Origin of the sequence: uncultured Acinetobacter sp. (genome assembly GCF_947624825.1) — a bacterium.
Lineage (GTDB): Bacteria > Pseudomonadota > Gammaproteobacteria > Pseudomonadales > Moraxellaceae > Acinetobacter.
The window spans coordinates 1-49930 of record NZ_CANQLZ010000017.1; the positions used below are offsets into that span (position 1 = coordinate 1).

At 41.9% G+C, this 49930-nt stretch carries 40 protein-coding genes, 1 pseudogene and 1 riboswitch; of the genes and pseudogenes, 24 read left to right on the forward strand and 17 right to left on the reverse strand.

Annotated elements, in window-relative coordinates:
- Positions 1-75: 75 nt before the first annotated feature.
- From Q0017_RS05535 to Q0017_RS05560, 6 genes and pseudogenes are all read left to right on the forward strand, one after another.
- Positions 76-1785, forward strand: a pseudogene (locus Q0017_RS05535) (type I restriction endonuclease subunit R); the annotation flags it as partial.
- Between the two features lie 389 nt (positions 1786-2174).
- Positions 2175-3434 carry a sensor histidine kinase KdpD gene (locus Q0017_RS05540; RefSeq protein ID WP_298143880.1) on the forward strand — a complete coding sequence of 420 codons (1260 nt, stop codon included), beginning with the start codon at positions 2175-2177 and terminating at the stop codon, positions 3432-3434.
- 72 nt (positions 3435-3506) lie between these two features.
- The gene (glnE, locus tag Q0017_RS05545; protein ID WP_298143883.1) at positions 3507-6269 is read left to right on the forward strand and encodes a bifunctional [glutamate--ammonia ligase]-adenylyl-L-tyrosine phosphorylase/[glutamate--ammonia-ligase] adenylyltransferase; all 2763 of its coding nucleotides are present in this window, start codon (positions 3507-3509) and stop codon (positions 6267-6269) included.
- A gap of 18 nt (positions 6270-6287) precedes the next feature.
- The gene (locus tag Q0017_RS05550; protein ID WP_298143886.1) at positions 6288-7214 is read left to right on the forward strand and encodes a branched-chain amino acid transaminase; all 927 of its coding nucleotides are present in this window, start codon (positions 6288-6290) and stop codon (positions 7212-7214) included.
- Positions 7215-7284: 70 nt separating this feature from the next.
- Entirely contained in the window at positions 7285-8172 is an 888-nt protein-coding gene (locus tag Q0017_RS05555) for an ELM1/GtrOC1 family putative glycosyltransferase (RefSeq protein ID WP_298143889.1), read from the forward strand.
- Between the two features lie 2 nt (positions 8173-8174).
- Positions 8175-8759 carry a YrbL family protein gene (locus Q0017_RS05560; protein WP_298143892.1) on the forward strand — a complete coding sequence of 195 codons (585 nt, stop codon included), beginning with the start codon at positions 8175-8177 and terminating at the stop codon, positions 8757-8759.
- A gap of 6 nt (positions 8760-8765) precedes the next feature.
- Here Q0017_RS05560 and Q0017_RS05565 read toward each other — a convergent pair whose 3' ends face one another.
- The 6 genes from Q0017_RS05565 to Q0017_RS05590 form a co-directional block, all read right to left on the reverse strand.
- Positions 8766-9422, reverse strand: a complete 657-nt coding sequence (locus Q0017_RS05565; RefSeq protein ID WP_298143895.1) for an SGNH/GDSL hydrolase family protein — start codon at positions 9420-9422, stop codon at positions 8766-8768.
- Positions 9419-10411 (reverse strand): hypothetical protein, encoded by a 993-nt coding sequence (locus Q0017_RS05570; RefSeq protein ID WP_298143898.1) that lies wholly within the window; start codon positions 10409-10411, stop codon positions 9419-9421. The genes Q0017_RS05565 and Q0017_RS05570 overlap by 4 nt, the downstream gene beginning before the upstream one ends.
- 295 nt (positions 10412-10706) lie before the next feature.
- A complete protein-coding gene (locus Q0017_RS05575; RefSeq protein WP_298143900.1) occupies positions 10707-11573 on the reverse strand; it encodes a lysophospholipid acyltransferase family protein in 867 nt (288 codons plus the stop codon).
- A gap of 64 nt (positions 11574-11637) precedes the next feature.
- Entirely contained in the window at positions 11638-11862 is a 225-nt protein-coding gene (locus Q0017_RS05580; RefSeq protein WP_297424064.1) for a hypothetical protein, read from the reverse strand.
- Between the two features lie 115 nt (positions 11863-11977).
- A complete protein-coding gene (gene aspS, locus Q0017_RS05585) occupies positions 11978-13759 on the reverse strand; it encodes an aspartate--tRNA ligase (protein WP_298143904.1) in 1782 nt (593 codons plus the stop codon).
- Positions 13760-13914: 155 nt separating this feature from the next.
- Positions 13915-14679: a DUF4184 family protein gene (locus tag Q0017_RS05590; protein WP_298143907.1), complete on the reverse strand. Its 765-nt coding sequence runs from the start codon at positions 14677-14679 to the stop codon at positions 13915-13917.
- A gap of 139 nt (positions 14680-14818) precedes the next feature.
- On the opposite strand from Q0017_RS05590, the gene znuD reads away from it, so the two are divergent.
- Together znuD and Q0017_RS05600 are read left to right on the forward strand one after the other, a co-directional pair.
- The gene (znuD, locus tag Q0017_RS05595; RefSeq protein ID WP_298143910.1) at positions 14819-16945 is read left to right on the forward strand and encodes a zinc piracy TonB-dependent receptor ZnuD; all 2127 of its coding nucleotides are present in this window, start codon (positions 14819-14821) and stop codon (positions 16943-16945) included.
- A gap of 76 nt (positions 16946-17021) precedes the next feature.
- Positions 17022-18488, forward strand: coding sequence for a phospholipase D family protein (locus tag Q0017_RS05600; protein WP_298143913.1), 1467 nt, complete (start codon positions 17022-17024; stop codon positions 18486-18488).
- Positions 18489-18527: 39 nt separating this feature from the next.
- Here Q0017_RS05600 and Q0017_RS05605 read toward each other — a convergent pair whose 3' ends face one another.
- The gene (locus tag Q0017_RS05605) at positions 18528-18983 is read right to left on the reverse strand and encodes a hypothetical protein (RefSeq protein WP_298143916.1); all 456 of its coding nucleotides are present in this window, start codon (positions 18981-18983) and stop codon (positions 18528-18530) included.
- A 102-nt stretch (positions 18984-19085) separates the two neighbouring features.
- On the opposite strand from Q0017_RS05605, the gene Q0017_RS05610 reads away from it, so the two are divergent.
- The gene (locus Q0017_RS05610; protein ID WP_298143919.1) at positions 19086-19460 is read left to right on the forward strand and encodes an RcnB family protein; all 375 of its coding nucleotides are present in this window, start codon (positions 19086-19088) and stop codon (positions 19458-19460) included.
- A 54-nt stretch (positions 19461-19514) separates the two neighbouring features.
- On the opposite strand, the gene Q0017_RS05615 is transcribed toward Q0017_RS05610, so the two are convergent.
- The 3 genes from Q0017_RS05615 to Q0017_RS05625 all read right to left on the reverse strand — a co-directional run bounded on the left by Q0017_RS05615 (position 19515) and on the right by Q0017_RS05625 (position 23958).
- Entirely contained in the window at positions 19515-21296 is a 1782-nt protein-coding gene (locus Q0017_RS05615; RefSeq protein ID WP_298143922.1) for an acyl-CoA dehydrogenase C-terminal domain-containing protein, read from the reverse strand.
- Between the two features lie 103 nt (positions 21297-21399).
- Positions 21400-23184 carry an acyl-CoA dehydrogenase C-terminal domain-containing protein gene (locus Q0017_RS05620; RefSeq protein WP_298143925.1) on the reverse strand — a complete coding sequence of 595 codons (1785 nt, stop codon included), beginning with the start codon at positions 23182-23184 and terminating at the stop codon, positions 21400-21402.
- A 267-nt stretch (positions 23185-23451) separates the two neighbouring features.
- A complete protein-coding gene (locus tag Q0017_RS05625; RefSeq protein WP_298143928.1) occupies positions 23452-23958 on the reverse strand; it encodes a hypothetical protein in 507 nt (168 codons plus the stop codon).
- Positions 23959-24087: 129 nt separating this feature from the next.
- On the opposite strand from Q0017_RS05625, the gene baeS reads away from it, so the two are divergent.
- The gene (baeS, locus tag Q0017_RS05630) at positions 24088-25719 is read left to right on the forward strand and encodes a sensor histidine kinase efflux regulator BaeS (RefSeq protein ID WP_298143931.1); all 1632 of its coding nucleotides are present in this window, start codon (positions 24088-24090) and stop codon (positions 25717-25719) included.
- A 5-nt stretch (positions 25720-25724) separates the two neighbouring features.
- Positions 25725-26411, forward strand: a complete 687-nt coding sequence (locus tag Q0017_RS05635) for a response regulator (protein WP_297424088.1) — start codon at positions 25725-25727, stop codon at positions 26409-26411.
- A gap of 56 nt (positions 26412-26467) precedes the next feature.
- Here the strand turns inward: Q0017_RS05635 and Q0017_RS05640 are convergent, their stop codons facing one another.
- Both Q0017_RS05640 and Q0017_RS05645 read right to left on the reverse strand, forming a co-directional pair.
- The gene (locus Q0017_RS05640) at positions 26468-27913 is read right to left on the reverse strand and encodes a protein adenylyltransferase SelO family protein (protein WP_298143935.1); all 1446 of its coding nucleotides are present in this window, start codon (positions 27911-27913) and stop codon (positions 26468-26470) included.
- 69 nt (positions 27914-27982) lie between these two features.
- The gene (locus Q0017_RS05645; RefSeq protein ID WP_298143938.1) at positions 27983-29146 is read right to left on the reverse strand and encodes an acyl-CoA desaturase; all 1164 of its coding nucleotides are present in this window, start codon (positions 29144-29146) and stop codon (positions 27983-27985) included.
- Positions 29147-29385: 239 nt separating this feature from the next.
- On the opposite strand from Q0017_RS05645, the gene Q0017_RS05650 reads away from it, so the two are divergent.
- On the forward strand, positions 29386-29820 hold the full coding sequence (locus Q0017_RS05650) for an META domain-containing protein (protein WP_298143941.1): 435 nt from the start codon (positions 29386-29388) through the stop codon (positions 29818-29820).
- 29 nt (positions 29821-29849) lie between these two features.
- Here Q0017_RS05650 and Q0017_RS05655 read toward each other — a convergent pair whose 3' ends face one another.
- From Q0017_RS05655 to Q0017_RS05665, 3 genes are all read right to left on the reverse strand, one after another.
- On the reverse strand, positions 29850-30563 hold the full coding sequence (locus tag Q0017_RS05655) for a glycerophosphodiester phosphodiesterase (RefSeq protein WP_298143944.1): 714 nt from the start codon (positions 30561-30563) through the stop codon (positions 29850-29852).
- Positions 30564-30690: 127 nt separating this feature from the next.
- Positions 30691-31275 (reverse strand): cob(I)yrinic acid a,c-diamide adenosyltransferase, encoded by a 585-nt coding sequence (locus Q0017_RS05660; protein WP_297424099.1) that lies wholly within the window; start codon positions 31273-31275, stop codon positions 30691-30693.
- 95 nt (positions 31276-31370) lie between these two features.
- Positions 31371-33191 (reverse strand): TonB-dependent siderophore receptor, encoded by a 1821-nt coding sequence (locus tag Q0017_RS05665; protein WP_298143948.1) that lies wholly within the window; start codon positions 33189-33191, stop codon positions 31371-31373.
- A gap of 38 nt (positions 33192-33229) precedes the next feature.
- Positions 33230-33439: riboswitch (cobalamin riboswitch) on the reverse strand.
- 145 nt (positions 33440-33584) lie between these two features.
- Here Q0017_RS05665 and Q0017_RS05670 point away from each other — a divergent pair.
- From Q0017_RS05670 to Q0017_RS05685, 4 genes are all read left to right on the forward strand, one after another.
- Positions 33585-34226, forward strand: a complete 642-nt coding sequence (locus Q0017_RS05670; protein ID WP_298143951.1) for a phosphoribosylanthranilate isomerase — start codon at positions 33585-33587, stop codon at positions 34224-34226.
- Positions 34210-35439: a tryptophan synthase subunit beta gene (gene trpB, locus Q0017_RS05675; RefSeq protein ID WP_297424107.1), complete on the forward strand. Its 1230-nt coding sequence runs from the start codon at positions 34210-34212 to the stop codon at positions 35437-35439. Before Q0017_RS05670 ends, trpB begins: the two co-directional genes overlap by 17 nt.
- A gap of 179 nt (positions 35440-35618) precedes the next feature.
- Complete coding sequence (locus tag Q0017_RS05680) at positions 35619-36131, forward strand: DUF1543 domain-containing protein (protein WP_298143954.1); 513 nt, start codon at positions 35619-35621, stop codon at positions 36129-36131.
- 133 nt (positions 36132-36264) lie between these two features.
- A complete protein-coding gene (locus Q0017_RS05685) occupies positions 36265-37251 on the forward strand; it encodes a DUF2804 domain-containing protein (RefSeq protein ID WP_298143956.1) in 987 nt (328 codons plus the stop codon).
- Between the two features lie 32 nt (positions 37252-37283).
- On the opposite strand, the gene Q0017_RS05690 is transcribed toward Q0017_RS05685, so the two are convergent.
- Positions 37284-38615 carry a Na+/H+ antiporter NhaC family protein gene (locus Q0017_RS05690; protein WP_298143959.1) on the reverse strand — a complete coding sequence of 444 codons (1332 nt, stop codon included), beginning with the start codon at positions 38613-38615 and terminating at the stop codon, positions 37284-37286.
- 365 nt (positions 38616-38980) lie between these two features.
- Here Q0017_RS05690 and trpA point away from each other — a divergent pair, with 365 nt between their 5' ends.
- Genes trpA through Q0017_RS05710 form a run of 4 tightly spaced genes read left to right on the forward strand, consistent with a single transcriptional unit; the run spans position 38981 to position 42883 of the window.
- A complete protein-coding gene (trpA, locus tag Q0017_RS05695; protein WP_298143962.1) occupies positions 38981-39784 on the forward strand; it encodes a tryptophan synthase subunit alpha in 804 nt (267 codons plus the stop codon).
- Positions 39781-40677 carry an acetyl-CoA carboxylase, carboxyltransferase subunit beta gene (accD, locus tag Q0017_RS05700; RefSeq protein ID WP_298143965.1) on the forward strand — a complete coding sequence of 299 codons (897 nt, stop codon included), beginning with the start codon at positions 39781-39783 and terminating at the stop codon, positions 40675-40677. Before trpA ends, accD begins: the two co-directional genes overlap by 4 nt.
- Positions 40674-41960 (forward strand): bifunctional tetrahydrofolate synthase/dihydrofolate synthase, encoded by a 1287-nt coding sequence (gene folC / locus Q0017_RS05705; RefSeq protein WP_298143967.1) that lies wholly within the window; start codon positions 40674-40676, stop codon positions 41958-41960. Before accD ends, folC begins: the two co-directional genes overlap by 4 nt.
- On the forward strand, positions 41957-42883 hold the full coding sequence (locus Q0017_RS05710) for an SPOR domain-containing protein (protein WP_298143987.1): 927 nt from the start codon (positions 41957-41959) through the stop codon (positions 42881-42883). Before folC ends, Q0017_RS05710 begins: the two co-directional genes overlap by 4 nt.
- A 159-nt stretch (positions 42884-43042) precedes the next feature.
- Here Q0017_RS05710 and Q0017_RS05715 read toward each other — a convergent pair whose 3' ends face one another.
- Positions 43043-43684, reverse strand: a complete 642-nt coding sequence (locus tag Q0017_RS05715; RefSeq protein ID WP_298143970.1) for a peroxiredoxin — start codon at positions 43682-43684, stop codon at positions 43043-43045.
- Between the two features lie 282 nt (positions 43685-43966).
- Here Q0017_RS05715 and secA point away from each other — a divergent pair, with 282 nt between their 5' ends.
- The 4 genes from secA (at position 43967) to nadA (ending at position 49704) form a co-directional block, all read left to right on the forward strand.
- The gene (gene secA, locus Q0017_RS05720) at positions 43967-46675 is read left to right on the forward strand and encodes a preprotein translocase subunit SecA (RefSeq protein ID WP_298143974.1); all 2709 of its coding nucleotides are present in this window, start codon (positions 43967-43969) and stop codon (positions 46673-46675) included.
- A 118-nt stretch (positions 46676-46793) separates the two neighbouring features.
- Positions 46794-47129 (forward strand): hypothetical protein, encoded by a 336-nt coding sequence (locus Q0017_RS05725; RefSeq protein WP_298143977.1) that lies wholly within the window; start codon positions 46794-46796, stop codon positions 47127-47129.
- A 144-nt stretch (positions 47130-47273) separates the two neighbouring features.
- A complete protein-coding gene (gene argJ, locus Q0017_RS05730; RefSeq protein WP_298143980.1) occupies positions 47274-48494 on the forward strand; it encodes a bifunctional glutamate N-acetyltransferase/amino-acid acetyltransferase ArgJ in 1221 nt (406 codons plus the stop codon).
- A 142-nt stretch (positions 48495-48636) separates the two neighbouring features.
- Positions 48637-49704 carry a quinolinate synthase NadA gene (nadA, locus tag Q0017_RS05735; RefSeq protein ID WP_298143983.1) on the forward strand — a complete coding sequence of 356 codons (1068 nt, stop codon included), beginning with the start codon at positions 48637-48639 and terminating at the stop codon, positions 49702-49704.
- The last annotated feature ends 226 nt before the right edge of the window (positions 49705-49930 follow it).

Genomic DNA, 49930 nt, shown 5'->3' on the forward strand with positions numbered 1-49930 from the left:
ACTATGATAAGATTAACCCGTTAGGTCAGGTGGCTTAACTTAAATAAAAAAGTCTCCGACAAACCCGGTACGGTTCAGGCCGTTGAAGATGGTGCAACCGTTCGAATCTTTTATGAGAGCCGGTTGGCCAAGATTGCCATTAGTGAGGAAGGCAAAGAGCTGATCGAAGACTTTGACGATCAGTTTAGTGAAGACGACTTAAACCAAACTCAAAAAGAGCGTGCGAAGTGGGCACGAGTAGAAGGGCTGATTGGCAGTAAAGAGCGTATCAAAGCCATTGCTCAAGATATCGTAGAGCACTTTGAACAACGACTGAAAGCCAATGCCAACCAAGGTAAAGGCATGATCGTCGCTATGTCACGTCGTATTGCTGTTGATTTGTATAACGAGATTATCAAGCTCAAACCTGAATGGCATAGCGATGACTTGAATGATGGTGTCATTAAAGTCGTGATGACAGCCAATGCCTCTGATGGTGCGGTGATTGCCAAACATCACACCACCAAGCAACAACGCCAAATTCTAGCTAATCGCATGAAAGACAACGATGACAAGCTCAAGCTCGTGATTGTACGTGATATGTGGCTGACTGGTTTCGATGCGCCAAGTATGCACACGCTTTACATCGACAAACCAATGAAAGGTCATAACCTCATGCAAGCGATTGCACGAGTGAACCGTGTCTATAAGGACAAGGTTGGTGGTTTGGTTGTTGATTACTTGGGTATTGCATCAGACCTTAAAGAAGCTCTATCGTTCTACTCTGAAGCGGGAGGTAAAGGTGATCCTGCATTGGTACAGGACGAAGCTGCAACCATTCTGCAAGAGAAGCTTGAGGTGATTGATGGCATTATGCATGGCTTCAATTATCAAGAATACTTCACAGCAAATACCTCTCGTAAGCTCAACATCATTCTTGAAGCAGAAGAACACATCTTAGGTGTAGACCAAGGGGAAGGTAAGACTCGCTTTCTGACAGCAGTTGCAGCGATGTCACAGGCATTTGCTTTAGCAGTACCACATCCTCATGCCATGGAAGCAGCACCTGTTGTTGCATTCTTCCAAGCTGTGAAAGCACGTCTAGCTAAGTTTAGTGATGGTTCAGGCAAGATCTCAGGCATGAGTAATACAGAGCTTGAAGCCAAGGTCAAACAAACCATTGACCAAGCACTTGTCACCGAACAAGTGGTGGACATCTTTGATGCAGCGGGAATCCAAAAGCCAGACATCTCCATCCTCTCAGATGAGTTTATGCAGGAGATGAAAGGCTATAAACACAAGAACATTGCCCTAGAAACATTGAAGAAGCTCCTGAGTGATGAAATCAAGGTACGTGAACAACGTAGTGTTACTCAAGGCAAGAAACTCATGGATATGCTGAAGTCAGCCATTAAGGGTTATCAGAATAAGGTACTGACAGCAGCTCAAGTGATTGATGAACTGATCAAGTTAGCAAAAGCCATCCAAGAGTCAGACAACCTCGCCAAAGAGCTTAACCTCACTGAGTACGAATATGCGTTCTACTCAGCAGTTGCTGAAAATGATAGTGCACGAGAGTTGATGCAAAAGGAGATTCTCAGAGAGTTAGCTGTGGTCCTCACAGAATCCATTCGTAAAAATGTCACATTGGATTGGACCATTAAAGAAGCTGCAAGAGCCAAGCTTAGAGTTATTGTGAAGCGATTGCTCAAGAAGTATGGCTATCCACCTGACATGGCTTTGTTAGCTACAGAGACTGTGCTTGAACAAGCTGAGCAATTGGCAGAAGAACTGTCAAACACATAGCTGTAAGTGGCTGTTTTTGATAGGTGATTTCGGCAAATGAGTCCCTGAATGAGTACCTGTAATGTGGTACACTAAAAAAGTGCTAGTGAAATCAAAGAGATGACGTGTCGGTTCGAGTCCGACCCTCGGGACCAAAATTCTAGAAGACCCCAAACTGGTATTAAAGGTTTGGGGTTTTTTTATGTCTTGTGTTTTAGGTTACATCAAACTTACAAAGCTGTGTGTTTTTAAGCTTTTATTTTCAATTTGTTGCAAGTCAAGGCAATCGGCAAGAATTATGTTAAATATTATATGGTTTTTGTTATTGTAATTTTAAGCAATAGCGTGCTAAATATAAGAAAATTTAGTCAATTTTTCTTATAAAAAGAAAAACTGCTGAGGCTGAGAATATGGAACTCAAATTATTAGAAATTGGCTCACAAACTGAGCAGCTCAGTGCTTGTAAACTCTCTTTGCTTTTAGGGGTATTTACCCAAGAAAATCGTATTGCAGATTTTTTAAAGTTTGCGCGTAGTATGTTGCAAACCGATTACGCTATTTTGGCTTTTAAAGGCGAGCCTTATATTTGGTTTTCATCCGATGAAGGCTGTAAACCGTTTTTGACCGAAGCAGATGCACGAGTGAATCGCTTTTTTGATGAGCATGATTTGATTACGCCACAGAGCGAAATTTATGCCGAAGTTTCAGCCTATATGCAAAGTTTAGGTATGTATCATGCGCGTATGTTGGCAGTAGATTTATGCGACAGTGCCGATTCTGTTGGACATGTATATTTGTTTGATCAACATAGCGCCGAATTTGACCCTAAAAGCATTATTATTGTGCGTGAGTTTATTCAAAGCTTAATGGGGATTATTCGTCTGCGTTTAGAAAATGCCGAGCTTAAAGAAGAATTTGAACAACAAGCGGCTCTTAATTTTAGTAAAACCAAATTTTTCCAAATTATTGCCCATGATTTACGCGCCCCTTTTCATGGCTTATTGGGGTTTTCTGAAATCTTAGCCAAAGAGCGTAACACCTTGGATGAAAAAGGCATTCAAGACATCAGTGAATATGTGTTTGACACAGCGCAATCGACTTATAATTTACTGGAAAATCTGCTGAATTGGGCCATGTCTGAAGGTGGACGTTTTGTCTATCATCCTATTAATTTTGAACTGCAACAATCGGTTAAAATTGTCAGTAATGTCTTGTCTAGTTTGGCTTTGCAAAAAAATATTCAACTCATCAATACAGTTGAGCCAACAATTAAAGTCTATGCTGACATTAATATGATTACCTCGGTGATTCAAAATCTAGTTTCTAATGCACTAAAATTTACCCATACCGATGGCACAGGCAAAGTGATTATACGCGCTGAGCAGGACAAAGATCAGGTGCATATTTATATTCAAGATACCGGTTTGGGGATGACCAAAGCTCAAATTGAGAATTTATTTGAGCCTAAAATTACCATTAGTCGCCAAGGGACATTAGGTGAAAAAGGCACAGGCTTAGGTTTGGTGTTGTGTAAGCGTTTTATTGATCTAAACCAAGGACAGATTTGCGTGACCTCTAAAGAGGGTGAGGGTACCTTATTTAAAGTCAGTTTACCGGCGGCAAGTCAAGCGCATAAAGCCTTAGAGAAGCAAGCACATTCAAGTGTATAAATAAAAAGGTTTTCTATTGGTCAAGCTTACTGTTATAACAGAGAAAACCCAAAGGCTTGAGAACACCTAAGAATGAATCACGCACAGTTAACCAAGACTTTACGCGCCAGTCAGTATGCTGAACAAGTCCTGAGTATGCACGCCGATCTGCTGCATGACGATTATGCACTTGACCAATTTTTAGGTGGCTTAAGCACAGCCAATATTTATGCATTTGTTGCACAAACCCTCACCGATGTAAGCGATGAAAACACATGGATGCGCCGTTTACGCCATTTACGTGCACGTTTAATGTTTCGTTGGATTTGGCAAGATGCCAATCAACTTACCGATGTAGTGACCCTCACCCGAGAACTGTCGGATTTTGCTGATGCGACCATTTGTGCTGCCAAAGATTTTGCCTTAGCACCTTTAGTGGCTAAATATGGTCAACCCATGGGCTATAACGGCAAAGTCCAAGACTTAATTGTGATTGCCATGGGTAAACTTGGCGCACAAGAGTTAAATTTATCCAGTGATATTGATCTGATTTTTGCCTTTGATGAGCAAGGTGAAACCCAAGGTGGACGTAAATCCATAGATGTGCAGCAATTTTGTATTTTGTGGGGACAAAAGCTGATTTATTTACTTGATCACATCACCGCAGATGGTTTTGTTTTTCGAGTTGATATGCGTTTGCGTCCATGGGGCGATGGTTCGGCATTGGCGATTAGCCACGTTGCTCTTGAAAAATACTTAATTCAGCATGGGCGCGAATGGGAGCGTTATGCATGGATCAAAGCCCGTATTGTCAATCCAAGCTCTGAAGGTGATGAGTTAATGGACATGACGCGTCCTTTCGTGTTTCGCAAGTATGTGGACTACACCGCTTTTGAAGCCATGCGTGAAATGAAAAGCATGATTGAGCGCGAAGTAGCACGACGTAATATTGAAGATGATATTAAGTTGGGTGCCGGTGGTATTCGCGAAGTTGAGTTTATTGTCCAAGTCTTTCAATTGATTTACGGCGGTTATCGCTTAGAACTACAAGATCGCCAATGTTTGGTCAGTTTAAGTCATTTAGATGATGCCGAGTTGCTAGATGAACAAGCGGTGATGGATTTAGAAGATGCTTATTTATTCTTGCGCCGTGTTGAACATGCTATTCAAGCCTTAAATGATCAACAAACCCAATCCTTACCGACAGAGCCTGATCTACGTGCGCGTATGTTTGAAACATTAGGCTTTGATAGTTGGTCAGCATTTTTAGATTGTTTAAATGCTAAACGTGCCAAAGTGGTGTATCAATTTGAGCATTTAATCAAAGAAAAAGAAACAGATAGCGCAGTTGAAAGTCTAAGCCAACTTGAACAGCGCTTGTATCCGGTTTTAGATGACAATGCCAAAAATTTAGTGCATGAATTTTGGAATGGACACGCTTTAAAAAAATTACCTGCCAAAGCCATTCAACGGCTAAAAACTTTTTGGCCACATTTAATTGAAGCAGTGTTGCACTCAGATCACCCACAAGTGGCTTTGGTAAGGTTAATGCCACTCTTAGAGTCGGTGATGCGTCGTACTGTGTATCTAGTCATGTTGATTGAGAGTAAAGGGGCCTTACAGCGTCTAGTTAAAATGGCGAGTGTCAGTCCATGGATTTGTGAAGAACTGACCCATTATCCGGTGTTGTTGGACGAATTTTTATCTATGGATTTTGAGTTGCCCAAACGTCAAGATTTAGAAGATTCGTTGCGCCAACAATTGCTACGTATTGAAATTGATCAAGTTGAAGATCAAATGCGCGTGTTGCGCTTATTTAAAAAATCCAATGTATTGACGGTTGCTGCAAGTGATGTCTTGGCTGAAAGCCCATTAATGAAAGTGTCTGACGCTTTAACGGATATTGCTGAAGTTTCAGTGAAAGCCACCTTGCACTTGGCTTATCAAATAGTGGCAAAAAAACACGGTTATCCAATTGATTTACAGGGCAGACGTTGCTCGCTCGATCACATTGCATTTACTGTAATTGGCTATGGCAAAGTCGGTGGTATTGAACTCGGTTATGGCTCAGATCTAGATTTAGTGTTTATCCATGCCATGGACGAACAAGCCGACACCGATGGTAAAAAAGCAATTAGCGGTTTTGAATTTGCCATGCGCGTGGCACAAAAATTTATGTCACTGATGACCACGCAAACTTTAGATGGTCGGGTGTATGAAATTGACACGCGGTTACGCCCATCTGGTGAAGCAGGTTTATTGGTCACCAGTTTTAAAGCTTTTGAGCAGTATCAGTTTAAAAGTGCATGGGTGTGGGAGCATCAAGCCTTGGTACGTGCCCGCTCAATTGCAGGTGAGAAGAGCCTCTGCCAAGACTTTGAACAGCTGCGCTGTCGGATTTTAACCCAAGTGCGCGATGAAGGCATGGTGCGTGACGAAGTGATAAAAATGCGTCAAAAAATGAAAGCCCATTTGGGTTCTTCTAAAGAGCAACAAAAAGATGGAATTTTTCATTTAAAACAGGATGCAGGTGGTATCGTAGATATAGAATTTATGGCACAGTATGCGGTATTAGCATGGAGTGGGTCGAATCCCGATCTCGCCCATTACTCCGACAACGTACGAATCCTTGAGGATGCCGCAAAAACAGGTTGCTTATCCAGCAGCGATGCGACAGCATTGATTCAAGCTTATCTTCGTGAACGCGCCGAGAGCCATCGTTTAGCACTTGCAAATCAATCCATGCAAGTTAATGCGCACGATTGGCATGATACCCGAGAGGTCGTTTGCAAGTTATGGCAAAGATTAATTGATCCAAATGCAGTGTGTGCGTTGGATAAAAATGACTGTGTATAACAATTTGGAGTGTGTGTCATGAATTTGGCTGATCGTGATGGTTTTATTTGGCAAGATGGACAATTAGTTGATTGGCGTGAGGCAAAAACTCACGTACTCACACATACCTTGCATTACAGTATGGGTGTGTTTGAAGGTGTCCGTGCCTATGAAACCCCAAATGGAACGGCTATTTTCCGTTTAAAGGAACACACCAAGCGTTTACTAAATTCTGCAAAAATCTATCAAATGAAAGTTCCATTTGATCAAGCAGCATTAGAACAAGCTCAAATTGATGTGGTTCGTGAAAATAAATTGGCGTCTTGCTATTTACGTCCAATTATCTTCATTGGTTCAGAAAAATTAGGTATTGCAGCAACAGACAATACGATTCATGCTGTGGTTGCAGCGTGGAGCTGGGGCACGTATTTAGGTGAAGAAGCGATGGAGAAAGGTATTCGTGTAAAAACCTCTTCATTTACGCACCATCATCCAAACGTGACCATGTGTAAAGCCAAAGCTTCAGGTAACTACACGCTGTCTATTCTGGCACACCAAGAAGTGGCGCATTCAGGTTATGACGAAGCGATGTTACTTGATCCACAAGGCTACGTATGCCAAGGTTCAGGCGAAAACGTATTCTTAGTACGTGATGGCGTAATTCATACGCCAGATGTGGCAGGTGGTGCATTAGACGGTATTACCCGTCAAACCATTATGACTATTGCCAAAGACTTAGGTTATGAGGTGATTGAGCGCCGTATTACCCGTGATGAGTTCTACATCGCTGATGAAGCATTCTTTACAGGTACAGCAGCAGAAGTTACCCCAATTCGTGAATACGATGACCGTCAAATTGGTGAAGGTGTGCGTGGTCCAATCACAACACAAATCCAAAAAGCCTACTTTGATGCGGTACAAGGCAAAGATCCAAAATATGCACACTGGTTAACTTACGTAAAATAAGCCAATCAGGTAGTATGCGAGGCGAAACGAAAGTTTCGCCTTTTTTATTGTGCTTTAAGTGGGTTAAAACATGCATATTGTTTATGTGACGGATGGAAAAGCTGGGCATCGTTCTCAAGCCCTCGGTTTATATCAGGCGATGCAACGCTTGAGTCAACACGCGGTGAGCTTTGAAGAAGTACCGGCTGAATCTTTGTCGCGTTTTAACTTGTTTTTAGCGCGTGGGCATCAAAAGCATCTTTTAATTCAACAAAAACCCGATTATATTTTTAGTGTTGGAAGTGCTACACAACTCAAGGCATTATTGCTTGGGCAAGTTTTTCCAAAAGCCAAAACTGTGGTTTTGATGAAGCCTAAATTTCCACTACAGTGGTTTGATTATGTAATTGTACCTCAACATGATGGTCTAGCCGAGCAAGACAATGTGATTGTGACACAAGGTGCATTAAACCCGATTGTGAATGAAAAGCATCATCAGAAAAAACGTATTTTAATTGCTTTAGGTGGCGCATCTAAACGCCATCAATGGAGCGATGCTAAGGTGTTACAAGCGATTGAGAAAATTGTACAAGACAACAAAAAATCTGAAATTGTGGTAACAACATCGCGCCGTACCCCAAAAGATTTTTTATCAAGCCTACATGAAAAAACTTTTGCCAAAAATCTGCAAATTTTTCCTGTAGAGGACACGCCACAAGGTTGGATTTTTGAGCAAATGCAATTGGCTGAAGCGGTTTGGGTCACCGATGATAGTATTTCTATGCTGTATGAGGCACTCAGTGCAGGCTGTAAAGTGGGTGTGATTGAGATTGATCGTTTAAAGCAAGATCGAATTACTAAATCTGTGGACTTGCTACTGCAGGATCGACGCGTGAAAGTGGCGACACGTTTAAGTGAACTTTATCCCGCGACCCAATTTGCTGAAGCAGATCGTGTTGTTGCTCAAGTGGTGAAATAAACATGCATATTGACTCAAACCAAATTGAATATTTAGGCCGTGGTGCCAATCGCTACACGATTGTACATCCTGAGAATAAAGCGCGCTGTTTAAAGCTGCCTACTGATGGAACACAAGGGGCAAACCTCAATCAGCTTGAATATCAAGCCTATCAACAGCTTGCCGCTCGAGCATTGCAAAGTGATGCGTTTTTTGTGGAGTGCTATGGGCTTGTGGATACCAATTTAGGACAGGCCTTAGAAGTCGAACGGCTTTTTTTACCCAATCAGCAACCTGCGCTGAGCTTGCATCAATGGCTGCAAGATAAAAGCTTACAGCAAGCGTATCCAGTGAATGTCATTGTTGCGATGATTGAGCAATTTACAGCGTATTTAATTGCCAATGACCTACCAATTTTTGATTTAAATAGCGGTAATTTGATGTTGTGTGAACATCAAGATCAATTGGCTTTAAAATATGTAGATGTGAAATCTTTATTAGAATCTAAGGAGATTCTGCCCATTTCACGTTGGTTTAAAGGATTGATGCATCGTAAGGTCAAACGTCGAGCAGAGCGCCTAAAACAGCGAATTTTAAGCGCTCAATAACACGATTTAGGCAGCTTTATGTGCCTGATAGGCTGCCACAAGACGTTGCGTGACTTCTGCATAACCTTCAAAATTGAGATGGGTTTTATCTAAGTACAAGCTATCGCGGCGTGCATGGAAATAGTCATAGTATTTCACACGAATCACATGGCTATAGTCTGCGGCAATCTGATCTAAAATAGTATTGTAGTGCACAATATCCACGTTACGATCTTCCTGCTGCTTAGGCAGTGTATCCATTAAAAAAATCACACTATTTTTTGAATTTTCAATAATATAGCGTAGATTTTTTTCGTATAGGGCAGGCGAGGTTACATGGTCTAAACCCAAAAGCTGAGTGAGCCCCAGTTTTCTTGCCCACTTTTTATATTTCTTCACCAACTTACGTCCCCATTTACGTAGGACGTTATTCGGGTAATACAGTACGTAAGGCGCGTATTTAAAACCACGCCAAGAGTCAGTTAAACCCACTGATAAAGTAATAATGTCATGATTTTCGTAGAAATCTTGATAAAGATTGACGATCTCGCGTGAAGTGGCCATGGTATGGCCTAGATTTTTGACTTCGGCATTCAGTGCTTGGGCAAAGTGTTCAGGGAAGGCATTATATTTACATGCTTGAACGCCAAGTGTATTGCAATCGCCTAAAGCTAAAATCTTCATTGAACATCTACCATTTGATAATTTTGGGCTTGATAATGCTGATAAACTAGGCTAAGTTCCTTTTGTTTTTCAGGCATAATCATGGATACATCGGGTCTAAAGATCGTCACGGGAATATCATATAACTGATGCAAGGTATCCGCTGCAGTAGAGCGAATACTGTACAGTCGCTCCGGACGGTAGCCTAAACCAAGTAGGCTATATTCTAAAATTGTCGGCAATACCACAATACGAAAATCGTAACGCTTTGCAAGGGTTTCTAGATAATCTAGATCTTCATGGCGGTGCGGTAAGTAAACTTTTTCGCGCGTATCATGCTGACACATCAGCGCAATAATCTTTTCAAAATCCCCAGCACTTAAAGTATCACTCACCAATTTAGAACCAATAATAAAGCTTTGTGCTTGCGTGGTTAAACGCTGATTTTTTTGTTTTAGGCACTGATAATCATTGTGAATAAAATGTGGAACCTGCGTAGCAATCTGCGGGTAAATTGAAAAAAAAGTAGCTTGATAGATGAAGCTTAAATCGGTTTTTTTACCTAATAATGCATCTAGAAAGCGCGTAGCTTCATTTTTGCGCTTACCAGAGAAGAAATCCTTCACAACGCGTAAGGTACGATTACCATCATCAACAATCACCACATGTTTGGGTTTTAGAGTATTAATACAATGTGCAGAAATATTGCGAAATAAGCCTGCATATAGCGTGTCTACAGTACCAAATTGTGTAAGTAATGCATTTTTTTTTTTTTGATTGAATAACTTATCTGATGATGAAATATAATCAATCGTATGGTATTGATCAAAGCTATTTTGCGATAAAATATAGTCAACTTGTGCTTTATTTTTTGGATTGCCCTTATCAATAAATAATAAAATATTGTTGTCATTTTTGTGAAAACGATTCTTAGCTTCTAAAACATTAAACAATTGAAATGGGGTAAACACAATAAATAAGTTGGTTTTCATAGGAACAACACGGGTCATGTTAGAAAGCGTGAACTACAGCACATCACACGTTTAAAGATGTAAAAAACTGAGACAAGCCTGTACTTCGCTTATAAGAGCAATTACGATTTTGCACATACACGCATTTGGTGTTTGAATAAACTTAGCTGCATTTTAGAAGCATCAAGAAATTAAAAAACTCTATCTTTACAAGTTTTTAAGCACCAAATAGATGATGGCTGTGTATCATATTATGCCATTCTTCATATTTAATCACAACGCATAAGTACAGGTACCTAATTTTGTATTAAGTTAAGGCATGATAGCAAATCACTTACATCGATTTATACAAATATGGATGGTTTGGCATATGGCGAAAACGTTTATATGACCAAATATATTGTTCTGGGGCTTGGTTAATCATCTGTTCCATATTTTGGTTTAAAACCGTTACAGAGCGATATAAATCTGCACCAGCAATGTCGCTATGCATTTTTTGGCAGACAATTTTAAAACCATCTTTTTGGCGAATACAGCTTAAACCCAAGACATGCGATTGGGTTTTCTGTGCCAATTTAGACACCAAGGTGGTACATAAAATTTCTTGTCCAAAAAATTGTGCATAGATTCCACCTGACGGTTTAGGCAAATGATCAGGCAAGATCATGGTTAAACCGCCTTGCTTTAAGTGTTTGAATATTGCAGCTACACCGGTTTTATCTGTGGCAACCAAATTGGCTTTAAAGTTTTGTCGTGCTTTAAAAATAAAGCGATCTACCGCTTTATTTTTGTTGGGTTTATACATAATCATGGGTTCGGTATATTCATTCACCCAAGCATTAAGTAATTCCCAACAGCCAAAATGGGTAAGTACCAAAATGACACCTTTGTCATCTTTTAAAGCTTGTTTGAGTAATTCCTCACCTTCAACAGTGTGAATGAGACTCAAACTATAATCTTTAGGCATACCCCAACATTTGACTGACTCAACATAAGTATAGAGTTGGTTGGTTAAACTACGTCTTAAGAGGCTTTTTTGCTCATCCTTAGAGAGTTCTGGATAGACCAATTGAAGGTTAGTTCGAGTAATATTTTTAAAAGAAGAGGGTAGGAGATATAAAAGTACTGATAAGCAATTGGCAAGCATATACAGCCAAGCTAATGGTAATTTAGCCACGACTGTTAAAAAAATATAGAGCATAAAAATAAAATATAAATAAAGAGGAGAAAAAATAAAGCCTTTGAAGTAAAGGCTTTAGAAGATATTAGTTTTTATACTTGTCTGGGTTGCCCTTCAGAACCATATAAATGATAGCAACAAAAATTACAAATGCACCTGCGATACTACTTACGCAAAAATACAAAATACGCTCATTGGTGTCCAAACTAAATAAGTTGTTGGCCAAGATATAGCGCATAAATAACCATTGTACGACTGAAAAAACAATCAGCATAATGCTTTTATTACGAACAGCAGGACGCATAGCCATTGCTTGCTTACCCTAAAATTAAACTCAAGCTATTATGCCACCGTTAAGCTTGACTCTCAATGATACAAAAAAAGCCCTGCATGAGCAGGGCTTTTTAGGTTGAATCTAGAATAGATTATTCTTGAGATTCAGCTTTTGGTTTTTCGCGTAAACGAATACCTAAATCACGCAATTGATTAGATTCAACTGGTGCAGGTGCTTGCGTTAACGGACATTCAGCAGTTTTGGTTTTCGGGAACGCAATCACGTCACGAATAGAAGCACCACCAGTCATTAACATGACTAAACGGTCAAGACCAAATGCTAAACCACCGTGCGGAGGCGCGCCATAACGTAATGCGTTTAATAAGAAGCTGAATTTTTCTTCTGCTTCTTCTTCATTAATACCTAAAGCTTCAAAAATTGCTTTTTGCATTTCTAGGTTATGAATACGCAGTGAACCACCACCGATTTCAGTACCATTGAGTACCATATCGTAAGCAACTGAAAGTGCTTCACCTGGATTGTTCTTCACTTCTTCTACGCTTGATTTTGGTAGCGTGAATGGGTGATGCACAGACGTCCAACCATTATCAGTTTCTTCAAACATTGGGAAGTCAACCACCCAAAGCGGTGCCCACTCGCATGTAGAAAGGTTCATGTCATGACCGATTTTCACACGAAGTGCGCCCATCGCATCATTTACAATTTTCGCTTTGTCCGCACCGAAGAATACGATGTCGCCGTTCTCTGCACCCACGCGTTTTAATAGATCAAGTACGATTGGCTCGATGAATTTCACGATTGGAGATTGAAGACCTTCAATGCCTTTTTCAAGTTCGTTGACTTTGATGTAAGCCAAACCGCGTGCACCATAGATGCCTACAAATTTGGTGTATTCATCAATGGCAGAACGTGGCAGTGAACCTGCACCCGGTACACGTAAAGCAACAATACGACCTTTAGGATCTTTAGCAGGACCTGCAAACACTTTAAACTCAACGTCTTGCATTAAATCTGCAACGTCTACAAGTTTTAAAGGAATACGCATGTCTGGTTTGTCAGACGCATAGTCACGCATTGCGTCGTTGTAAGTCATACGTGGGAATTTATCAAACTCAACATTAAGAAGTTCTTTAAACATCTTAACAGTTAAAGTTTCCATTAAATCCATGATGTCATCGTCACTCATGAACGATGTTTCAACGTCGATTTGCGTGAATTCTGGCTGACGATCGGCACGTAAGTCTTCATCACGGAAACATTTCGCGATTTGGTAGTAACGATCAATACCGCCCACCATCAACAACTGTTTGAATAGCTGTGGAGATTGTGGAAGTGCGTAGAAGCTACCGTTAGATACACGACTTGGCACTAAGTAGTCACGCGCGCCTTCAGGAGTGGCACGGGTTAAAATTGGTGTTTCTACATCCAAGAAACCGTTGTCTTCGAAGTAGTTACGAATAAGGTTAGTTAATTTAGAACGGAAACGTAAACGCTCTAACATTTCTGGACGACGAATGTCCAAGAAACGATATTTCAAACGAATTTCTTCTGAAATATTGGTATTTTCATCATTGAGTGGGAATGGTGGTGTTTCTGATTGAGCAAGAACTTCAATTTCTTTACCCAATACTTCGATTTGACCACTCACCATATTGGCATTTTCTGTGCCTTCATAACGGCGACGTACACGACCTGTGATTTTTAATACGAATTCTGAACGTACTTTATCTGCAGTTTCAAATGCTTCTGGTGTATCAGGATCGATCACCACTTGCACTAGACCATCACGGTCACGCATGTCTAGGAAAATTACACCACCGTGGTCACGGCGACGGTGTACCCAACCGCATAAAGTTACTGTTTGGTCGATTTGTGCTTCGGTTAAAGAACCGCAGTAATGAGTTCGCATCATGGCGTATAAAATCCAACTATATGGGTTACAAAAAAGCTACTACGTAAACAGCGTATGCTTTTATTCAAAGTCTAGGATTATGCCTATTTGCAACTGCCCTCACAAGAACTACAAGCAAAAACAGCAGCAAATTCACAAAAAGCCAAGCAATTGCTTTATTTTGCCGAAGAAAATTGCTGCCAAAGCGCAATGCAAGTCAAAGCGAGTGTTTCACTCAACAAAAACGCTTGGCTAAATTCATTAAAGCCACGTCCTAGAAAATAATACGGTTCACCCACTACAGTTGACCATTCAAAGGATGCAAAATAGCCCCATGTCCAAGCACTTGCAGTCAACAAAGCCACAATAATACTCAGCCAAATGCTGCTTTTTATGCGCATTGTGGCAACCGCTTCAGTGCGATGTTTTTGGCAATATATGTAAATCCAATACACTAAAAAGGGTAAGGCAACAGCCGAGCTAGTGATTTGTAATATAAAATGCAAAGGGTAGTGCATGCCAAAAGCGTGAATAGGTTGACTTAAAAAATCATGTAACACCAAAGTGCGAAAGTCGACATGGGTCAAGCCATCCCAAACAATATGTGTGGCATTACCTAAGATTAAAGCCAATATGACCAAAACAGTAAAACGTAGCCATTGTTTAACATTTTTAATAGGTAGGGGATGGGCAAGGTCTAAAAGTTGGTACAGCATCGGACGATACAACACATACCACAGGCTACAAAAAGCTAAACCAATCATTAAATTGGGGTAAAGTTGACCTGACCACAGATGTGAGATTTTGCCCGAATCGGTTGTAAACATCCGATACATATCTGGCAGCATACAGCCAATGGCCAGTGCAGCAAGTGGTAAGTGACCGCGACTTAAGCGTGATATAACCGGTGTAAGAACGGCATGCGATAAAGTAAAAGGCATGAATGGCTTAAATAAGACGATTTTGATAAATGCATTGAGCTTAGCTGATATGCTGAGTTGTTGCTGTTTTTTATTGCAAAAATAATGAAATGTTATATTATAACATTATTCCGAATTTACCGACTTTGAGCCCTAAGTCATGTCTTTACATAAGAATTTGATTACCCTTGCGATTTTTGCAGCAGTTGCACCGCATACTTTTGCTGATACAGCAGCAACCACTTTAGATACCATTCAATTGACCGCTCATCCTTTGGTACAAACCGCAGCTGATTTTGCGGTGGCTGATCATGTGGTTGATCAAAAGCAATTAAGCCTGCGTGCTGCCACCATTGGCGATGCTTTAGCTGATGAGCTTGGGGTGTATTCAAATCAATATGGTTCAGGTTCAAGCCGTCCGGTGATTCGTGGGCAAGATGGTCCGCGCGTTAAAGTTTTACAACATGCCTCAGAAACTGCTGATGTGGCAACCTTATCACCTGACCATACGATTACTGTTGATCCATTGCTTGCAAAACAGGTTGAAGTGATTCGTGGGCCGTCAACCTTACTTTATGCAGCAGGTACTGTGGGTGGTTTAGTCAATGTCACTGATCAAAAAATCCCAACCCAGATGCCGCAAAAAGCTATTGAGGGCAGTGCCGCTTTACGTTACAACTCAGGCAGTGATGAAAAATTGGCTAGTGCAGGCGTTACTGCTGCAATAGGTGAGCAATTTGCCTTACGTGTAGAGGGTTTAAAGCGTAAAGCCAATGACTATATTGCCCCCGATTACGTTGTTGCTGAGCCGCATGGCGATCATTTCCATAACGAACAAAAACGCCGTGTTGACAATACCTTTGCTGAAGGACAAACCATTAACGTCGGTGGTTCATGGATTCACGAGCGTGGTTTTGTAGGTTTGTCTTATAGTAACCGCCAAGATCAATATGGTTTACCAGGGCATAGCCATGAGTATCATGGTTGTGAATTACATGCTGATCATTTCCATTGTCCAAAATCGGATGATAACCATGACCATGACCACGAGCATCCAGCTGGTCCTTGGGTCGATCTAAAATCCGAGCGTTATGATTTACGTACAGAGTTGGCGCAGCCGTTTCAAGGCTTTGAAAAATTACGTGCCCATGCCAGTTTTACCGACTATGAGCATGATGAATTAGAAGATCAGGCAGTGATTAGCAACTTTAAAAGCCGTGGTTATGATGCACGTTTAGAATTGGTGCATGTACCTGTTGCTGGTTGGGAAGGCGTGATCGGTACGCAGTTCTCACAGCAAACTATTGATCTAGCCGCAGGTCAAGGCCATGCACATGAAGAGCATGACCATGAAGGTCATGATCACGACCATGATGAGCACGAAGGGCATAATCACGATGTTTTAATGGCCGACACCAAGACCAAAAAATACAGTCTATTTGCGTTAGAACATAAGCAAATAGGGGATGTGCATGTTGAGCTTGGTGCACGTTTAGATCATCAAACCATTGATGTGCAATCTGAGCAAAAAAATTACTCAGGCACAGCCTATTCAGCCTCTGCCGCTGCTAATTGGGAATTTGCACCTAATTACAAACTCTCTGTGGTTGGCTCGCATCAACAGCGTTTGCCATTGGCTCAAGAGTTATATGCCGATGGTTTACACTTCGCTACCAATACCTATGAGTTAGGCAACCCGAATATTGATAAAGAAACCTCAAATAACTTAGAGCTTGGCTTGCACTATGAAGGTGATCAGTTCGACTATCACGCGCATGTGTATCACAACTGGTTTGATGACTATATTTATGCGGCAACCATTGCCCAAACAGGTAATTTGCGCGGGGTTGAATATAGCCAAGACAAAGCACGCTTTTACGGTGTAGAAGCGCAAGCGGGTTATAATGTTAACGACACCTATCGCTTAAGTGTGTTTGGTGATTATGTACGTGGCAAAATTGAAGGTGAAAATGCACCGCGTGTACCTGCTGGTCGTTTAGGTACCAAGGTCAATGCCAATTTTGATGACCAATGGTCAGGCAGTGCCGAGTACTATCATGTGTTTAAACAAGATCAATTTGCTGATTTTGAAGAGCAAACACAAGGCTATAACATGGTCAATGTGGGCTTAAATTACAATGGCCGTTATGGCAATGATCAAGACTACCGTGTGTTCTTAAATGCCAATAATTTATTGGATGATCAAGTCTATTCACATGCGTCATTTTTATCTAATATTCCACAAGTGGGACGTAACTTTACGGTGGGTCTAGAATTTAACTTCTAAGCCAAATACACAGAAAAGCCCTTGAAAATTCATACAATAAAACCTAGTCTGAGCCGATTGGACTAGGTTTTTTGTTATGCGTATCTTCCAGAGAATTCACACCAAGTTAAATTGGTCATTGCGTCGTTATGCTGCGGTTTGTATGGCTGTGCTGCTGCTGAGTCTGGTGGGATCAGGCTTGTATCATATGTATAAGCCTTTGCCACAAGGTTTAAACTACACGGGTAGTTTACGTCATGCCCAAGTGGAATTTTTAAGTGATCAAAGCTATGTCGACCCACAAGGTCAATTGCAAACAGAGCAGATGATCTTTGATCGTATGCTTGGCATGATTGAACAAGCGCAAAGTTTGATTGTGCTGGATATGTTTTTATTTAATCAAGAAATTGGCATATCGACGCTTAAACATCGTGCCTTAACCGATGAACTCACCCAAGCCTTAATCAAAAAACGTTATTTAGATCCAAGCATTGAAATTAAAGTCGTAACTGATCCGATTAACTCAGTTTACGGTGGAGTATTACCTGAACATTATCGTCAATTGCGTCAAGCCGGTATTGAGGTGATTGAAACTGACTTGACCCCTTTGCGTGCTTCGAATCCATTATGGTCAAGTTTTTGGTATTTATGCTGTCAGGGAATTGCCAATAATCCGCAAGCCGGTTGGTTGCCTAATCCATTTGGCAGTGAAAAAGTGACCTTACGTAGTTATGTTAATCTTGCCAATTTTAAAGCCAATCATCGTAAAACCTTAGTGGTGGATACCCCACAAGGTTGGCAGACCTTAGTGACCTCAATGAATCCACATGATGGCAGCTCATTGCATTCCAATGTGGCTTTGGTGGTCACAGGTCCCACAGCCATAGATGTGTTAAAGACTGAGCAAAGCGTGGCACAAATGTCTAAAGGCAGTATGCCTATGGTGATCATGGGAGAATTTGAAGCAGCAAAAACCGAACCCCAAGTCCAAGTGCTGACTGAAAAAGCCATCTATGATCAAGTATTAGCAGCCATTGAAAGCAGCCAAAAGGCAGGGGTTGAGCTTGATTTGTCGATGTTTTATTTATCAGAGCGTCGCATTATTCAAGCATTGATTGCAGCGCATGAGCGTGGGGTTAAAGTACGTGTGTTATTAGACCCGAATAAAGATGCTTTTGGACGCACTAAAAACGGCATTCCTAACCGTCCTGTTGCAGCTGAATTACACCGTGCAGGGATTGATGTGCGTTGGTGTAATACCCAAGGCGAGCAGTGCCATAGCAAAATGTTGCTTAAACACAGTATGTATAACAGCGAAATTATTTTAGGTTCAGCCAATTTCACGGCACGCAATTTAAAAAATTATAATTTAGAAACCAATTTACGTGTGGTGGGGCATGCCAATGCCAAAGTCTTTACAGATGCAACGCAGTATTTTGAACGTGCTTGGCATAATCAAGATGGACAGCAGCACAGTGTAGAGTATGCACAGTATGCCGATGAATCGACCTTTAAATATGTGCTGTATCGCGTGATGGAATGGACTGGGCTGTCGACCTTTTAAACAAAAAACCCTCTGCAAAACAGAGGGTAGATTTTTGGCCTAATTGCTTGGGTTAGGCGGAATAATTTGATCAAGTTCTTTATCGGTTAAATGATCGAGCTCTTCAATTTTGGTTTTGATTTTCCATTTGTCTAGATCATCTACTGGATTAGGAAGGCGCGCTTCAAGCCAATCACAGACCACATCAGGGGGAAAATCGGAATGGTTGCACTGAATCACCCATGCTAAAAAATCTTTGGCTTCACCATTCATATAAGGTGGTGGCGACACAGGTAAAAATTGGGTCGGTAGACGTTCATTTTTAGAAATATAATTTAAGACATGCCCAAGTTCTTGTACAGTTTGCCAAGCCAATGGGTGTTCCACATTAATTTGGAACTTAAACCACCATGCATGTTTGCCATCTGTGCCATAGCTTTCGATTAAACCTTTACGCACACTTGGTACTTTACAGAAATACGCATAGAGACGGTCGAAACTTAATTGTTCAGCCACAATAGTTCACTCAGCCATAAAAAACGCTATCTTAACATAAACTTGGTTTTGCTTTAAAAGCCAACTTGCTATGCTAAGCATGAATCAATGTGAGGCTAGGATATGCGCAAATTCACTCGTTGTATGGGGCTTAGTTTACTTATGCTGAGTCCACAGCTGTGGGCAGACAATCCGTGGGCAGGTTATCGTGGGGTAGAGAAAAAGCCACAGCGCCCCATGCGACCTCAAGCACCGCATCGTCCACAATGGCCACGTCCGCAACCTCAACCTAATGTGTCTATTCAATATCAAGGGCCAACCACGGTGGTACAAAACAGTCAAAGCTATAGTTTTGTCAATGGCCAACCAAGCGGTAGCATCTCGAGCAGTCGTTATGTATTTATTTCCGATTGGCAGCGCTTGGGCTTACCAGCGCCACCTGTGGGTATGTATTGGATTTATGAAAATGGTCGTTATGCTTTAGTGCCCAATCGCTAAAATGATATAGCATGTTAAAAAAATACCTGCATAAAGCAGGTATTTTTTTAAGTTTTAGCTTTGTTGGGTAAAGTATTCAGGACTAAAGCGCATAATCACGTCAGCACCTGCTTTAATTTTACTGATCCGCATAGGCAGCTCAGGTAACACGCGTTGCACAAAATAAATCGCCAAATTAATTTTATCTTGATAAAACGGTGTCGATTTGTCTTGTGCAGCTTCGGCAATACGGGCAAACATATAGCTAAAGCTGAGTAAGCCAAGCGCATGTAAATAATCTACTGCAACTGCATTGGCAAAGTTTGGATTTTCCTGTGCTGCTTCTAAAATAAATTGAGTGACCGATTCAAGTTCTGTGGCTGCATCTAAAGTGGCATCTTTAATGAAATTGAGTTCGGCATCCATTTGGTTGGCAAAGTCACGAATTTCATCAATATAGGCTTTTAAATAAGCGCCTTCACATTTAATGGTTTTACGACCAATTAAGTCCTGCGACTGAATGCCATTGGTGCCTTCATAAATTTGTGCAATACGTAAATCACGTACACATTGCTCCATGCCCCATTCACGAATGTAGCCATGTCCTCCAAAACACATTTGTGCATCCAGCACCGCTTGAAATGCTGTGTCGGTTAAATACGCCTTGGCAATTGGGGTGAGTAGAGCCACCCGTTCATTGGCAGCGCGTATTGCTTCTGGGTCATTAGAAAACTTAGTGATATCCAATTGCTGTGCCACATACACGGCAAAAGCACGTGAAGCTTCATTATTGACGCGAGTATTCAGCAGCATACGGCGTACATCGGCATGCACTAAAATTGAATCGGCAGGCTGATTAGGTGATTTGACCCCTTCAGCACTACGCCCTTGTAAGCGATCTGTGGCGTACTGTGCGGCATTTTGATAAGCAAATTCAGATGCGCCTAAACCTTGAATCCCCATGGACAAACGTTCGTAATTCATCATCACAAACATCGCGGCCAAGCCTTCATTTTCTTGACCCACCAAGAAGCCTTTGGCTGCATCAAAATTCATGACGCATGTGGCTGAAGCTTTAATTCCCATTTTATGTTCAATCGAACCTGCATGTACGCCATTTCGTTGGCCTAAAGAACCGTCCTCATTGACCAAGATTTTCGGCACAATAAATAAGGAAATTCCGCGTGAACCGGCAGGTGCATCGGGGGTTTTGGCCAAAACAAGATGAATAATATTTTTAGTTAAATCATGTTCACCACCGGTAATAAAAATTTTAGTTCCCGTGATGTTATAAGAACTATCGCTATTTTTTTCAGCTTTGGTCTTAATGATGCCTAAATCGGTGCCGGCATGTGGTTCGGTTAAACACATGGTGCCTGCCCATTCACCGCTATACATTTTAGGCAAATAAGTTTGTTTTTGCTGTTGTGACGCATAACTGGCCAAAGCTAAACCTGCTCCAACCGAGAGTAAAGAATACAGGGTAAAAGATGGATTGGTGGCAAACAGCATCTCATCGCTGAGCACAGTAAGCATTTTAGGCATGCCTTGACCGCCCCATTCTTCATCGGCACCTAAACCTAACCAACCGCCTTGCGCGTATTGTTCAAAGGCAGCTTTAAAACCTTCAGGTGTGGTTACAGTACCTGCGTCAAATTGTGCACCGTGTTCATCACCGCTACGGTTAAGCGGCAGCGTGATATTTTGACTAAATTTGGCCATTTCTTCTAAGATGGCGTTGGCGGTGGCGGTATCTAGGTGTGCAAGTTTAGGATGTTGTTGCCAAAACGCAGAGGCGTTAAAAACATCATTGAGAATAAACTGCATATCGGCAAGGGGGGCATTATAGATGGGCATGATCGACTCACTTGATTGTTATATTCATAATCTTTTGTACTTTTTATAAACAAAAGGGACACCCATTGCAATGCGTGTCCCCCTTAACATCAACAAATATCAATTAAAAAGCAAAAGCATCAGCGTCCAATTGCATTAAAGATGCAGCACCAGTATCAATTATGGCAATGTGCGCGTTTACACGCGGCAACAATTTATCAAAGTAAAATTGCGCTGTACGGATTTTGGCCTGATAAAAAGCTGTGTCGTTGCTACTGTTGTTTAAGGCATGTTGTGCAGTGGCTGCCATACGTGCCCAATAATAGGCCAAGGTCACATAGCCTGCAAAATATAGATAATCGACTGCAGCTGCACCCACTTCATCTGGATTTTGTTCAGCACGTTGTGCAATGTTTTTTGTCACTTGGCCTAATTTTTTCATCCAATCGCTTAAAGGCTGAATAAATTCTTGCATGTTGGCTTGATCTTGCTGTGTATCGATAAAGCTTTGCATAACTTTGGAAAAATCTTGCAGCAATTTACCTTTTGAGCCTAAGACTTTACGACCAAGTAAATCAATGGCTTGAATTTCGGTGGTGCCTTCGTATAAGCATGCAATTCGGGTGTCACGTACAATTTGTTCCATGCCATGCTCGGCAATAAAACCGTGCCCACCAAAGACTTGTACGCCTTTATTGGCAGCTTCATAACCTGTTTCGGTTAAGAAAGCTTTGGCGATTGGTGTAAGGAGCGACAAAATATTGTCGGCTTTTTCACGCGTCGCAGCATCTGGTGATTTTTCCACTAAATCGGCATATTGCGCTAAGTCATAAATTAAAGCACGCCCACCTTCAGCAAAGGCTTTTTGAGTGAGCAGCATTTGACGCACAGCAGGATGTACAATAATTGGGTCGGCTTCTTGATCTGGTGCTTTAATGCCTGAAAGTGAGCGCATGGCTAAACGCTCTTTGGCATAGCGAAGTGCACCTTGGAAAGAACCTTCAGCTGCGGCTAAACCTTGCACGGCGGTACCAATACGTGCGGTGTTCATAAAGGTAAACATACAGTTTAAACCACGATGCTCAGGACCAATTAAATAGCCTTTTGCTGCATCAAAATTGAGCACACAAGTGGCATTACCATGGATCCCCATTTTATGTTCAATTGAGCCACAACGCACGCCATTCGCTTGACCATCTATGAGTTTTGGCACAATGAATAAGGATATACCTTTGGTGCCTTTAGGTGCATTGGGTAGGCGTGCCAATACAATATGAATGATGTTGTCAGACATATCGTGTTCACCAGCTGAGATAAAGATTTTCTCACCACTGATGGCATAGCTGCCATCTGCATTGGATTCAGCCTTAGTACGAATAATGCCTAAATCTGAGCCTGCATGTGATTCAGTTAGACACATGGTACCTGTCCATTCACCAGAAACGAGTCTGGGTAAATAGGTGGCTTTTTGTTGCTCAGAACCGTGGTGTTCTAAAGTGCGTACTGCGCCGTGAGAGAGTCCCGGATACATGCTCCACGCCCAATTGGCAGTACCGACCATCTCTGAAATGGTAATGCCTAATGAATTGGGTAAGCCTTGACCACCATATTCAGGGTCAGCCGCTAAAGAGGGAAAACCAAGCTCGATATATTTTTGATAAGCAGCTTTAAAGCCAGTTGGGGTGCTTACCACACCATCGCTCCATGTGCACCCTTCACGATCACCCACTGGGTTTAAAGGCGACAGCTCATGCTCACAAAAGTCTGCCGCAGCTTGTAAATACTGATCAATCAGTTCTTTTGTGACCATATCTTCAAAGGCAGGTAACGCAGCATAATGCTGCTCGGCATTTAAGACCTCATGCAGGACAAATTGCATATCACGTAATGGTGCTTGATAGTGTGGCATGTACTGCTCTCCCTCGTGTAGGTACAAAAAATGTCCCACTTTTTTATGTTGGATGAATAATTTTATGTTGTTGTTTTTATATACTAAGACACAAAAAATCAGCTAGTCGAATTCATGACTCAAAAGTCAAAGAAAAATATTGGCGCCCAATGTCTGCTTGATTTATCAAAATTCTAAGTCAATTTAAATTGATATATTGGTTATTTTAGTGACAGTTGTGTTAAATCAAAAAAGACGCCATTGAGGCGTCTTTCAATCAATCAAAATTTAAGCGGCTTGTTGTGGCTTAAACTTTAATACACATTGACCACTGATACTTTTTTCAGCAAATTTAAGTTCAATATTTTGACCCACAGTTTTGCCTTGGCATGCTGTTTGAATGGCTTGCTTTTGAGCTAAACGTAAATCAAATTGCTTGACCATTTCAGCACGTTTGGTATCTGTGAGTACACCTGTCACTGGTGCAGCAGGTCGCGTCATTTTATAGTTTGATTTTAAGTTTTGGTCACGTTTTGGCATAAACACCATTTCACATTGACCTTGTAAGGTACGTTTGCCTAAAGCAACTTCTACCTTATCGCCAGCGGCTTTGCCTTGACAGGTTTTTGCCATCGCATGTTGCATCCCACGTTGGGCATGATGTTTACCCATACGCTCGTGTTGATGTTTCATCATACGTTCAGGTTTTGGTTTTTGTACAGTGCTTTGTGATTGACACGCAGTTAATGCCACTGCGCTAACTACTACACCGCTGGCAATTAAGATTTTTTTCATGCTGATTTCCCCTAAAAATACAGTTTTATCTTGTAATAAAGATTAAATAATAAAGATGAAGAAACAATGGAGAGTTTTTTGTGATGCTGTTGGTTACAATAACTTTGCCCCGATTTTTGAGAGCATGCTGTGAACATTCGTCGCGTTCCCATCGCCTTACGCCTATTTTTAACTGTTTTATTGGCTTCATTGTTAATTACCACAGTGAGCCTTGGCGTATTGCATTGGACCATGCAAAAAAACTTTGCCAAATATGTCGCCGATGTGGAAATGCAAAAGCTGGATTTATTGGTCAGCAATTTAAGTGATGTCTATAGTATGCATCATGATTGGGGTAATGCCATCCAAGCCCAAATTTTGCAAATTGAAGGCGAAGCAGGACCCGATGATTATGACCGTCTGTCGCGTTGGTGGTTACGTCGTCAATATGATATTGCCCAACAGCAACGCTATTTTGAAGAACACACTTTAATGAATGTGGCATCGAGTTTAAAAGAAGATGCCAATAATTCTGTGATTGATCCTGAAGAATTACGTCGTATTGAACTGAATTTACCTTCCGCGTATGTACCATTTGAGGGTCTAACTTTTCCGCTTAATATTGGCAGTTTTCGTGCTGAACAACAGCAAAACAATCAGGGCAAAAAACAGTTTATTTCGATGCCTGATCGATTAGGTTTGGGGACACGTTTAGGTTTGTACGATGCCAAAAAACAATTTATTGTCGGTGAGCCATCACCTGCGCAAACTTCATGGCGTCCGATTTTAGTCAATCAACAGGTCGTGGGTTACTTGGCCTTAAAACCTGTACTTGAACAAGATGATGCTTTAAGTATTAATTTCTTTAGCAATCAAAAACGCTATTTATTTTTAGTGTATGCCTTAGGGTTTTTAGCCAGTTTAATCGTGGCTTTATTGTTAGCCACTTACTTTAAAACCCCTATTCAACGCTTGGTGAAGGGTACACGTGAGCTGACTAAAGGCAATTATCAGCATCAAGTGGTGGTTAATCGTAATGACGAGCTTGGTGATTTATCACAACAACTCAATCAGTTGGCAGTGATTTTAGATCAACATGAAACCTCAAGACGCCAATGGGTGGCCGATACCTCACATGAACTCAAAACTCCACTTGCGGTATTACAGGCACAAATTGAAGCCATGCAAGATGGCATTCGTAAAGCCACACCTGAGCATTTAGATGCGATGTTGCGTCAGGTCAGTAGTTTGAAAAAACTCACCCAAGATTTAGCCGATTTAGCCCAAGCCGATGCGCAGCAGCTCAGCGTTTATATGAGTTCGGTCAATCCTTGGCAAGTGATTGAGCAAGAAGTTGAAAACTTTAAACCGAGTTTTGATCAAGCCCATTTAAAGATCACTGCAACGGGACATGACATTCAACTCCAGTTAGATGTGGATCGTTTTAAACAAATTATGGTCAATCTAATTGGCAACAGTTTACGTTATACCCAAGCAGGCGGCGAAGTACAGATTCATTGCCATGAAAGCGCACACGATTGGACGGTGTATGTAGACGATACGCCATTTGGCTTAACCGATGCACAATTGTCCCGTTTAGGTGAGCGTTTTTATCGTGTTGATGATTCACGTACCCGTGCTACAGGGGGCACAGGCTTAGGTTTGGCACTCTCTAAACAAATAGCACATGCCTTAGGCGGGCAATTAAGCTTTGAACATTCACCTTTAGGTGGTTTGCGTTGCAAGCTCACTTTTCCAAAAACATCCCACACACAAGGATAAGCAACATGAAACATATTATGCTGGTAGAAGATGAAGTAGAGTTAGCGCAATTGGTGCGTGACTATTTAGAAGCAGCAGGCTTTGAAGTCAGTATGTTTCATGATGGACAACAAGCCTATGACAGCTTTTTACAACGTAAGCCGCATTTGCTGATTTTAGATTTAATGGTGCCACGTATGGATGGTTTAACCATTTGCCGTAAGGTGCGTGAGCAATCTGATTTACCCATTATTATGACCACAGCACGTACCGAAGAAATTGACCGTGTGTTGGGCTTAAATATGGGTGCAGATGACTATGTCTGTAAACCATTTAGCCCTAAAGAACTGGTGGCTCGTGTGCAAGCGGTATTACGTCGTTTAGAGCGTAAAGCAGAGCCTGAGCAAAATAGCCTATTTCGTATGGACAAAGGCCAACAACGCATTTGGTATCAACAAAAACCGCTGAACTTAACTCCAACTGAGTTTCGTTTATTAGAATTATTTTTAGAGCATGTGGGGCAGGTCTATTCACGTGCACAACTGCTTGATCATATCAATCCTGATAGTTTTGATGTGGCAGATCGTGTGATCGACAGTCATATTAAAAATCTACGTCGTAAGATTTCTGATGCTGCTGAAACGGGCAATCGTCATGAATGGATTCAGGCAGTCTATGGCGTCGGTTACCGCTTTGAATATCCTGATAACTAATTAAAGCCAAGCGAATCGAGAGATTCGCTTTTTTATGCATTAGTTATGCAGCTGATTTAAGATGAACAGCTTACCATGACCTCAGGCACATCACTGGATAATGGAGCTAAGTCTTCAGCACGTTCTAATTCCGGCTGTTTGCTAAATGGTGTACTGAGTAGGTTAAATAGACGCTCAACTTCAGAAAAATCATTACCCTCAGCCAATTCAATCGCTTTTTGCGCCATATGGTTGCGCAAAATATACTGTGGATTGACTTCGCGCATGCGCTGATCTAAGGCTTGGGTATCTTGATGTTCACGAATATGCTGATAATGGCTTAAGAAACTTTCAAATTGACGACGATCTAAGCAATCATCAATCAGCGCCGTGTAGTCTTGGTTTTGTAAGCGAACAAAGCTTTGCGTGTAATCGAGTTGTTCGCTTTGTAAAATGCGTAAAAATGCCATGGCACAATCGAAGCTGTCTTTATGGAAAGTCGGTAGGCCCATTTTTTCGCATAAACCTGTTTTGTAATGCGCTAAAAAGCATTGCTCAAACTGTTCTAAGCAGGCAGCTAAATCATTTTTCCATTGTTCTTTGTCATAATCATTGGGGCAAAGCGGCACAAGATTATTGAGCCATGTCCATAAATTCCAATGCCCCATACTGGGTTGATTTTGATAGGTATAGCGGCCATGATGGTCGGAGTGATTATTGATCCAATTGGGGCGGAAACGTTCCATAAAACCATATGGGCCAAAATCAAGCGTTGAACCTGTAATATTTAAGTTGTCGGTATTCATGACTCCATGGGCAAAGCCCACCAACTGCCACCCGCTAATCATCAAGGCAGTACGTTCGATCACCGCTTTGGCAAAGGCTAAAATTGGCTTTGCCTCATTTAAACATTCAGGATAATGCCATTCGATACATTTTTGGGTAAATTCTCTAAGTAGTTCAGGTTGATACTGATTGATCCACTCAAAATGCCCTAAACGAATATGACAATCTGAAGTGCGTAGCAACATCGCACCACGTTCTAATTTTTCACGTTGTACACCTTGATCGGATGAGGTAAATCCAACTGCATTACTTGCGGCAATACCTAAAGCATTTAAGGCATGGCCTGCTAAATATTCACGAATGGTTGAGCGTAGTACTGCACGTCCATCACCCATGCGTGAATAGGGGGTTAAACCTGCACCTTTTAAGTGTAAATCTATGGTTTTCCCATATCGATCAATAATTTGAGCAATCAATAAGCCACGTCCATCGCCCAATTGACCTGCCCATTGTCCAAATTGATGACCTGCATACACCATCGCCAAGGGTTCAAATTCTCTAAAGGTTTTTTGCCCGCTACAAATCGCCACCCAATCGTTTTTATCTTGTGCTGACCAATTGAGTTGTTCGGCTAAAGCAGCATTAAAATGACCTGCTTTAGCGCCATGTAAAGGCATAGGCTGTTGATGATGATAAAGCTTAGGATTTAACGTCGGGTAGCGAACTTGAAACTGCATAGACCAAAAACTCAAATATTTTAAGCTTCACTATAGCAAACAAAAGCCCCGATTTCGGGGCTTTATGGTTTAAGCAGCGCTATTCTTTTTTAAGCTACGCATGACATGATTTAAGGCCTCACGGTGTTGTACAAGACGCTGTTCCACCTGATGAAACTCAGCTTTGAGTTTGTCATCCATTTGGTGGATTTTTTCCGCAACGGCATGTTTTTTATGTTGAATTTCTTGCTCTTTAAGCTTAGTCCAATCATTCAAAGTTTGACTAAAAGCATCATATTCTTGAGCAAGACGTTGTTTGGCTTGAGCAATATCATCTGTAACATTATGACCATACACAGCTAAATCTTGTTCAGCATATTTAAACTTCATGGCCAGTTCAGCTTTTTTAATATTAAAGCTTGGAATACGACGTAAGTTTTTGGCTAAACCTAATTTAGAACAGCTCCAAATCAGCCATTTGGTTGGGTCATATTGCCACCATTTCACTCCATTACGGTAATCGTACTGGAAAATATGGTGATAGTTGTGATAGCCCTCACCCCATGTGGCAATGGCCAACCAAAAGTTATCGCGTGCAGTGTTTTCGTCGGTATAAGGACGTGAACCCCACATATGACACAATGAGTTAATAAAGAACGTCACATGATGGCTTAAAATTAAGCGCACTAAACCACCCAATAACACCACACCCCATACATCACCGACCGCCCAACCCAGTGGCAATAAAATGCCAGCATGCACTGCAATGACTAAAGGCACGTAGTATTTATGCTGAAACATCACGATTTTATCGTTTTGTAAATCAGGTGCATTTTTATAGTTGGGTTCTGCCGCAGGATAATCGCGTAGCATCCAACCTAAATGGGCATACCAAAAACCATTGTTAATCGAATATGGGTCTTTTTCGACGTCATCGACGTGACGGTGATGGGTACGGTGACCTGAACCCCAATATAAAATACTATTTTGTACCGCAAAGGTTCCCATCAGCATTAAAATAATTTTTAATGGTGTAGTCGCTTCATAAGCACGATGTGCCCATAAACGGTGATAACCTGCTGTAATGCCTAAACTGCTGACCCCTAACAGCACAAACATACTGATCCAAGCGGCAAGGCTAAAATCATGGTTCATGGCGTATAAAGGAATGGCAATAACAGCAACAATCGGTAAAAAAACTAAAGCAAAAACGGCAACCCAGTTAATCGGGGCTTGGGGTAGGGGAGGATTCATCTCCAACAACGCTCCTAGGACCAGCGGTTCACCCAAATAGGTGTATATATCAGGCATATTAACATGAGCAAATACGCCGACTCTAGTATTATTATACGATCGTATTGTAGGAAACAGTAACAGAAAATCACTCTAATTTTTTTGAATAAAAACAATAGTATAAAAGGGAAGCGTATATGATTTATCTATCACTTCAAGTATATGTGAAACTATTTAAAATCAGTTTGTTAGGCGCATGCATGCTGCCATTGATTGCTTGTCAAACGGCGTCTCAACGCAGTGTAAGCTCTCAAGATTTAAGCCGCCAAGAGCGACCATTAAAGCTCAGTGTAAGTCAAGATGGGGTACAAGATATCACTTGGCAGATCACCCATATTGCAGGACAAGCAGCGCGTAGTTACCGCCAAATGCCAACTTTAAAATTAAACTCACAAGGACAACGTCTGGAAGGTCATACTGGATGTAATGTCATGCAAGGGCGTTATAGCTTAAATCATAGCCAAAAGAGTTTAACTTTAGATGCCAAAGCGGGTCATCAAAGTTGTGATCAGGCCTTGGCACAAGAAGCAGAACTTGCACAAGCCTTAGCACGCGTGGCACGTTATCAACTGAGCAATCGGCAATTAATTTTGCTTGATCACGCTGGGCGTTCGCTAGTTGTGGCTAAAAAATAAGCCACTTCAGCCCTGCACTCAGGGCTTTTTTATAGATGCTGTAACATACGTGCAGGGTAGTCGGTAATCAAGCCTTGTACGCCTAAATTACGTAAATGTTTGGCACGCTCAATGTCGTTGACTGTCCATACGCTGATGCTTAATTGTGCCTGTTGCGTGGCGTGAATCAGCTCATCGGTTGCCAATTCATCCATCCAACCAATCTGACAACAACCCAAGTCAAGGGCATCTTGAATGGCTTTTTTGCCGTGCGCGTCTTCAATTAATAAACCACGTTTAAAGGTCGAGTGTTGTTGCTGTAAAGCTTGATGAATTTTGTGATCAAAACTGGTGATCATGGCACAGTGTTCAAAGCCTTGTAATTGCTGTTGCAAGGTTTGGGTGATTTGCCATGCTGTATCAGCACACTCCACCGCTTTGACTTCAACTTCAATATGCTCAAAGTTATCAATCACATCTAAGGTTTGTTGAAGTAATGGCGTAGGTTCAAACTGATTCCATGAGGACCATGTCACAGCATGATTATAAGGCGCTAAATCTTGGCGACTACATTCATACAGATATTTGTGTTGCCCTGTGGTGCGTAGCATTTGATCATCATGCATGACAATTAAAGCTTGATCTTTAAGTTGGCGCACGTCAAATTCAACCGCACGTAAACCTAAGTCTTGAATATATTGAAAACCGCCAAGGGTATTTTCAGGCGCTTCGCCACGCGCACCGCGATGACCAATTATGCGCATAACAAGTCTCTTAAACAAAAGCACAACATCATTGTCAGAAAATAAAGTGACAAAAAGATGACGCCATTTTGCACCGATCATCCTCAATTGCAAGAATGATCGGATAAGCTGTTTTGCGGTTGAATGCTTAAATTGTGTCGTTAATGTTTTTTTGCCATAACACTTCATTGCCACCGCTTTGTAGTTGCAGGGTACGAGATGCCACAAATAACCAATCGGATAAACGATTGAGCAATTGTAATGAAGGTGCTTGAATATTTTGATCGCGGTTATGTACTGCCATTAAGCGACGCTCGGCACGGCGGCAGACACTACGGGCTTGATGTGCAAAACTACAGGCTAAACTGCCCGCAGGTAAAATGAAGTCTTTGAGCATGGGTAATGCTTCGTTCATCTCATCAATGTCATTTTCTAAATATTCAATCGCTACAGGCTGTACTAAATTGAAGTTTGGAATACAGACTTCACCGCCTAAATCAAATAACCAGTGTTGAATTAAGCTTAACGATTTATCCCACTTGGTTTTGTGTTCCGCGCTTAAATCACTCAGGGTAATTTGGGCACGTAACAAGCCAATACTCGAGTTGAGCTCATCTACATCACCCAGTGCTTCAATGCGTAAATCATCTTTGGCAACGCGTGAGCCATCACCTAAACCTGTGGTACCTGCATCGCCGGTACGGGTATAAATTTTACTTAAACGGTGTCCCATCACAATTCCTTGGTGTTTAAATCTTGAATATAAAAAAGAATCATGCCATAGCCATGACATGATTCTCAAAAGTATTTATTTAAAATGTGCTTGGCTTAGTATTTTACAGTCATACCAATAGAAGCTAAGCGACCGCTGGCAATATAATAAGATGTGGCATCATTCACTGCAGTTTTGTACTGAGTGTCACCGACATTACGAATATTCACAAAGGTTTTTAAGTGAGGATTGACTTGCCAATAGGCATTCATGTCAATCGCTGCATAGCCCGGAACATCGAGACTATCTTGAGCTTTGCCTTTGGCCACTAAAGATGTAGATGCACCATAGTGACCATTATCCCAACCCAAGCTTAGATTGAAATTTTGGCGTGGGCGATTTGGCAAATCTTTATCTTCATCATCATTTTTGGCTTGAATATAAGCATATTCAGCGTTGGCATAGAAATCATCTTGTGCCCATTTTAAACCCAGTTCGGCACCATTAAAGGTAGCACTGCCCATGTTTTTAAATACCCAATTGGTTAATGCACCTGAAACCATGACATTTTCGACTTGGGTGTGAAAAGCAGAACCATATAGGCTCACCGATGGATGAATCAAATGATCAAAACCAATCTCGTAAGATATACTTTCTTCTGGTTTTAGGTCAGGATTACCACCCCACCAAGCCGGTTCGCTAACAATCTGTCCCACAACAGGGGCGCGAAATGCTGTACCAACATTGGCATAAATACTTGAGACAGGACTCAAATGATAGCGAGCAGCAACTTGTCCCACAGTATGGCTGCCAAATTGCTGATTATCTTCAACGCGAACACCTGCTTGAGTGCTGATGACATCATTTTGATATTGGTGCTGTACATAATAGCCCGTGCTGTCGTTGTCATCTTTAAAGGTATTGACACTTTCAGCTTCGGTTTTGTTGTAATGCACGCCTGCAAGTAGTTTATGTGCAGGATTGATTTGCCATTGAATATTAGACTCAAGTTCTTGTTGTTCAGTGACCACAGTAGATGGGTAATCACTTTGTACAACTGCGTATTCATCTTCAAATTTGGATAGACGTGTTTCCCAGACTAAATTTGGATTGAGCTTGAGATTGCCTTTGAGGTTGTAAAGGCGATTGGTAAAATCATAAGCCTGTGCTGCACCATAAGAGAAATAATTGCCGTGACCTTCATTTTCTTTAAATTCAGCGGACAAGCCAAAGTTGTCTTGATCAACGCCTAGCTTCGCTGAGTAGCCTTTTTGATCGAAACCTGCTTTTTTTGCTTGGTTACTAATAATTTGCTCACCATCTGTTTCTAGGCGTTGTCCACGAATTTGGGCGTAATAGCCATTTTCAGCAGCATCAACTCCCACAATTGATTTATAAGTATTTTTCTCACCGGCTTCGACTGTAGTAAATGCACTATTTTCTGTCGGTGTTTTTGAAATGAGTTGAATGACACCACCAATGGCATCTGTCCCATATTGTACCGATGCAGGACCTTTTAATATTTCAATTTGCTTAATGTCTGCACTATCAATTAAATGTAAATTGGTACCTGCAACAGTTGCTGTATTAGAGCGCATACCATCTTGTAAAATTAAGGTGTGCGCGGCATTGCTACCACGTAAAAAAACTGAAGCTTGTTGACCGTAGCCACCAAGTTGCTTAACTGATAGTCCGGCTTGTTGGGTTAAAAGTGAAGGTAAATCAGCAATAGGTGATTGTTGAATGGTTTTTTCATCAATCACATTTAAACGTGCAGGTACATCTTTAAGATTTTGTTCACTACGCGAGGCAGTGACTACAATAGTATCTAAAGCGGCTGTTGTAGTCGTGGGTTGATTGGCATAAACAGTGGATGTGGTACCCAACGCAAGCGCGATTGCACCTACTAAGGCAGTAGGTTGAAAAGAAATTGACATGATAAATGCTCCATACATTCACTTCCCCGTGAATGATTGAGTGATAGAACGCAGTAAGCAGGTATCCGGACTTAAATGTAGTAGATCAATCTACTTGCCTATTCACCTTCCCACATAAAATATGCAGTGGCGTAAATCAATTGGATTTAAATAGATAGGCGTTTCATTTTTTACCGTTGCGGGGGCAGTGCTGGATTTACACCAGCTTCCCTAAAGCTTAAGCTTGGACTTACTGCAAGTTGTGCGCAGTATAAAGTTAGCCTATCAATTAAACAATCAACCCACAGAATAATCGGTATGAACTTTACGCAACATCAAAAAATTGCTTTACAATGCGGATTGTTAGAATTTATAGATCGGCTATAAATCAGGATGAGTTAGCCAGAACAACATATGCGAACGCGTGCCAAAATCTGTGGAATTACCCGATGCCAAGACATCCAAGCTGTGGTTGACAGCGGTGCCGATGCCATTGGTTTGGTGTTTTATCCACCTAGTCCTCGAAGCGTAACGATTGCCCAAGCGGTTGAATTGGCTCAAGCCACGCCCGCTTATGTGCAATTGGTGGGTTTGTTTGTAAATAGCTCGCTTGAAGAAATTCAAGCCACTTTACAAGCAGTGCCTTTAGATGTTTTACAGTTTCATGGTGATGAAAGCCCAGAACATTGCCAAGCCATAGCCAAAGCCACAGGGCGACGTTGGTATAAAGCCATTCAAGTCAAAGCTGATATGGACATTGCCGCCGTGGTCCAGCGTTACCAAGCTTGTGGTGCCAGTGCCATGTTACTTGATGCATGGCATCCGACCTTAAAAGGTGGTACAGGCCATGCATTTGACTGGACAAAATTCCCAAAACTCGATATTCCTTTAATCTTGGCAGGAGGTTTAACTCCTGACAATGTTACACACGCTATTGAAATCACCCGCGCTTATGCGGTGGATGTCAGCGGAGGCGTAGAGTCCGCAAAAGGTATTAAAGACCGACAACTCATTGAACACTTTATGCAAGGAGTCCATCGTGGATCAGCAAAATAATGTGATTGACTATACCCAATTCCCCGATGCGCGTGGGCATTTCGGTATCCATGGCGGACGTTTTGTGTCAGAAACTTTAATGGCAGCATTACAGGATTTAGAGCAACTCTATTTCCGTATGAAAGATGATGCGCAGTTTTTGGCAGAATTCGACCGTGATCTCGCCTACTATGTAGGTCGTCCTAGTCCTTTATATTATGCTGAACGATGGTCGAAGCACCTTGGCGGTGCGCAGATTTACCTCAAACGTGAAGACTTAAACCATACCGGTTCACATAAAGTGAACAACACCATTGGTCAGGCTTTATTGGCAAAATTGTCGGGTAAAAAGCGTATTATTGCCGAAACCGGTGCAGGTCAGCATGGTGTAGCAACTGCAACCATCGCAGCACGTCTAGGCTTAGAATGTGTGGTGTATATGGGCGCAGATGACGTAAAACGTCAAGCCATGAACGTGTATCGTATGCGTTTATTGGGTGCCACAGTTGTGCCAGTAGAAAGCGGTTCAAAAACCTTAAAAGATGCCATGAACGAAGCGATGCGTGATTGGGTCACCAATGTTGATAGCACGTATTATGTGATTGGTACGGTGGCAGGTCCGCATCCTTATCCGCAATTGGTACGTGATTTCCAATCCATTATTGGTCGTGAAGCACGTCGTCAAATTCAAGAGCAAGCCGGTCGTTTACCTGATGCACTTGTCGCATGTGTGGGCGGTGGTTCAAATGCCATGGGCTTATTCTATCCATTCTTAAATGACCAAGATGTCAAAATGTATGGGGTGGAAGCGGCAGGTCATGGTATTGAAACTGGTAAACATTCAGCACCTTTAAATGCAGGTCACGTGGGTGTATTACACGGTAACCGTACGTATTTGATGTCGGATGCTCAAGGTCAGATCATTGAAACGCATTCTATTTCAGCAGGTCTAGATTATCCGGGTGTAGGTCCTGAGCATAGCTTCTTAAAGGATATGCAACGTGTTGAATATATGCCAATTACCGATACAGAAGCATTGCAAGGCTTCCGTGATTTAACCCAAATTGAAGGCATTATTCCGGCGCTTGAAAGCTCACATGCCATGGCCTATGTCACTAAACTTGCGCCAACCATGTCTAAAGATCAAATTATCATTGCTAACGTATCAGGTCGTGGTGATAAAGATTTAATGACTGTGGCACGCATTGATGGCGTAGAAATGGTGGAGATGTAACATCCTCAACGCCTGCTTATAACTGAAGGGTTAGGGCTGTAACACAAAATCGCATTCAAGATATTGGGTGCGATTTTTTTATTTATAAAAATAAAGTCTTAAAAAAGAGACGTGTTTGGGCGACAGTTGCCTTTTGGCTCGGTATGATAAGAGCTGTTTGATTGCCATGGATGGAATCTATGCTCAGTTTATTTATTGTGATGCTCGGTGGTCGGCATGCGCGTGCCAATACCGAAGTACATGATGTGGTGTTGGCGTTGGGTGAAAATCTGCAAGAGACTTACCCACAGTTAAAACAAGCATGGTTTGGTGAACAAAAAGGTTTACATATTGATGCATGGGCGCAAATTCATGGCGTGGTGTTTGACGACAAACACTATCAAATACAATTCACCGATGCAGCACCCAAGCAAAGCGATGACAAACTCTATTTAATTAATTTAGGCGGTTATAGCGCTCAAGAATTTGGTGAGTTACATCGTTATGTATTGGTGGTGGCACAAAATGCCATGGTGGCCAAGCAACGCGGCAAACAATATTTTGCACAACATTGGCAAAAACAACATACCGATCGGGTCTTAGATGTCGATGATTGCTTAGCCATCGATCACGTATATGGACGTTATGTGCAACTTGTTGAAGGTGAATTTAGCCAAAATTGCTGGGAAAACACCTATTTAAGCTTGGACTAAGCTGTAATGTTGGCATTTGTTGCACAAGGCAATCGGTTATTTGGGTCGTAAAATTGACATCAAACGCTATGCAGTTGAAATTTTATAGGCATAATACAGACCAAGATCAGCGGTCTTTAAGTGAGTGGGGAAAATGGATCTAATTCAGTCCAATGGACAGCCGCAGTATGGCCGTTTTAATGCGATTCCCACTCGGATCGACTATCAAGCAGTGCAATATAAAACAGAGCAAGGCGTTGAATTGCTCGGTTGGCGTAAGCGTTTAAAATATAAAAAATTTAAATTTTGTAGTATTCAGCATCAGCATTATAGTATTGGCATTGCGATTGCCGATTTGGCATGGGCAGGTTATGGACTGATTTATATCTATGATCATCAAAGTGGTGAAGTGCTCGAATGGCAAGGTTCTACCTTGTTGGCACGCAACACGCAACTTGATGAACAACCCTTATTTAATCAAAGCCATTTTCATAAATCGCCATTTGAGTTGACCATTGATCATGCCAATGGCGTGCGTTATATCCGTGTCAGCAAATATGGTGAAATTAAACTAAGCGCACGTATTTTTTGTGCAGGGACTGATCCCTTGAGTACTTGTCATGCTGTGGGTGAACATGGCTGGTTATATACCCAAAAGCTGACGACTTTAGGTTGTGAAGGTTATTTTTTGGATAAACAGTCCAAAGCGATTCAATTTAATGCCAAAACTTTTGCCAGTTTAGATGACACCTGTGGCTTTTTTAAAGCTGAAACCACATGGTTTTGGTTAAGCTGTAATTTTTGGTGGCAAGGTCAGCATCGGGTCGGTTTAAGCTTAAGCCAAGGCGAGCATGCCAGCACTGACAACAGTCTATGGTTAGATGGCGTGCTCTATCCTTTGGGTGAGGTGATATTTCAGCAGCTAGATGATGGTGCTTGGCAAGTACGTAGTCAAGATACAGGTATAGAGCTACGCATTGAAAATACATGGTCACGCTCAGAAAAAGTTAATTTCCGTTTTAGCAGTAGTCAATTTAAACAATGGCAAAGCAAAATCAGTGGGAAAATTACAATCAATCAGCGCATGATTACTTTAAATGCCGAATATGGCATTTTTGAGCAACATGCGCGTAAACTTTAAAGCCAAAAAAGCGACCCGAAGGTCGCTTTTTTTTAAGCTGTTTTTAAACGTGGATAACGTAGCACAATCGCGATCACGGCAAAAATTGCCAACACCCAGCAATAATACACACTACTGATCAATTCTACAGGGGACATCTTGGCAATTGAGCATGCCAACAAAAGTTGTGCACCATAAGGAATTAAACCTTGAATTACACATGAAAAAATGTCCATTAAGGCAGCCGCACGTTTTGGGTCAACCCCATATTCTTTGGCCACTTCACGTGCCATGTCGCCAGATAAAATAATCGCAACAGTATTATTGGCCACAAACAAATTGGCAAACACCACCAACAAGCTCACCCCAATTTCACCAGCACGTTGACGCCCAACTTTAAAATAGCGAGTCAGTTGGTAAATACGTTCAATCAGCCACTGTAAGCCACCTTCACGCTGCATCAAGGCCGATAAACCGCCTAAAAACATGGATAATAACGCCACTTCAAACATGCCGACAAAACCGTCGTAAGCAGCATTATTAATTTTAAAAATATCCAAATCAGGTTGGATCAATAGACCCATTAATGCAGAGAGCAACACGCCAATTGTGAGGACAGCCAATACATGCAAACGGCTAAAAGCCAAAGCAAATACCGCCACATAAGGCACAATTAACCATGCATTAAAATCTTGATATTCAAGCGCATTAGACGATTGGCTTAAGAAAAAGTAGATCACCATGGTCGCTAAAGCGGCAGGCACAGCAATCCATACATTGACCCGAAACTTATCACGAAGTTGCACTTTTTGACTGGTGGTGGCTGCAATGGTGGTGTCTGAAATCATGGATAAATTATCACCAAACATTGCTCCGCCCACCACCGCACCAATGGCATAAATTGCTGCAATATCTGTGGCTTGTGAAAAACCAAAAGCAATTGGTGCACATGCTGCAATCGTGCCCATTGACGTGCCCATTGCGGTGGCAATAAATGCAGCAATTAAAAATAGCATGGGCAGTACAAAACTAGGTGGAATCACCGATAAGCCCAATTGTACTGTGGCATCTACGCTACCAATGGCACTACTGACACTGGCAAAGGCACCTGCGAGCATAAATACCATAAACATTAAAATTAAATTGGGATGGCTGGCGCCTTTGAGTAAGGTCTCAATTCCTTCATTGATGGGACCGCGATACAACAATACAGCCAAAATTAAGGCAGGAATGGCAGCAACTGGTGCCTTCATTTGGTAAAAGGCAAATTCAGTGCTAATCAGGGTGTGGTAAATTCCACTACCTAAAAAAATGGCCAAAAAAACAATCAGTGGCAACAGTGCTAACATACGTGCTGGCACTGGTGGGATGGTTTGGGACGTCATAGGGAGATAAAAAAATATACAAGAATATGCCTAGTATAAAGCAGCTTTTGCTATTTGCTGCAAATTTAAATGTAAATGCTAACTTGGCTTTTTATATCAGATTTTTATAGATTAAGCCCAGTTGATTGAAATCAAGGCAATTTTTTAAACGCTAAAATTAGGCATCTTTGATCATTGAGAAAAAAAAGCAAATATTAGTAAATGTAGCACATAGGTTTGTTCTGATGAAAAACCCCAAAAACACCTCGTGTATGTGTACCTTAAGTACGCTACCCAAGCAGTAAAAAATAGCGTTACAATGCTTGCGTCTTGTATTCATACAAAACCTAAGCCTCCGTTTCAATACTCAAGGAATGTACAACCCTATGTCACGTTTAGCCAGCCGATTTGCCAAGCTGAAATCACAACAGCAAAAAGCTTTAGTTTCTTATGTGATGGCCGGAGATCCGCATCCACAAGTCACTGTTGATTTATTACATCAGATGGTGGCCGCAGGGGTAGATGTGATTGAATTGGGTTTACCATTTTCCGATCCAATGGCTGACGGCCCCGTGATTGCTTTAGCCGCTGAGCGTGCTTTAGCGGGGGGCACTAATACCTTGGATGCGTTGAATATGGTCAAAGCATTCCGTGAAAAAGACAGCAGCACACCGGTGGTTTTAATGGGTTATTTAAATCCTGTTGAAGTGATTGGTTATGAACAGTTTGTCGCAACAGCGCATGAGTGTGGTGTAGACGGCGTATTGTTGGTCGATTTGCCACCAGAAGAAGCCGATGATTTTAATGTTGTATTGCAAAAATACGACATGGATCAAATCTTCTTGCTTGCACCGACTTCAACGGATGAGCGTATTGCTTATGTGGCTCAACATGCACGTGGTTTTATTTACTATGTGTCATTAAAAGGGGTAACAGGGGCGGCTACTTTAGATGTATCTGAAGCGGCAAATCGTATTGAAAAAATTAAAGCAGTCACTGATGTCCCTGTAGGTGTAGGTTTTGGTATCAGCGATGCGACCTCAGCCAAAGCCATGGGCGTTGCTGCAGATGCGGTGATTGTAGGCAGTGCTTTTGTGAAACAATTTGCCACTTTAGCGCCAGAACAAGCCGTGATTGAAACGGTTAATAAAGTCAAGGAGCTTCGAGCTGCGCTCGATGAGTTAGTATGAATCAACAAGTGAAAGCAGGGAAAGTTCTTAGCCCATCGACGCCGTGGACTGAGCGCGGTGTACCAGGTATCCATCTTCCCGATGAACAACAAACCTTTAAAGCAACATCAACTGAACCTACGGTTGAGTGTACTGAATGTCATGCTTTAGTGACCCGTACTGCGATGTCATTTAATGCCTATGTTTGCCCACAATGTGACGAACATTTGCGTATGAAAGCGCGTGAGCGTTTAACTTGGTTCTTTGATCAAGTGCAAACAGAACTTGGTCAAGAATTCCAAGCCAAAGATCCACTCAACTTTGTCGATAGCAAAGCTTACCCAGATCGTATGGCAGAAGCGCAAAAGAAAACCGGTGAAACTGAAGCTTTAGTGGTAATGCAAGGCTTAGTGAAAAACTTGCCAATGATTGCTTGTGCTTTTGAGTTTGACTTTATGGGTGGCTCAATGGGAACCGTTGTGGGTGACCGTTTTGTTCAAGCTGCTGAAAAAGCCATTCAAGACCGTCAAGCGTTGGTGTGTTTTGCAGCCTCTGGTGGCGCACGTATGCAAGAAGGCATGTTGTCTTTAATGCAAATGGCGCGTACCTCAGCCGCTATTCAACGCCTTAAAGATGCAGGTTTACCGTATATCGTGGTGTTAACGCATCCTGTATATGGTGGTGTAACAGCATCTTTAGCCATGCTTGGTGATGTGCATATTGCTGAACCTAAAGCCATGATTGGTTTTGCAGGTAAACGTGTAATTGAGCAAACGGTACGTGAGACCTTACAAGAACCATTCCAACGTGCTGAGTATTTACTTGAGCATGGTGTAGTCGATCAAATTGTTCATCGTCATGCATTACGTGATACTGTATATCGCATCGTTACGAAATTAATGAACTTACCTTGAACACACAAGCTCCACTTGCAACAGATTCTTTAGCAACATGGCTCGATTATTGGGGCCATGTTCACGTCACCGGTATAGATTTAGGCTTAGAACGCGTGATTCCCGTCGCTGAAAAGCTCGGCGTGGTCAATCCACAAGCCAAAGTGTTTACCGTGGCGGGCACCAACGGTAAAGGTTCCACCACCACCACTTTAGCTGCAATTTTAAAAGCAGCAGGGTATGATGTGGGGCTTTATCAATCACCGCATATTTATCGCTTTAATGAGCGAGTTAAATTAGGTGGTGTAGAAGTTGATGATCAAAGTTTGGTGCAAGCCTTTGTACAAGTGGATCAAGCACGCCGTGAATGTGGTTTAAGTCTTTCTTTTTTTGAGGCCACCACACTTGCGGCGTTTGTGATTTTTAAGCATAAAAATTGCGATGTTTGGGTTTTAGAAGTCGGTTTAGGCGGACGTCTAGATGTGGTTAATGTGGTCAATCCTGATGTGGCAGTAATTACCAATATTGGCTTGGATCATACCGATTGGTTAGGCGATACGATTGAAAAAATTGCCTTTGAAAAAGCCGGTATTATACGTGCCAATATTCCTGTCATTTTTGGCGGTCAGCAACAATTACCACAAGCGATTGCCAATAAAGCAAAAGAATGTCATGCAGAGCTTTACGCGCTGAATCGTGACTATTTTTATTCTATGGATGACAACGCTCAAACATGGAATTTTGCCTCAAGTGCCACCACTTTAAAATTGCCGACAGGTCATTTGGCTTTAGATAATATTTCAACCGCAGTTGCAGCTGTATTGGCCAGTGGTTTAAACATCAGTCATGCAGCTTTAAGTGAAGGTATTCAAAATGCCAAATTACAAGGTCGTTTTGAAGTGCGTCAAATTCAAGGCAAAACCGTGATTTTTGATGCCGGTCACAATCCACATGGCGTTGAATTTTTACTTAAACAATTAAAACAGTATCGTGTGTATCACCCGCAATACACCGAAGTGGTCAGCGTTTTTTCAATGTTGACCGATAAAGACATTCAATCTGTGATTGAACTGTTGAAAGATCATATCGCTTTGTGGAAAATTGCAGCACTGAATGTGCCACGCGCCGCGCCTTTAGCGCAATTAGATACGGCTCTGGGTCACAATAATGTGCAGCATTTTGACAGTGTGAAATTAGCTTTTAAATCAGCGCTCGATGAAACAAACAAGAATCAGCTGATTTTGGTATGTGGTTCATTTCATACCTTAGAAGCGGTATGGGAGTATTTGCAAGAATGTCAATGAATAACAAACAACGCTTAATGGGTGGTGTTGTTTTACTCGGTGGGGGCGTGCTGTTAGCCGCACTTTTGCTCAAAGGCAAAGAAGAAATCCACCAAAACAATATTCGTACCTCAGATTTGGTGGAACAAGTTCAACAAAAGCCAAGCATGCCAAACGATGCCGAGCCAGTGGTGCAACTGCAACCTTTAACCGTTGATGTAGCAACAGAACAACGTTTGTTGGCAGAACAGCGCCGATCGCGTGAGCAAGCTGTGGCAGAGCAAGAAGCACGCGCAGCTGAATTTTTAGCGATGCAACAACAGGCTGAAGCAGAAGCTGCACGTAAAGCGGCTGAAGAATATGCTGCTTTAAATGCACATCGGGCAAGTCAGCAAAGTTCAGACAATATTCCACCTGAATTGGTAGAAGATGATAAAGCTAAGCAAAAACGTTTAGCTGAAGAAGCCAAAAAAGCCCAAACAGAGCAAAAAACGGCTGAGCAAAAAGCCGAAGAAAAACGCAAACTAGAGGCTGATAAAAAAGCCGAAGAAAAGCGTAAAGCAGATGAAGCCAAGAAAGCCGAAGAAAAGCGTAAAGCTGAAGAAGCCAAAAAAGCTGAAGAAAAACGTAAGGCTGAAGAAAAGCGCAAAGCCGAAGAAGCGAAAAAAGCTGAGAGCAAAAAAGAAGGTAAACCAAATGGCAGATGGATGGTACAAGTTGCATTAGCAGCCAACCAAGCCAATGCAGATGCCATAGCAGCCAAATTAAGTGCCCAAGGCTATAAAGTCACCAAAAGCCCAACCTCAAAAGGGGTACGGATTATGGTCGGTCCTGCTAAAGACCGTGAAGCAGCCGATGATTTGCGTAAAAAGGTCAACTCTGATCCAAGCTTAAATACCAAATCAGCTTGGGTGATTGATTGGGTACCCCTAGATCAGCGTTAAGCTTTGTTAATATTGAATAATAAAAGGGATAGCTATGTGACCTATCCCTTTTATTTAATATAAAAACTATGTACTACGTTTATGTTGCGCAAAATTAAAAAGCAGAGCTTTTAATTGCTTGCCAGCCATTGCATAGCTATGGCTGTTGCGCTCAGACGTTTATCCTTGTTCAGGCTGTGGTGTGAGGCGTAAATAAGGCGTGATGGCGGTATAACCTTTTGGAAAGCGTTGCTTGATTTCATTTTCATCTTGTAAAGACGGCACAATCACCACATCGTCACCATGTTGCCAATTGGCAGGTGTGGCTACCTTATAATGGTCGGTAAGTTGTAATGAATCGACTACGCGTAACACTTCATCAAAATTACGTCCTGTGGATGCAGGATAGGTAATGATTAAACGCACTTTTTTATGTGGATCAATAATCACCAAAGAGCGTACCGTTAAGGTTTCACTGGCATTGGGATGAATAAAATCATAGAGAGTAGAAACTTTGCGATCTTGATCGGCAATGATGGGAAAATAGACCTCAGTATGTTGTGTCAGGTTAATGTCCTTAATCCAACCATGGTGTGATTCAACATCATCCACCGATAATGCAATGGCTTTCACATTACGTTTTTCAAATTCAGTTTTGAGCTTGGCTGTAAACCCCAATTCAGTGGTACATACGGGGGTATAGTCAGCAGGGTGGGAAAATAAAATCCCCCAACTGTTGCCTAAGAACTCATAAAAATCAATTAAACCTGTGCTTGAATCTTGCTGAAAATTGGGTGCAATATCACCTAAACGTAAACTCATAGCAACCTCTCAAAATATTCATTTTTTGTCTGTGTTCATCACTATGCCCAAAGTTTTATATAATTAAAAATGTTGTTTTGAGATATTTTTATCATAAAAAATGCTAAGTAAGTGCGTGATGTGCCGCAACCTTGCCTCTTGGATGGCATGCTTACCTCGTGCTGCAACAACATTTTTTTATCAAGGAGAGTGGAAAAGCCTTGTACTTGAAATTTCTAGCACCATAATAACGCTTAACAACAATTTTTTTCTTTTGACAAGCAAGATTTAGAGAGTCTATTCATGTTGGCAAGTCTGATCGGAGGAATCTTCGGTACCAAAAATGAGCGTGAACTCAAACGCATGCGTAAAATCGTAGATAAGATTAATGCGCTCGAGCCGACGATATCTGCCTTAAACGATGCAGACTTATCTGCAAAAACCCAAGAATTCAAACAACGTTATAACAAGGGTGAAAGCCTCGACCAACTCTTGCCTGAAGCTTTTGCGGTATGTCGCGAAGCCGGTAAACGTGTTATGGGCATGCGTCACTATGACGTGCAGCTCATTGGTGGTATTACCTTACACGAAGGTAAAATTGCAGAAATGCGTACCGGTGAAGGTAAAACCTTAATGGGTACCTTGGCGTCGTATTTAAATGCTTTAAGTGATCAAGGCGTGCATGTCATTACCGTCAATGATTACTTAGCGCAACGTGATGCTGAATTAAACCGCCCTTTATTTGAGTTTTTAGGTTTAAGTATTGGCGTGATTTACTCCATGCAAGACCCAACCGAAAAAGCTCAAGCCTATCGTGCCGATATTACTTACGGGACCAATAACGAATTTGGCTTTGACTACTTACGTGACAACATGGTGTTTGCACTTGAGGAGAAAAAGCAGCGTGGTCTAACCTATGCCATTATTGATGAGGTCGATTCGATCTTAATTGATGAGGCACGTACACCTTTGATTATTTCAGGTCAGTCGGATGATTCGTCGCAGCTATATGCGGCAATCAACAGCATTCCACCTAAACTTATTCCACAAAAAGAAGAAAAGGTGGCGGATGGCGGCCATTTTTGGATTGATGAAAAGCAACGTTCTGTTGAAATGACTGAAATTGGTTATGAAACGGTTGAACAGGAACTGATTGCTATGGGTTTGTTGGCAGAAGGTGAAAGTTTATATTCAGCTGCCAATTTAAACCTCGTGCATCATGTAACAGCGGCAATTCGTGCCCATTTCTTGTATCAACGCAATGTGCAATACATCATCCATGAGGGTGAAGTGATCATTGTAGATGAAAACACCGGTCGTACTATGCCGGGTCGTCGTTGGTCAGAAGGCTTACACCAAGCGGTAGAAGCCAAAGAAGGTTTAGAAATTCAACCTGAAAACCAAACGCTAGCTACCACCACCTTCCAAAACTATTTCCGTTTATATAAAAAGCTGTCAGGTATGACCGGTACTGCCGACACTGAAGCTGCGGAAATGAAGGAAATTTATAGCCTAGATGTGGTGTTAATTCCAACGCATCGCCCAATGGTACGTAAAGACCATGACGATTTAATCTACCTCAATCGTGAAGGTAAATATAACGCGATTATTCAAGAAATTCAGCGTATTCATGAAGCAGGCGTTGCACCCATCTTAATTGGTACAGCCACCATTGATGCCTCAGAAATTTTATCTGAAAAGCTTAAAGAGGCAGGCATTCACCACGAAGTACTCAATGCCAAACAGCATGAGCGTGAGGCCGATATTATTGCACAAGCCGGTGCGCCACGTGCAGTAACGATTGCCACCAACATGGCTGGTCGTGGTACCGATATTTTACTTGGCGGTAACTGGAAAGCCTTATTGGCTAAAATTGAAAACCCAACCAGCGAAGATGAAGCACGGTTACGCGCAGAGTGGGAGAAAAACCACGAAGCGGTGTTGGCATCGGGTGGTTTGCACATTATTGGTTCAGAACGTCACGAATCACGTCGTATTGACAACCAATTACGTGGTCGTGCAGGTCGTCAAGGTGACCCGGGTGTGTCGCGTTTCTATTTATCACTTGAAGACGATTTGATGCGTATTTTCGCAGGCGATCGTGTGGTGAATATGATGAAAGCTATGGGGCTTTCAGAAGATGAAGCGATTGAGCACAAAATGGTGTCACGCTCGATTGAAAACGCACAGCGTAAAGTAGAAGCGCGTAACTTTGATATTCGTAAAAACCTGCTCAAATACGATGATGTGAATAACGAACAACGTAAGATCATTTATTCTCAACGTGATGATATTTTGGCAGAAAGCTCACTGCATGCTTATTTAGAAGAAATGCATCGTGAAGTGATGAAAGGTGTCATTGAAACCTATATTCCACCTGAGTCGATTCATGATCAATGGGATGTGCCAGGTTTAGAGGAAGCATTACGTGAAGAATTCTCAATTGACTTACCAATTCAGCAATGGCTTGAGCAAGATCGCCGTTTAGATGAAGAAGGGCTGGCGCGCCGTGTTACCAATGACGTGATTGCGCGATATAACGCACGTCGTGAACAAATGGGTATCGATTCAGCAGCCATGCTTGAGCGCCACTTTACTTTAAGTTCACTCGATCGTCATTGGAAAGAGCACTTGGCGGCAATGGATTACTTGCGCCAAGGGATTCATTTACGTGGTTATGCACAAAAAAATCCTGAGCAAGAATACAAAAAAGAAGCCTTCAACTTGTTTGTGAGCATGCTCGCGGTGATTAAATCTGATGTGGTGACAGATTTATCGCGTATTCATGTACCAACACCTGAAGAAATTGCAGCCATGGAAGCGCAACAACAAGCGCAAGCAGAAGCACAAGCAGCTGCGTTACAGCTTAACTTAGCCAATGAACCACAACCTGTGGTTGATGCGCAGTTTGAGCAAATGCAAGTTGAAAAATTTGCAGCCCCTGCAAGCCGTAATGCACCATGTCCATGTGGTTCAGGCTTAAAATACAAGCAATGTCACGGTAAAATTTAATTTTACGCTGTAAAAAGCCACTCGATCGAGTGGCTTTTTTATGCTGTTGTGAATAGTGTTTGCAGTCGGTGCGATTCAATGTTATTTAATGACTGATTTAAAATCTATGGACAATACAATGAAAAAAGCCCTAAAAATCGGTTTAGTTATTTTAGCAAGCCTGCCAACTTTGGCTTTGGCTGAGCAACTGACCACTACACCTGAAAAAGTGAAAGCCGCGATTGGTCCACAAACCGCTCAAGCAATTGTTAAAGATAATCAAGTGACAGTGATTAGCCCACGTACTGGCATTAGCTATACTTTTAACAATGACAATAAGCCAATTGTGTTACAAACCCAAGCCATTGTTGCAGCCAATAGCGTTAATGCTGGGCGTATTGTGGCAGCTAATCCAGCCTTGTCTGTAGAGAGCCAGCAAAAAGCCAAGCAAGCACTATTAGATGCTGCTAAATAACGCGCTTAACATATATAAGGCCAGTCAATCGACTGGCTTTTTTATTGATTTAGAAAAAACTGCATTTCGCGTTAAAGACTCGATTTTTTTATCAATATCTAATAAGCTGTGTTTTTCATATAAAACCAAATTGGAAGTTTAAAAATGGCAGTCGGTGACGTAGCAATGCCACAGATGCATGTGGTGCAAGGGGTAAAAATTGGTTCCGCTGAAGCGTATGTGCGTTATCAGAATCGACGTGACCTTGTCATTTTTGAATTTAGCCAAGGTACTAATGTAGCCGGTGTATTTACCCAAAATGCCTTTTGTGCTGCACCTGTTCATGTGTCTAAAGCACATTTACAACAAGGTAATCCACGCTATTTAGTGATTAATACTGGTAATGCCAATGCGGGCACCGGTAAAACTGGTATGACTAATGCGATTGGGACCTGTGAAAAATTGGCTGAATTGGCAGGTGTTAGCCAAGCAGAAATTTTACCGTTTTCAACTGGTGTAATTGGTGAGCAGTTACCTATGCCACGTGTGTTGGCAGGTTTACAGCCGGCATTAGACAGCTTAAAAAATGACGCATGGCTTGATGCTGCAACCGGTATTATGACTACAGATACCACGCCAAAAGGTGCATCTGAGCAGTTTGAGCTAGATGGCATCAGCTACACCATGACCGGTATTTCTAAAGGCGCGGGTATGATTCGTCCAAATATGGCGACCATGCTTGGCTTTGTGGCAACCGATGCGCCTATTTCGCGTGACTTGGTGCAACACATGCTGTCTGCAGCCGTGAATCAATCCTTTAACCGTATTACCATTGATGGTGATACATCAACCAATGATTCATGTATTTTTGCAGCAACAGGTCAAGCGGGTGGTGTAGAAATTAGTTCAAGCGATGATCCACGTTTTGAACAAGTTTTAGCGGTATTTGTGCGTATTATGAAGCGTCTTGCACAGCTGATTGTACGTGATGGCGAGGGTGCAACCAAGTTTATTACGGTTGCGGTTGAAGGCGGACACAATACCCAAGAATGTTGTGATATTGCCTATAGCATTGCGCATTCGCCATTGGTAAAAACTGCACTGTTTGCTTCAGATCCAAACTGGGGGCGTATTTTGGCTGCCATCGGTTATGCTGGCGTTAAAGATTTAGACGTTGAAAAAATCCAAGTGTGGTTAGATGACGTGCAAATATGTAAAGATGGTGGTGCCGCCGAAGACTATACCGAAGAGGCAGGTTCACGTGTGATGGCGCAATCTGAAATCACTATTCGTGTGGCTTTGGGGCGTGGCGATGCCAAAGATACCGTCTATACCTGTGATTTATCTTACGACTACGTCAAAATCAACGCCGACTATCGTTCGTAATATTATTTTGTATGATCAGCCTCACTCGTGAGGCTTTTTTATCACCGTTATTTTTTACTCACTGGTCAAAAAAGCATGATGCCATTTTGATCAGATTTGACCAATCAGGCTTAGCAGCAAGCCTTTATGTAGGGAACACACTATGAACAATGCGACCAATCTAATTGCCAATGAAGCAAAAGGTATTGTGCAAGCGCATTTGGATCGCCTAGGTGAGCCAAAGACAGCTCAAATGTCTGAAGCAGTCAAGCAAGAAAAATTTGCCCAAATTCTTGCCGAGTTAAAAAAACGCGATGCAGTTTTGGTGGCGCATTACTATTGTGATCCTGAAGTGCAAGAGTTAGCAGAGCTGAGCGGCGGTTGTGTGTCTGATTCTTTGGAAATGGCACGTTTTGGGCGTGATCATAGTGCGCAAACTTTGGTGGTGGCTGGGGTTAAATTTATGGGTGAAACCTCAAAAATTTTATCGCCTGAAAAAACTATTCTCATGCCAACTTTAGAAGCCACCTGTTCACTTGATCTCGGTTGTCCTGAAAAAGAATTCGCAGAATTTTGTGATCAGCATCCTGATCATACAGTCGTGGTGTATGCCAATACCTCAGCTGCGGTGAAAGCCCGTGCCGATTGGGTGGTGACGTCAAGCTGTGCGGTAGAAATTATTGAACACTTAGATAGCTTAGGTGAAAAAATCATTTGGGCACCGGATCAGCATTTAGGTCGTTATATTCAGCACAAAACGGGTGCTGAGATGTTGCTTTGGGATGGTGCTTGTATTGTGCATGAAGAGTTTCGTGCTCGCGGCATTGAAAACATGAAAGCCATCTATCCAGATGCAGCAGTGTTGGTACATCCTGAATCACCACTGTCTGTGGTAGAAGTGGCCGATGCAGTGGGAAGTACTTCACAACTGATTAAAGCGGCACAAACTTTACCGCATGAGCGCTTAATTGTGGCCACTGACCGCGGCATTTTCTACAAAATGCAGCAAGCTGTACCAAATAAGATCTTAATTGAAGCACCAACCGCAGGTGAAGGTGCAACGTGTCGTTCATGTGCACATTGTCCATGGATGGCCATGAATGAGTTAGATGGTATTTTGCAAGTTTTACAACATGGCGACCAAGAAATCCATGTTGATCCGGCTTTAGCGCAGCGTGCCAAATTGCCACTTGATCGAATGTTGGCCTTTAGCGCACAGTTAAAACGTTGAAAATTAGTAAAAAATCTTAGATAAAGCCCATAATCGTTGCTTATTTAGACGTTTGATGTGTTTTTTTGAGTTTTTTTAAATATAGGTGTTGACGTGTCCGCACGTCACGCCTAAAATGCACACCGTACCGAACGAGATGTTCGATACGAAAAGCTGAGATGAATCGGAGCATAGCACAGCCTGGTAGTGCACCTGGTTTGGGACCAGGGGGTCGTAGGTTCGAATC

Excerpts from the sequence above, each read along its gene's own strand:
- argJ (WP_298143980.1), top strand. The coding sequence starts at position 47,274 with ATGGCAGTCGGTGACGTAGCAATGCCACAGATGCATGTGGTGCAAGGG.
- Q0017_RS05615 (WP_298143922.1), bottom strand. The coding sequence starts at position 21,296 with ATGCCCATCTATAATGCCCCCCTTGCCGATATGCAGTTTATTCTCAAT.
- Q0017_RS05550 (WP_298143886.1), top strand. The coding sequence starts at position 6,288 with ATGAATTTGGCTGATCGTGATGGTTTTATTTGGCAAGATGGACAATTA.
- Q0017_RS05680 (WP_298143954.1), top strand. The coding sequence starts at position 35,619 with ATGCTCAGTTTATTTATTGTGATGCTCGGTGGTCGGCATGCGCGTGCC.
- Q0017_RS05645 (WP_298143938.1), bottom strand. The coding sequence starts at position 29,146 with ATGAATCCTCCCCTACCCCAAGCCCCGATTAACTGGGTTGCCGTTTTT.
- Q0017_RS05685 (WP_298143956.1), top strand. The coding sequence starts at position 36,265 with ATGGATCTAATTCAGTCCAATGGACAGCCGCAGTATGGCCGTTTTAAT.
- Q0017_RS05655 (WP_298143944.1), bottom strand. The coding sequence starts at position 30,563 with ATGCGCATAATTGGTCATCGCGGTGCGCGTGGCGAAGCGCCTGAAAAT.
- aspS (WP_298143904.1), bottom strand. The coding sequence starts at position 13,759 with ATGATGCGAACTCATTACTGCGGTTCTTTAACCGAAGCACAAATCGAC.
- Q0017_RS05555 (WP_298143889.1), top strand. The coding sequence starts at position 7,285 with ATGCATATTGTTTATGTGACGGATGGAAAAGCTGGGCATCGTTCTCAA.
- Q0017_RS05690 (WP_298143959.1), bottom strand. The coding sequence starts at position 38,615 with ATGACGTCCCAAACCATCCCACCAGTGCCAGCACGTATGTTAGCACTG.
- Q0017_RS05580 (WP_297424064.1), bottom strand. The coding sequence starts at position 11,862 with ATGGCTATGCGTCCTGCTGTTCGTAATAAAAGCATTATGCTGATTGTT.
- Q0017_RS05665 (WP_298143948.1), bottom strand. The coding sequence starts at position 33,191 with ATGTCAATTTCTTTTCAACCTACTGCCTTAGTAGGTGCAATCGCGCTT.
- glnE (WP_298143883.1), top strand. The coding sequence starts at position 3,507 with ATGAATCACGCACAGTTAACCAAGACTTTACGCGCCAGTCAGTATGCT.
- Q0017_RS05565 (WP_298143895.1), bottom strand. The coding sequence starts at position 9,422 with ATGAAGATTTTAGCTTTAGGCGATTGCAATACACTTGGCGTTCAAGCA.
- Q0017_RS05570 (WP_298143898.1), bottom strand. The coding sequence starts at position 10,411 with ATGACCCGTGTTGTTCCTATGAAAACCAACTTATTTATTGTGTTTACC.
- Q0017_RS05635 (WP_297424088.1), top strand. The coding sequence starts at position 25,725 with ATGAAACATATTATGCTGGTAGAAGATGAAGTAGAGTTAGCGCAATTG.
- Q0017_RS05600 (WP_298143913.1), top strand. The coding sequence starts at position 17,022 with ATGCGTATCTTCCAGAGAATTCACACCAAGTTAAATTGGTCATTGCGT.
- znuD (WP_298143910.1), top strand. The coding sequence starts at position 14,819 with ATGTCTTTACATAAGAATTTGATTACCCTTGCGATTTTTGCAGCAGTT.
- Q0017_RS05560 (WP_298143892.1), top strand. The coding sequence starts at position 8,175 with ATGCATATTGACTCAAACCAAATTGAATATTTAGGCCGTGGTGCCAAT.
- secA (WP_298143974.1), top strand. The coding sequence starts at position 43,967 with ATGTTGGCAAGTCTGATCGGAGGAATCTTCGGTACCAAAAATGAGCGT.
- accD (WP_298143965.1), top strand. The coding sequence starts at position 39,781 with ATGAATCAACAAGTGAAAGCAGGGAAAGTTCTTAGCCCATCGACGCCG.
- Q0017_RS05640 (WP_298143935.1), bottom strand. The coding sequence starts at position 27,913 with ATGCAGTTTCAAGTTCGCTACCCGACGTTAAATCCTAAGCTTTATCAT.
- Q0017_RS05670 (WP_298143951.1), top strand. The coding sequence starts at position 33,585 with ATGCGAACGCGTGCCAAAATCTGTGGAATTACCCGATGCCAAGACATC.
- Q0017_RS05710 (WP_298143987.1), top strand. The coding sequence starts at position 41,957 with ATGAATAACAAACAACGCTTAATGGGTGGTGTTGTTTTACTCGGTGGG.
- Q0017_RS05610 (WP_298143919.1), top strand. The coding sequence starts at position 19,086 with ATGCGCAAATTCACTCGTTGTATGGGGCTTAGTTTACTTATGCTGAGT.
- Q0017_RS05725 (WP_298143977.1), top strand. The coding sequence starts at position 46,794 with ATGAAAAAAGCCCTAAAAATCGGTTTAGTTATTTTAGCAAGCCTGCCA.
- trpA (WP_298143962.1), top strand. The coding sequence starts at position 38,981 with ATGTCACGTTTAGCCAGCCGATTTGCCAAGCTGAAATCACAACAGCAA.
- Q0017_RS05660 (WP_297424099.1), bottom strand. The coding sequence starts at position 31,275 with ATGGGACACCGTTTAAGTAAAATTTATACCCGTACCGGCGATGCAGGT.
- Q0017_RS05715 (WP_298143970.1), bottom strand. The coding sequence starts at position 43,684 with ATGAGTTTACGTTTAGGTGATATTGCACCCAATTTTCAGCAAGATTCA.
- Q0017_RS05575 (WP_298143900.1), bottom strand. The coding sequence starts at position 11,573 with ATGCTCTATATTTTTTTAACAGTCGTGGCTAAATTACCATTAGCTTGG.
- Q0017_RS05540 (WP_298143880.1), top strand. The coding sequence starts at position 2,175 with ATGGAACTCAAATTATTAGAAATTGGCTCACAAACTGAGCAGCTCAGT.
- Q0017_RS05620 (WP_298143925.1), bottom strand. The coding sequence starts at position 23,184 with ATGCCACACTATCAAGCACCATTACGTGATATGCAATTTGTCCTGCAT.
- Q0017_RS05590 (WP_298143907.1), bottom strand. The coding sequence starts at position 14,679 with ATGCCTTTTACTTTATCGCATGCCGTTCTTACACCGGTTATATCACGC.
- Q0017_RS05625 (WP_298143928.1), bottom strand. The coding sequence starts at position 23,958 with ATGAAAAAAATCTTAATTGCCAGCGGTGTAGTAGTTAGCGCAGTGGCA.
- nadA (WP_298143983.1), top strand. The coding sequence starts at position 48,637 with ATGAACAATGCGACCAATCTAATTGCCAATGAAGCAAAAGGTATTGTG.
- Q0017_RS05650 (WP_298143941.1), top strand. The coding sequence starts at position 29,386 with ATGCTGCCATTGATTGCTTGTCAAACGGCGTCTCAACGCAGTGTAAGC.